Genomic DNA, 57,671 nt, shown 5'->3' with positions numbered 1-57,671 from the left:
CGCCGGACGGGAAATCAATTGCCTACCTAACCAACGTACAAAAGAACCCCGACCTTGACGCCGATCTGATTGACATTTTTGTGATGCCTGCTGGTGGAGGCAAAGCGCGGTTGATCGAGACGCCCAAGGGTCCGATTGCGGCGTTGAAATACTCGCCGGACGGCAAGTGGATAGCCTATATCGGTCATGACAATCCGAACGATTCCTGGGGTGTGACAAATTACCACATTTGGAAGGTTCCGATTCGCGGCGGCAAGGCAGTTGATCTTACCAAGAAGCTCGACCGGATGTGCGTCGATGAGACGATCTCCGACACAGTTGAAGCACATTCTTCGGGATTGCTTCATTGGACACCGGACAATCGCTGGATCTACTTTGTCGTCTCGGACGCCGGTGCGACAAATCTTTACCGTGTTTCAGCCAGCGGTCGGAATCTTGAACCGGTGCTGACTGGAAAGCAGCACATCATGGGTTCATCGCTCAATGGCAAGTGCACAAAGATTGGCTTGGTGATATCTCATCATGTTCAACCGGCTGAAGTTTACAACTACAGTCTGAACAAGCGCGGAGCCAAGCAGGAGAAGCTCACGGCATTTGGCAAGTGGTTGACGGACGAAGTGATGTTGTCGAAGCCGGAAGAGGTGATTTTCAAGAGTACAGGAAATTACCCGGTTCATGGCTGGATCATGAGACCTCCGGATTTCAAGCAGAACCGGAAGTATCCCTCTGTGCTGCAGATTCACGGCGGACCTCGCGTGCAGTATGGCAATACATTCTTCCACGAAATGCAATTGATGGCAGCCGGCGGCTACGTCGTGTACTTCAGCAATCCGCGCGGTGGACAAGGTTACGGCGAAAAACACGCAGACACGATCACCAATGGTTGGGGCACTGTGGACTATGACGATTGCATGGCATTTTCGGACTTCATGGAGAAGAAACCATATATCGACCGCAAGAAAATGGGTGTTACAGGCGGCAGCTATGGCGGCTATATGACAAACTGGATTGTCGGTCACACCAATAGATTTGCAGCGGCGATCACGCAGCGTTCGGTAGTCAATCTCGAGTCGATGTTCGGTTCCTCCGATATTGGATTCCACATGCCGAGAGAGATATTCGGAACACCATACAGCAACCATGAGTCGTGGCGCAAAATGTCACCGTTGACTTATGTGAAGAATATAAGGACTCCGCTTCTGATTTCACATTCCGAGCAGGATTTGCGTTGTCCGATCGAGCAGGCCGAGCAGTTGTTCATTTCGTTGAAGATGCTTGGTCGCACGGTCGAATTTGTGCGTTTCCCGGACGAGCCTCACGGGTTATCCCGGTGCGGTCGACCAGATCGCCGGTTGGCGCGGCTCGAATGGTTCTTGAAGTGGTTTGATCGTTACCTAAAGGGTAAGAAGAGATAACACTAATGAGTGATGGTGGATCAGCAGCGGCTTCTTCCGGAGCGGCGGCAGCCGCTGCTGCAGCCCGACAACATAATAATCTTCTACAATGGGAGATATTGACGATGTTTGAACCGATTGCCTGCCCGGTGTGTGCGCGGGGCAAGTTACTGCCGCTGTTGATGACCAATTCAACGAATTGGGTCTGCAGCCAGCCGGATTGCGGGTATGTGATTCACCAGCACGGCTCGGATAACACAAAGATTTGGAAGGGACAGGCGCACAAGCCGTCCTCGACCCATCCGACCGACGGCTGGCTGGAAACGCCATAACCGGAGACTCATGTCCCCGGGACTGCCTGAATTCTGTATCGATTTTAGAGATCCTGCCGATTGCCGATAGAAATCAAAGGGAATCAACATGTTTCAGGCTCGGCCTGAAGCGAAAACAGACTGATGAGCCAAGATTCCCCTTGCTGGAACCGGCCATATTGATATATTTTATAAGTTTATAGCTAATTCTTTTGGAGGAATGACTCAATTATGATGCAAGTATTGCGCGATAACACCAAGGTTATCATTTGGATATTGGTCGTCGCATTTGTGGGCACGATTGTCTTTGCCTGGGGCATGGATATTACGGGTGGAAGTGGCGGAAGCGGGGCACCGTCAAATGTCGTTGGAAGCGTTAACGGTCGCGATATTCCCCTTTCCAACTTTGGCATGGCTGCTGACCAGTACATTGAGAATCAGCGCCAGCAAGATCCCGATAAGGAATTTACCGAGTCCGATTATCGTGCGGCTCGCCGCCAGGCTTGGAACGAATTCGTTAACGGATACATCCAGCAGGAAGAAATCGAACGCTTGGGCATTCAGCTTACGGATGCTGAGCTGGTCGATTTCCTTCGCCGTTATCCACCGGCCGAAGTTCAGAACTTGGAGCCATTCGTCACCGAAGGTCGATTTGACTACAACAAGTATCTCCAAGGGATGACTGATCCGCAATTGAAGGACTTCTGGCGTCAGGTAGAGACGATGGTCCGTCCGCGCCTTGTGACATTCAAATTGCAGGAATACATCACCTCGATGGTTCGCGTGTCGGACAACGATCTTCAGGACCAGTATTTGCGCGAGAACGAACGAATCCAAGTAGACTACGCACTAGTACCGTACAGCAAATTCGTGCTACAGGCTGTGGACATCGACTCCGCACAAGTGAAATCATACTATGACTCACACCAAGATGAGTTCATGCAGCCGGAACAGGCGTATTACACGGTCATAAAGGCTGTCAAACAAGCATCGACGGCGGATGAAGGCTCAATAATCGAGCAGGCAAACAGTATCAAGGCGCAGCTTGACGGCGGAGCGGATTTCGCGACTTTGGCAAACGAGTTCACTCAGGATCCGTCCGGCAAGGGTCGCGGCGGATCACTCGGTTTCTTCGCCAAGGGAGCAATGGTATCAGAGTTTGACTCAGCAGTATTTGCAATGTCAGATGGGCAAGTTTCTACGCCGGTCAAGACGCGATTTGGATACCACATCATCTATCGCACCGGTTTCCGCAAAACGAATGAACTCGAAGAAGTCGAGGCGTCGCATATTCTCCTGAAGGCGGAAGCTTCTCAAGAGACTTTGGATGCACTTCAGGCAAAAATATCAAAGTTCAAGTCGGAAGCCAGCTCTTCAAATCTTGCTGCCAAGGTTAGCGAGTATGGACTTACTTCAGACTCAGAACGCAAATTCGCTCCAGGCGGAACAATTATGGGATTGGGCAAGGACGCCGACTTGGAAAAGTTCTTGCTCGAATCCGGCGACGGTTCCTTCTCAAATGTGATTGATCGTCCAGATGCATTTTATGTGCTCCACAAGGTTCGCGAGGCGAAAGCCGGTGTGGCTCCGCTTGCAGAGGTTTATCCGATCATTCAAAGAAACCTGCTGAATGAAAATCAACGCGGTCTTGCTTATGATGCCGCAATGCGGGTATACAATTCAGTCATGGCTGGACAGACTTTGGCTGATGCTGCCAAGGGAGCAGGCGTGACGGTATCGGAATCGGGCATGTTCTCCCGCGCTGGACGTTTGCCGGGTATGGGCAATGATCCAGCGTTTATTGGAGCAGCATTCGGGCTTTCCGAAGCGAAGCGCTTTTCACAGCCGATCTTGACGCAAAACGGTGCGGCGGTGATGGAATTTAAGGCACGTGCTGCGGCGACACTGGACGGATTTGCCGCCCAGAAGGACACGCTGCGCAGTCGCGCACTCCAAACGGCCCAGAGCGCTCACTGGGACAAGTGGTTCAGCAAGCTCATTCAGGAAGCGAAGATTGAGGACTACCGCAAAGACTTGTTTGGAGAGACTTTGTAGTTAGGTCCCTCTTATAGATACCAAAGCGTGAAAGCGCGGCGATCGCAAAGGTTGCCGCGCTTTTCGTTTGTATCCGATTCATCTACAAACTTCTGATGGCTAAAGAAACAGTGTCAACCTGAAACAAGTTTACCGGATTTACGCCTGAAACGAAGATTCAGTCTGCAACGAGAGCTTCGGCGCACAAATTCACCCGCACATAAGAGTTAGCTAAAGAAATTCTCAAAAAACCGGCTCAAGGAATGTTCTCCTGTTCCGATATGAAAACTATTGAAACGAAGTTCATGGATGAAACCGGAATGATACAGGAAGTGCAGAATTGAGTACGTCGACAGCCCACACGAATCGAATAATGGATAACAGCTACTCCGAAAAGACTATGACGAAGTTGATGCAAACTTTGGTGGAGAGTCATGCTCCAGAAGAGATATGCCAGTTTGTCGATCGGCGAATCGGCGGGCTCTTGCGAGTAGTCGATGCAGAGTTGCTCACCGGCGATGAAGGAGCAATGCCTCTGCAATTGCGATTTGGTAACGACCGGCTCTCGGAAGAGTCTCGCGAAGTAGTGACACGATCACTGGAGACTGTACTGGGCGATATGGCGGCTTTGAGCAATGCCAAGTCGCAAGAACCAAGATCCGGTATTACGCTGAAATCGCGCAGCAATGGCAATCCAACCAGCAACAGAGCAAGTGCGACATTCCCCACGGAAGTTGCTTCGTCTATGGCGCATAAGCTCCGGAACTACCTGGCTGCGATCATGTCAGCAGGCGAGCAACTACAAGACACACTTGACCATACTGCAACCGCGGATCAGTTGCAGCTTGCTGAGCTTGTTTCGCGAGCGGCACTGGAGCAGCGGGTACTGATTGATCGATTTGTGTACGCTTTCGGGCCAATGAATGTCCGCAATCAAAAGACAAATATTGGCCAGTTGATCAGACTGAATCTTGAACGGCTGGAGAGCACATGTGGTTATCGCGTCGCTTGCGACAATACCACGAAACCAATTCAAGGCAATACCGACTACGAAATGCTCGGGCGAATCATCGTCGAACTTGCGTCGAATGCGGCTGAAGTATCGCCGCAGAGCAATCCTTCGTTGAATTGGCACATTGATAGTGGGCAGTTGATTATTACAATCGATAACGCTGAGCAAAGCGCGCTTGATTCGAATGATGTACTGCAAAACAAACCATTTGTCTCGAACAAGCCAGGCCACGTCGGACTGGGATTGAGCATTGTGCGCCGATATGTCGACGCTCTGCGCGGGACACTTCAAATCACTCATGCCGATGATCGCACAACGGTGGTCGTGACGATTCCCATACAGACTGAAGATCAGACTAATTTGCATACCGAAAGGAACCCCTAATGTCTTCCATTCTCATTGTTGACGATGACCGCAATGTTTGCGGTGCGTTAAAAAACCTGCTCACGCGCCACGGTCACGAAGTTGACTGCGCGTTTCAGGCCGCTAGCGCCAAGGAGATTCTCGATAAACGTCTCTTTGACCTTGTCATTACTGATCTTCGTCTTACCGACGGATTGGGCACCGAGATTATCCGAACTGCCAAGACAGTATCACCCGACAGCGAAGTAATCATGCTGACTGGTTTCAGCACGATCGATACGGCGGTTGAAGCGATGCGTGCCGGTGCGTTTGACTATATGACGAAGCCGTTCAGCGACACGGAAATGCTGCTGACCGTAGACAAAGCGCTCAGCCAGAAGAGCATGAAGACCGAACTGCGTCATCTGAAGCGCGCATTTGCGGACTCATTCAATTTCGATAACATCATCGGCGGTTCGAGCGCGATTCGCGGGATCATCGATGTTGTCAAGCAGATTGCCCCGCAGGAAATCAATGTCTTGATCACAGGAGATTCAGGAACCGGCAAGGAACTGATCGCAAAGGCAATTCACAACAACTCACAGCGGCGTGAGGGCAAGTTCGTCGCCATCAATTGTTCGGCGATGCCGGAACTGCTGCTGGAATCAGAGTTGTTCGGACACGTCAAAGGAGCGTTCACCTCAGCGACAGCCAACAAGAAGGGCCTGTTTGAGGAAGCTTCAGGCGGAACGATCTTCCTCGATGAGGTAGGTGATACCTCAGCGTCGTTGCAGGCGAAGCTCCTGCGTGTGCTTCAGGAAGAAGAGATTCGTCCGGTTGGCTCCAACGAGACATTCAAGACGAATGTGCGCGTTATCGCGGCAACAAACAAGAATCTGGAACAGATGGTGGCTCGCAACCGATTCCGCGAGGACCTGTACTACCGACTCAATGTCATCTCTCTGCATGTGCCTTCACTAGGCGACCGGAGAGAGGATATTGTTCCATTGGCACAGCACTTCCTGTCGAAGTACTGCACTCACTTCAACAAGCCAATGAAGCGTTTCTCGGTAGCTGCGTGTGAAAAGCTGATGATGCACGAGTGGCCGGGGAATGTCCGCGAACTTGAGAACACAGTCAAGCGGGCGGTTGCGCTCTCGATCTCAGAGATCATTGATGTCGACAATCTCTTCCTAATGAAGCCGATGCCAAACCGCGACGAGACAACCGACTCGAGAGCTGCTGCGCAACTTGACACGACTTCGCTGCAAGACATGGCGCGCGAGCACATTGTCCGCAGTCTGAAGGAGAATCGTTGGAACTACTCGATTACAGCCGGAAAGCTCGGTATCGGGCGCACGACGCTGTGGCGTAAGGTTAAGAAGTATAGTATCGTTAAGGACTAATCCGTTCACTACGTCACTTACTTCGCCTATTGAAGGGCATTCGGCTTCAGCCGGGTGCCCTATTTTATTGTCAAACAGGCGACTGGATTTTGTGGGATTGGGACAGTGTTGATCCATCTCGAGGGCGCTGGTATTGACCAAAAATACCTGAGTTGAGAGGGAACCATTACACTACCCTCTTGTTCTCTCTATTGACAAACGGCTTGCTGTTGGTTAGATAGTGGTAACCATGTTTCGCAAGAAAACACCAAGCCTAAAGAGCGAGTTCGAATTAGAAGCCATGGTACATACCGAGGCTCTCTACCGAACCGCAGTGAGAATGACCAAGAACCCCGGAGACGCGGAGGACCTGGTACAGGAGACGTTGCTAAAGGCTTACAAGAGCTTTGACCGATTCGAGAAAGGCACTAATGCCAAGGCTTGGTTGTTCAAGATCATGACGAATACATTCATCAACACCTACCGAGCCCGACAGAAAGAATCCACCTCAGTCTCCTTCGATGAAATCGACGACAGTTATTTACACAGTCAAATCACCGGAATGTCGAGTGAATCTGGAAATCCCGAGAAGGATTTCTTCAACAAGGTCCTCGACGCCGACGTAGTAGCTGCGATTGAGAAATTGCCGGAAGAATTCAGAATGGTCGTTGTCTTGGCATTTAATGAAGGTTTTGCATATCAGGAGATAGCCGATATCCTCGGCATACAGGTTGGAACAGTGAAATCGAGACTACATCGCGGACGGAAGATTCTCCAGAAACTGCTATGGGAATACACTAACAGCAGCGGCGCACCCAAGGAGAGAGCAGAATAGTGAACTGTCGGGAAGTATTAGCCAAGCTTTACGATTATCTTGATTCGGAGCTACCATCCGATGAGAAGCATCAGGTAAAATCGCACCTTGAAGTATGCACCCACTGTCTGGAACAGTATAAACTTGAAGAAGATTTCAACAAACTGATCCAGCAGAAGGTTAAATCTCCAGCCGATATTCAGAACCTCAAAAGCAAAGTCCTGCAAGAAATCGAGAAGATTGATCGCGGGGATAACAAGGGCGCTTCAAGTAGTTCGTCTGGGCGCAGTGTATTCTACCTATTGGCTCCAATTGCCGCAGCGGCATTGATCGCTTTAGTTCTAATCAATCCGTTCTCACCCAAGGGATCAGTCTTGGAAGCGGTTTATCCATTTGCGATGGAGCACAACAAGTGCCTCGATCACGTGCTTCAGTATCTTGTCAAGTCGCAGGATCCGCAGGTAGTCCAATCGGCACTTGCGCACTTCGGCAGTCTTCCAGATGATCTATTCAAGATCCCACAAAGTGACTATCAGATCGAGGGTGCGGCATTGGCACACACCGACAGCGGCGAGAAGCCGCATATCGACTATGATTACAGCGGCACAGACGTGTCGATATTTGTGCTGGATCGCGATACTATTGACAAATCTGCTTTCCGGCAATTGCAGCATAACGGCAAGACGTACTACATGGGCAGTTGCCCCAAGTTCCATTATGTTATCTGGCAGTGCAAGAATCATGAGTGCATTGCGGTCAGTAAGCTCGGGGAAGATCAATTATTGGGATTTGCTTCGACGTTTTAGTAGAGTCTTGAATTGACCAATCAGGAGCGGCGGCCAAATGGCTTGCCGCTTTTTTCGTGGCTGTCCCCAGACGACTCGACGCAGCAGGCATAACAAATTGGAATTCAGTGTTGGCGCGAGACGGTTCTGTCGATATCTTGTGAAGATGAAAACAAGATACACTCATTTTGCGGCAATCTCTCTGGTTGTCATTCTTGCGGTTACAGCCTGCCATTCAGCTGATGATAATTCTGCACGTCCAGTCGCTCACAAGGAATTCACCGACAAGGTCCAGTGGAATTCGTGGGATCAGACCTCATTTTCGAAAGCGGCGAACGAGAGCAAGCTAATCTTCTTGTATCTAAGCACGCCGTGGTGCGCGCCTTGCGCTGAAGCGGAGCGCGAGTTGTTTGGAAATGACACGATAGTGGAGATTCTCAATAGTCAGTACATCCCGATTGAAGTCGATGGCGACCGCTATCCCAATGTTGCCGAGCGGTATTCACTCGGCGGATATCCCTCTTGTGTCATCCTGACCCCGGACCTGCGTCTGCTGGGCGGGACGGTACGTGTACCGGCGGACTCATTGCAGCTATTATTGAAACGAGTGAGTGATACCTGGCAACACACTCCAGTTCTTGCTGAGATGCAAGCTGCGCGACTCGACAGCGTATTCAGGCAGTCGGTCAGTGCACGCAAACTGCAGCGGCCTTCTGATGAGTTGATCCGCTACACCGAACGTGTTGTGGCGCACTACTATGATTCGACCTATGGCGGATTCGGCAATCAGCCGAAATTCCCGCTTCCTGAAGTCAACGACTTTGCCTTCACTGCCACTGCCCCTGAAGGCGGTCCGTTGTTTAAGGACGAGATTACTCACACTCTGAAGGCGCAGCTGAATCTTTTGGATCCAGTTTGGGGAGGGTTCTATCGAAGTGCGGCGTTCGCTGATTGGAGCAACCCCAGCCATGAGAAACTCCTTGCGGACAACGCAATGCTGTTAATCAACTATGTTGATGCATTTTTGTACTCCAAGGATTCTACGTATATGGGAGTTGCTGAGAAGGCGGTGAGCTACATAGACAAGTTTCTTCGCACCGACCGTGGTTGGGGATTTTATAACAGCCAGGCAGGAGTCGTTCTGCACGACAATGAGCTTACTGATCCTCGTGAATACTTCGGTAAGGATGATGCTAATCGACGCAAGATCGGCCTGCCGGCGATACAGCGGGAAGTTTACACTGCGGCCAATTGTTACGGCGTCAGTGCATATCTCAAAGCCGGTAGAGTCCTGAAGCGTCAGGAGTTGATTGAGTACGCAACCAAGACACTTGATTCGCTCCTTGCTGTTGGCGTTGCCAACAAAGGTTTGATGCGTCACAGCATCTTGAGTCAAGAAGCAAACGACCCTATGATTCTGGCGGACCAGGTAGCGATGGTAACGGCGCTTTTGGATGCGTATGAAACGACCGGCAAACAGCGGTACCTTGCAGAAGGAATACGACTTTCCGAAGCGACATACTCGCAGTTCAATGATCCCGCCACGGGCGGATTGACTACCGATATTGCCGGATCAGACGTCATCGGCCGCATGTCGGTTCCGATGAAGCCGTTTTCAATCAATGCGGCGGCATCGACGAACTTCGTGCGTCTTTTTTATTACACTGCCGACGTTAAGTATCGCCAGCCGGCGGAAGCTATATTCCTCTATTTGATGAACATCCCGATCCGCAACGACGATCTTCGTCTCTGTTCGTTGACTCGCACGTACCTGCGCATCACACGGTTCCCCACCAAATTGGCGATGCTCGGGCCGCGAAACGAAGAATATAACGCGCTCCTTGGGGCAATTTTCAGCCGCAATTTCCCACGGTTGACATTAACGCATTTAGGAGATGGCAAAACCGAGACGCAATATGGCGAGCTTAAGTTCGCTCCGACAGACCGCGCACAGCTATTCGTGTGCGGTGACGACACCCTATCGCATCCCATAACCGAAGCCGACAGCGTGGATGTCGTCGTTCGGGCATTTCAATTCAGCTTGATGAATAAAAGATAGGTCTTAGCGACCGAGAGATTTGCAGTCACTTCCCCTCTCCCGCCTATGGCTGGAGAGGGGAAGAACTGAGAGCTAATGCTATCGAGGAATCGACGGGTTAACGCTCATCGGATACTTTCCTTTGTAGGCGTATCCGGTCTTGAGAGCGGATTCAATCTCACCGCGTGATTGAGCGGCAATCATCTTGGGATTGTACTCGAGTACCGGTGAAACAAAGACGCGAATGGCGAAGGTCTCAAAATTGGGGAACCACTGCCACTCCAGCAAAGATTCACCTGGATTCTGGGAGACGTCTCGCGCCACCCAGCAAAGTGTATCGGTGTCGCTTGAGGTGTCGATTCTTAAGTCGGGACGCGCTCCTCCCAATTGAAAGTACCCAGCGTAGAATATCGGACCATTTGGCACATACCAGTCAACGGGAAACGTATTCCATCCCTCAAAAACCGTGAAGAAGGAATTGCTTACACCAATGGCGTTGAATGGGACATAGAGGTCAATCGATTGGTCGAATGCAGCATCGTATGCCAGAAGTTGGATTACGGTGTCGCCCTGACAGAAGTTAACGGACACTGAATCAATAAAAACACGCTCTTGGCCGTGTGGCATTTCGAAGCCCTTGACCCAGTAGTAATCGAGGACACCAACCTGTTGACAGGCCTCGAATGTACCGTCGTCAGTGATGACCAATTCGCCGCTATTCAAGATGTGGACATCGATGCTATCACGGGTGGTATTAACAGCGCCGGGAGTATTGACAATAATCACCGCGCGAGAGGCGCCCAATTCGTCAAGTTCGGCGCGGTTAATAGTGAGCGTAACCGTGCCATCGTTCTGGCCGGCAAGGGTTGACAATTCCAGCCATCCGCCATGCGCCGGGGCTGCCGGTTTTTCTGCGGCAAAGCGATAGGCGATGCTCAGATCCCACGCTAAGTTTCCGGTGCCTTTGTTACTGATAACGAAATTCGCGGTCGTGCTGGACGAACCAAGGTCAATTTTGTGCTTGTTCAGACCAAGGACCGGTCCATTGTCGGTGCAGGTAGGGCAATCGTCATCACTGCAGCCAAAAGCGAGCAGAGCAAGCGATAGCGATGCAAGAACTGTCAGTTTTCGGAACATCTATTCCTCCGAGTGTCGGTTTATTTGATTTTCTAATTGCTAAGACTTGACCAAAAGTGCGACCGAATTAGCCGCCCCATCTGTTTCCATAATATGACGCATGCTGCCTGCGAACAACAAATATTTCCCGCAAAATCCACTGGTCCACTTTTTCGGTAGCAGAGCGGTCGAGCCGCCGCTAAACATCCTGCAAAGTTAGCCGAAAATGGTAAAGAGGATTCTCGTTTGAAACATGAAACAGGTAAGAGATGTTCGACCGACTTAGTGAGACATCGACACTGATTCGCAGTACCGGCGACCAAGCCGGAGTATCCGAAGGCAATCAACAACCGATGCTGGTTGTCATGCACGGCTCGCTCTTGGGGATGACGTATACCGTTAACTCCAGAGCGATAACAATCGGCCGGATGGCGGATTTGGACATACCCATTGATGACGAGAACGTCAGCCGCCGACACGCAGAGATAGTTCTTGAAGGCGACTGCGTCAAGCTGCGCGATCTGGATTCCACGAACGGGACTTTTGTCAATTCACAGAGGGTCAAAGAGTCGGTACTTTGCGATGGCGATTTGATTCTGATTGGGCGGGTGCTTTTCAAGTTCATTCGCTCGAGCTCGATTGAGAACCGCTTCTTCGGTCAGATGTATTCGCTGGCGACGACAGATTTTCTTACCGGCATTTTCAACCGCCAGCATATCATGAGCAGACTTGAGAGCGAGTTCGCCCGTGCTCGTCGCTATGTGCGGCCATTGTCGGTGCTGTTGTACGACATCGACCATTTCAAGCAAATAAACGACACATTCGGGCATCTCGCCGGCGATCAACTGCTCATCGAAAGTTCACGACTGGTGTCAAAGAATGTTCGTCAGCAGGATTTCTTCGGACGACTTGGCGGTGACGAGTTCTTGGTAATTTGCCCTGAAACAGACTTGAACAACACAGTGCTAATGGCGCAAAGACTGTCGCAACTGGTCGAGAAGTGGAGCTACTCTTACCAGAGCCGCAAGCTTGACTTCAGTATCAGTATTGGCATAGCAGGCATCTCCGACGAGATGCGGTCATCGACCGATCTGATTGCGAAAGCGGATGCAATGATGTACAAATCCAAGCATCGCGGGCGCAATCATGTGTCCTACTAAAGACAACTGATTCCGCTATCTCATAGAATCTCTGAAGACCGCTCAGAAAGTCGAAACGGCGGATGATCTCATCCGCCGTTCTATTTTGTATCGAATACAATTATGCTGATCGATTAGGGGCACAGGGCGCAAGGCACACTGCCGCCTGAGAAGATGTAGTTGATGATATAGACGACATCTGAAACGGTCACCTGCGCATCGCAGTTGACATCTCCGATATCAATCGGACTCGGCGCGGGACCACCGCCGAAAATGAAAGTGATAAGATAGACAACATCAGTAACGGTTACTGTGCTGTTCTGGTCGACATCGCCGCAGACCACATCACACGCATCGCCGATTCCATTCAGATTCGAATCTTCCTGAAGCGGATTTGAGACGTTCAGGCAATTGTCGCAGATGTCACCGACACCGTCACTGTCGGCGTCTTCCTGACCGGGATTCGCGGCGAAGCGGCAATTGTCGGAAGTGTTGGCAATACCATCGTTATCGGCATCTGCGATGTCAGTAGTATCGCGAAGCTGCAGGATGTAGAACTTGCCGTTCATGTTTGAGGCGTAGACATAGCCGCTGTCAGCAAAGGGGAATGTTCCCCAACAACCGTCAAACCCGGTTGCGGTCGGCCAAGTATCGAACTTAGCCACAGAAACCGGTGCGGCCGGATTGGTGATGTCGTGAATTTCGCAACCGGCAGCATAGTGCGAGGTATAGACGAAATTCCCCATACAATGAACGTTATGAGCGACGTTCGAATTGCCGAGATATTGACCCACCAACTGAATGTTGTCGAGATCCTGAATGTCCCAGATCTTGATTGTCTTCCCCTGCGTCTCTTCTGTGGTCACCATGTAGTTGCGGTCCTCGGTGGGCCAGACATTATGAACATAACCGGCGCTGGGTATCGTAATCTGACCAATCAACTGCGGCGCAGTCTTGACAGTCATGTCGTAGATCGACACTGTCGGCGCCCAACCATCGGCTACATAGACTGTATCGTCTGTCGCTAAAACGTCGTGGATTCCGTCCGCACTGCCAAAGCTGTGAACATGAACCGGATTTTCCGGATCGGCAAGACTCCACACATGGATTGACATATTAAGCTGGTTGCGGCCCTCAAGATAAGCGTAGCCGTTGAGGGTGTCGATCGAGAGATTGTGCGAGGTCACATCACCCGAAGGATGCACATTGATTGACTTCACGAAATGGACGCTGTCGGGGAGATACTGCATATCGATAATCATCAGTCCCTGATTCGTCCCAGTGCACTCAGATGTAATGTATGCATAGTGCTGGTAAGTTTTGATATCGCGCCAGTAGGCAGAGCAGCTATTCTTGGGACCGGTAACCATCTGCACCTGGGAGCGAGTAGATACATTGACAAATGCGACGCCGTCACGAACTCCCATAATTGCGTACAGCTGTCCGTCCGGTGCTTTCCAGCCCCAGCAATCGCTGCCGCCGAGACTTCCGGCGCTTGGATAGGTAAACGTTGCTATGCTGTCGAGAACATAGTTGCTGGCTCTGGCTTCCATGCCCCAGAGGGAGAGCGCTGCCACAATGAAGAACAATGATAGTGCTCGGCTCAAATTTCCTCCGTTTGCCAAATGGCGTAAGTAGAAGTGTGGGTATCTATTAGATAGATAATATACCCATATTGACCATTATGTCAACCCCTTTCATGCCGGCGTCGTCACCGCAATTGAAACACAAAAAAGCGGCGGATCGTGTGATCCGCCGCTTAACAGAAACAATCCGCTACAAATCGTTAACTACGATTTGAGCTGGAACTTGATTTCATAGGTAACCCAAAGGGCGACCGGCTGTTTGTTCTGCATTGCCGGCTTCCATTTGCACTGCTTGGCTGCTTCAATAGCTGCTTCTTCAAATCCTGCGTTGGCGCCGGATTCTTTAGCAATGATGGCGTCCTTGACGTTGCCGCTGCGATCGACAAGTACCTTCACCCAAACGCTTCCCTCGATGCCGGCTTTACGGGCAATTTCGGGGTACTTGAGCGGGGCATCCTGGATCTTGACGGGGCGTTCTTCGACCGCCACAAATTCATCGGGTGTCGGAATATACTCTTCGATGGGAATATCAAACTGAACGTTACCAGCGCCATCGCCTTCGGAAAGTACCGGCGAACTGATTTCGGCCAGTTCTTCCTGGGAGACAATGACAAAGTCTTCAGTCACTTCTTCATCAGGAACTGCCTCGGGCAAGGTGAACTTCGGTGCGGCAATTTCTTGCTGAACCTTCACCTGCACGTCGCGTCTTGCTACTGATGGAGGGGGACCGAGTTCGGATAAGTCGCGAATGATGATCGAAGGCGCGCTGGCAGCGTCGGACGCCATCAGCATGCGAACCAATCCAATGACAGCGAAGATCAGAAAGAACGATGCGAGTACCAGCAGAACAGCATTGCGCATATTCTTCTGGTAGGAGCTCTTGAGCTCGATGGCGCCGATTGGCGACCACTTGGTTACATAGACGTTGGATGCCATAACTATCTGACTCCTCCTGTCTGACTGTAAACCCGCTCGTCAAACACTTTCGTATCGCGATCCGACCAATGGTCGATCGAATAGCGGAATGAAAAACGCTCTTCTTCCGGATTAGCTGCCTTGTATGAAGTCATGAATTCTTCGTTGCGACGCAGTAAGGCTTCGACAACTTCGACTTCATCAAGCATGTCAACCATCATTGAATACTTGGCTTCAGGATGGATGAGAAGCAGTGTATTCAATTTCGGACGTTCCCAATTATAGCGAATAAACAATTCGCGAACTGAATCGGCAGGAATCGGCCACGGCACTTTGATGTCTTGTCCCGTGACGCGCTCGGCGCCGATCTTGTAGTAGTAGTCGTTGTACTTGTCGACATAGATGCGCAGGAGATTACTCTCCTTGACCTTGACGCGATCTTCGACAGTCTCCTCTTCGGCCTTTGGCGGCAGATTGATTTCCATCGCCTGAGGCATGGCAAACACGGTTGTCACCATGTAGAAGATTAGCAACAGGAACGCGATGTCGACCATGGGAGTCATATCGATACGAATACCGAGACGACGCTTGGGACGGCGCAGTCCTTTGTGTTTTCCTCCGCCAGACTCTTTTTGTATTACATCACCAGCCACAGCGCATCACCTCCCTATATGGCTTCCGCTTCCAGCTCAGTTATGATCTGGAACCGCGACAAGTTCTCTTCCACCATTGTGTCCATGACACGCTGCATGGTTCCGAACTTGACATCTTTGTCAGCTTTGATAATCACGAGTGCGCTAAGATTTCGCGCCCGGATACCGTTAATCACTTTGCCCACCGTATACGGTGTTGCCTCCATGTAAACGCGCTCGATAGTCGGCACCATGCGGCCATTGATATCCTTCTCGACCTTTTCCATATAGTCGCCAAAGATCGAATCGTCCGGCGTCACTGTGACGCTGATCTTGTCCTTCGACGGCAGCTCGATTTGCGAGTGCGAAGAAGGCAGTGACACGGCTTTCTGCTCCGGTGGTTTGAACTGCGTGGTCGCCATGTAGAAAATCAGAAGCAGAAACGCGATGTCGACCATCGGAGTCATGTCGATGCGGATCGAAATCCGCCGTTTCTTCTTGATAGCCATTGTTTACTTGGTCTCCGCCGCCGACTTAAACAGTTGCAGAACTTCGTAGGTCGCTTCGTCTGTCGTATAGTTGAATGAGTCGACCTTGTTGACGAAATAGTTATAGAAGAAAATACCGAGGATACCGGAAATCAAACCGCCTGCGGTATTTACCAGTGCTTCCGAGATACCGGTTGCCAGCGAAGTGGCGTCAATGACACCGCCCGAAGCGCTACCGGTAGCAGCGAAGGCGCGAATCATACCAATTGTTGTACCAAGAAGACCGACCATGGTTGCAATCGAAGCGATGGTCGACATGGCAATAAGGTTGCGTTCAAGCAATGGTCCTTCGAGAGCGTTAGCTTCTTCGATAGCTGACTGCGTGAGAGCAATCTTCTTCTCGCCGTCCATCTTCGGATCGTCTTTGACCGACATGAAGCGGTCGATACCGGCACGAAGAACGTTGGCGGTGGTTCCGCGCTGCTTGTCGCAAGCGGCCAACGCGCCGTCGTAATCGCCTTTGCGCAGCATTGCGATTAGATTCTTGAAGAATACCTGAACTGAGGCTTTGCCTTTGGCGACCTTAAGTGAAAGGAAGCGTTCGACAACGAATGCGATCAACATGAAGAATACGCCGATCAGGAGCACGACCAGCGGTCCGCCCTTGTAGCATGAGTGAGCAATGGTTCCTTCCGGCTGTGCTTTCAGGATAACGCCCCAAATGATATAGCCGACTACAAACGCGATGAGCGCATTGAGTGTGACAAAAATCGACTGTTTCACCTAATTAATCCTCCAATTACATAATTATGGACAAAAATCAATTTTCGCTTCTTAAGCCGCGGAGAAGTTTATATCTCCTTGGACTTGTTGTAATTCAGAATAAATCCAAAAACCGAGAGCCAGAACCCAACGCTTGAGAGCTGGACCAGGGTGACGACAGAATATCGCGAGTCAATCTCGTCAATACCGAGATGCTCGCCAAACGGGATTCGCTGGCCAATGAGACTGATCAGAATGACAAGCAAGAAAATCCCGAAGGGAATTGCGTTGAGTCGCAGAACTTTTTTGAGCTTTTGCACGTAGACATCTTCAGATGGTGCTTTGCCGAAGAGAGTCAGCATCACCATGATGCCGAGCACCAGCGAGATTACAGCCATTGCGGCTGTCAGATAAACGGAGACTGGTATCACCCAACCGCCGATTTTCTGGACATAGAACCAGAATCCGCTCATGTTGAAGACGCCAAGGATTCCGTTAAAACTGGCCGGACCATAGAGTGTCGAGGCCTTCATCCAGGTGAGAAAAGGAGCTATAATCATCATGGCGCTGGCGATGATGATGAAGATGCGGTCGGTCTTAGTCACGACATTGGAATAGACTACCGAGTTGCGGTAGACAGATCCAATTTGTGCCTTGAGACCTTCGACATATGATTTGCGCTCATCTTCGTTGCGCCAGAAAGGGTCGGTTTTTGATCCAAAGACCTCAAAGCCGATATAGCGGTATCGTTCTTCGGTCGGATCAACAGGTTTTTGTTCAGCCATCAGGTACTTCCTCAAGCTCTATAAATCAAGGTTCTCTTTGAGGTTCTTGAGTGTTTCGTTGTTCGGAGCGCACTGCAATCCGCGATTGACCCACTTAAGAGCTTCCTCATCTTTATCGAGAGTATCATAAAAACTAAGTGCTTGTGCCATCCACGTAATCACGTCGATTTCCTTACATTTGTCAACACCATTTGCCTCCATACGCTGCAAGCATTTGGTGAGAGCTTCGATGGCCTGTTCTTTTTTGGGTGGCTTTTCGGAGATGTAAATAAAGCCAATCCATTTGTAAGGTTCGTAGTCTTTGGTATCGGTGTCTGCCCACTTGCGCAACCACTCCATTCCCTTCTCCCGATTCTTAATCTGGAAGAGGTAGGTTGTCGACAGGGTCTTGAGAACAAATGGCGAATCAGGTTTCAGCTTGTACATCAGTTCCAGATACTCGACAGCTTTGGTAAAGTCGTTCATTTTAATGTAGCTGAACGCGATGTACTGATAACTCTGGAGATGCGTGGAATCGATGGCGATGCGTTTCTCAAACCACGGGATTGCTTCAGTGTAACTGGTTCGGTTGTAAAGGTCGAAACCAAGTCGATAGATAAGTGACTTCTCGTCAGGCTTCAACTCAACCGCTTTGGTCAAATTCACGATAGCCTGGTCAAGAAAGCTGGTATCGGGAACGCCTTCCTTCTTGGAGTCATAGAATAGTTGTGAGTAGGTAACGCCACGGTCGCGGAAGAATTCGAAATACTCCGGTCCCCAGACAAAGTTAGGATCGCCCTGAGATATCTTGTTCTCGTAGGCTTTATAGGCGTTAACAGCTTCATCATAACGTTTCAAACGAAATAGCGCTTTGGCAGTGAAGTCAAAGGCGACCGACTTATCGGAACCCATATCAATTGCGCGCCGGAGTTTTTCAATAGCCAGCTCGTAGCCGCCGACGTAGTAGTAGGCTTGTCCGAGTCGATAAAGCAAATCGAGCGTTTCCTTGCCGCCGGTCGCGACATAATGTTCATACGCCCAGATAGCATTCTTGAAGATATCGGTGTAGCCGTTAGCGCCGGATTCGCCGGATTCCAGCGCCGCACTTACGCGCGACAAGCCGAGGATCATGAAGATGTCGCCCTGAAGACTGTATGCTTGTGTGTAGTTTGAGTCGAGACCGATAGCCTTGGATGAGTTGTCGATGGCCTCTTTGAATTGCTTCTGCATATAGTATGCACGCGCGAGTTTGAAGTAGGTAATGACGTCAGTGGAATCAGTCATTAGGACGTCTTTGTAACCGTTGACGGCCACAGCATAGACGCCGTTTTCATAGTTCATGTCCGCAAGATCACGTTTGTATTCGATGTTGGTAGGCTCTTCCAGTTCGGCCTTACGCAACGCAATGTCGGCCTCGGAAAATTCCTTCTTAGCCACATGGTAATGTCCTAGATGATTGAGGAACCGGCCTTTGGCAGTCTTGCTCTTGGCGACGCCCTCATCGAGGATTTTCTTGGCTTCTTCCCAGCGTTCATTCTGAATGTAGACAAGAGCCAAATAGGCTTTGGCTTCGTCGTGTCTTTTCTTCAGTTCGAGACACTTATTGAGTTGGGTTTCGGCCTGCGCCCAGTCTTCTTTTTCGATATAGATGCGACCGAGCCAGTAATAGAGGTCTGCATAGGTCGGGTCTTTTGTGATCGCACTATTAAGGAATGTGATAGCTTCATCGAACTTGCGATGCTGAATCATTTCAGCCGCATCGGAGGCAGCGTCCGCAAAGGCGCTGGCCGACATGCTGAGTAACAGCAGGGCGAAGAGCGTTGCTGTCAAAGTTTTTCTCATTCTCTTTGTACTCCAATCAGTTGTCGGCAAACCAAAGACTGCCAATATAGCTCCGGTCTCCGGGAGCGTCAAGGCTTTTCCCGGTTCTTGCGATCCGAGTTATAGATCATTAGCAGTCTGACGCCGGCATAGGCAATAATGATTAATCCAAAACCAAATCGATAGGTCGGCTCCAATATGCCTATGAAGCCCGACATCACCACAATCCCGACGAACAAGACGATTGTCACAGAGATATAACTGATGATCCGATCAAATTTCGGCATATCGATTTCTCTCTTCTGATGATTATACAGTCGGTAAGATAAATTCTTCCCAAATCTATCTCTACCAAATCCGCATTTATTGTTAAGATACAGAAACTCTACTTACGTTCTATCCAAATAGTGTGCCGAGACCCTTATTTTCTTTCACGGTAAGTTGCAACGTAACAAGAGAATACAGCGATGGAATCTTTGCCACAGGGATTATTGGGTGCACCCGCAGAAACTGCGCTGACCTTACTGTGACAAATCCAATATATGGTTAGATAACAACGGGTTACAGTTTCAGGAAGACAAAGCAATGCGCGTGAGAAACTGCGCAGATCGTCAAAAATATCGACGTTTGTGCGCATGCAGGTCATTGCGGCGCTTTCATAGATCTCAGCCACTGTGAAGTCTCATTGATAAGCTGCGACTCGCTGTCATAAACATTGACCGGAACGGGTGAAGCAGCGACGAGAATGCGGCCATAGTTCTTTTTGCCCATGCGCGAGTCGGTGATGATCACCGCACCCCAGTCGGTCGCGCTGCGAATCATCCGACCAACACCCTGACGATATTTTAGAACCGCTTGCGGCAGTGAGATCGTCATGAAGGGATTGTCGCCTTTCTTCTCTGCTTGTTCTTGTCTCGCCAATTCGAGCGGGTCATCGGGAACTGCAAAGGGCAATCTCGTAATGAAGAGCAGCCGCAGCAATTCGTCGGGGAGATCGATTCCTTCCCAGAAGGATTCGGTCCCAATCAAAATCGCATTGCGGGCAAGCCGGAATCGACTTAACAACGTCTGAGGCAAGGTGTCGGGAGTCTGATAAAGCACTTCGCCTGCTTTGCCGTGAGTATCCAAAAGCGGCTTGGCAATATCTTCCACCATTCTGTACGAAGTGCAAAGCACCAGCGTAGGCAGCCGCGCCGAAGAGCGGAATTTCAGAATGAGGTTACTTAGCTTGGCAGCATAACCGGGCTCGTTGGGGGCCGGGAGATATCGCGCTAAACCGATGCGAAGCTGATCATCGAGGGGAAACGGCGAACGGATCTTGACTTTGTAGTTTGCGTGTTCGTTATCACTGCTGATCCCAAGGCGAGATGATGTCCACTCAAAGTCGTCTTCGGAGTCGAGAGTTGCAGAAGTAAAGACCATTGAATCGAACTTTGAGTAAAGCTTGCGCGCTAACAAGTCGCCGACATTCAGGGGTGCGATAGTGACCCACACCTCGCCAGAGTCATAAAGATGTGCCCACATTACTTCCGACTCGTCGCCAACCGTACTGCAATGCTCCAAAATGGAAACAAAGCGAGCGAGTGCTGCGGTTTGCCTGCGCAGTTGGGTAAGCCCTTCGACTTTCTCGTCCTCTGATTTCGGTGTCAACCCCGTCTGTATTTGGGAGAGGGTCTCGCGCAACTGCACCAGATATTCCTTCTCGGTTACCCAGAGATCGCAGAGAATATCGTGAATCGGTTCATTGTTGCGAAAACGCACCCTATCCTGCTGGGAGCGTGAACCACGGCGCAGTATTTGGCGCACGGATTCGGTGGCAATGCTGACGCGCGAATGCAATCGTGCCAGAAGGTTTTCCAGTCCGATCATCATCTCCGGGCTGTCGGCTGATTCGAGAGCCTGATTGAGCAACGGAAGGGTCTTCTCATCTGCGAGCCGCTCCAATGATCGGGCGAACGCTTGCAGAGGCAGCACTTCCGAAAAGGAGTTGATTGCTTCGTGCTCCAGTCGATGGGCCTCGTCGAGTACTGCATGCGAGAACCTGCCCAGAATATCGCCGCCGGAAACCAAGTCTGAAAATAATAGGGCGTAGTTCGTAATTACGATATTGGAACGAGCGGCGCTTTTGCGGGCACGAAAGGCATAGCAGTCGCTGTAGAACTGGCATTCTTTGCCAAGACAACTTCCCTCTTCGAGGGTTATCTTTGGCAGTAAATCTTCGGAGTCAGGCTGGTCGAATATTGCAGTCTCGGTTAAGTCTCCCGATTCAGTCGAGTGTTCCCAAACAACCAACGCCGCCATGTATTCTGGTGGAATTCGACCCATGTGTTCGCTTAGGTCAGAGAGAAAGAGCTTGTACTTGAGCAGGCAGAGATAGTTGCCGAGTCCCTTCAAGAGACTGACGCGAAATCCATCCGGTACCAATCCACGAATCTTGCGAAGATCGGAACGAAAAAGCTGTTCCTGCAGTGATTTCGTGCGGGTAACGATGACGGCGCGGTTTTCGCTTTCGGCACAAGAAGCGATTGTGGGCAAGAGGTAACCGAGCGACTTCCCGGTACCGGTTGCTGCTTCAAGTAGTACAGATGCGTGCTGCTGGATACATTTGAGAACAGCTTGTGCGTACTTGGCCTGACCCTTGCGCATTTCGTAGCCGTCAATGAATTGGCTCATTTTGCCGGTCTCAGAAAATAGCTGGATGACGTCATCGGTGCTGAGTCGGCTACCGCTGGTTAGGTTCTCGAAGCGATCAAGGGTGTTCAGATACTCAGGATCGATGGCGTAGGATGCATCAGGTTTGACTCTTGGCAATTGATTGAGCCAAGCAGCATATTCGGGTGCGAGGCCACGAAAAATAGTCTTGAGGGCGCGCACGGTGCCTCCCGGCAGTTCGCGGGCACGAAGATTCAAGATCTCTATCAATCTGGCAAGAGCCTCGGGAGGCGAAGCGCCTTTGGGCAATTCAAAGGCTTTTTCATACTCGGAGAGACTCCGCGCGGTTAGCGTCGGGAAGAAGAGCCGGAGCATAAATGCCAGATCAATCAGCGGTGCTTTGGCGAGAAGGGTGTCGACTCTTTGCCATTCGCGAGACTGCGAGTAGAGGTCGCGATTGAGAAATTTGAATCCAGTGGCGCCTTGCAAGGCGAGGAAGAACTTCTCAATCTTTGCACTGCTTACAGGGACTTCAGACTCTTCAGGTACTACGAGTGCATCAATTGGCCTATTGTTCTGATCGCCAAGTTCAAAAACTTCAAGAGATAAGATACGTGCAGTTGCAGAGGGTGCTTTGATATCGCACCAAAGTGCAAACTGGGTATCGTAGTTTTCGGGCATCGTGTTCTTAGAATGTAAACGTATTGGGGCGCGTTTGGTAGACAAACGACAGTTCCACAGACTTGCCCTTAACATCGATGCGGTCGATTTGGACAAGAGCGTAACAACCGTCTTGCGTTTTGAGATACAATCGACTGCCGGTTCGAATTGGAATCACGTCTTTGCCATCGCCGATTGGCGGAGGAGATTCATCGAAATTGTCAGCAGACTGTGCACTGACTGGGTAGAATTGCGTCCGGCGCAAGACAACATCAATTCGCTGCGGTGATGCAAGGTGCGCCTTAGCGTCAATCACGGTGAGGTAAATGTCATTGGAGAGATCGTCGGTTGAAACGGCTTGAAGACGGGCGAAGGAAAAGCCAGCATCTTCCTTACTGAAAGATGAATTCAAACGAATCCAACCCTGTGGTCTGGGGATGGTCTCAACTGTATCCTCACAGAATGACTCTGCGGCATTGGGATAGACAATGCTGATTCGAAAACGATAACGCACGCCGTTGTCTAATCCAGTCGCCCGGTAGGTTTCGAACTCGTAACCGGGATCGAGGTCGCCGGGATATGGCGATGAAGTGATCTTCTCGAATGCGCCATCCTCGCGTGCCAGGTAGATGTTGTAACCGCTTAGGACGCGATTTGCCGGTTGATTTGTCTGCCAGCGCAATTCAGCACCTGAGGTTGATGCGGTTACAGTCAGATGCGAAGGAGCTACGCCTGTCATCGCAGTCGGAGGCTCAACAGCCGGAGAAGGAGTCTTGGGCTTTGGACCGCAAGCTATCAATGCGACCGTCATTAACATTGACATCGCGGCAAGTAGATGTCGCACCTTCAGAGTCCTTTGAAGCGAATAGAGTCCGTGAAACACTGCAACTATTTCAGCGAGCGTCGCGGCGGCCCAATATATGCTGCGTTGGTGTCGCCCAGCTTGCGCATCGGCTTCTGCGTGGTTTTCTCTTCGTAGACGTGTGCAATCAAACCTGAGATTCGGGAGAGCATGAAGAATGCTTTTCCGAGCCGCCAGTCAAAGCCCATGTCGGAAGTGACGGCGGCGATGGCGCCATCGACATTGATTGGCAACGGTTTGCCACCGATTTCGGCAAAAGCTCTTTCAATCGCTTGAGCCAGCGATGTATGGCGTCCCGAGAAATTGTTCTTCCTTGCAATCTCAAACATCTTTGCCGTGCGCGGATCAGCGGTATGCAAACGATGGCCAAAGCCGGGCATGCGTTGATTTTTCTCTTTCATTGTTGTCACCAGTTCGTTTGCAAGTGCATCGACATCGCCGGCTTTCTTGGCGGTTTCCTGCATAATGCGCGCTGACTGCTCGATAGCGCCGCCGTGGACATCGCCGATGGCCATAATTCCAGCTGCGACCGCAGTATTGAGTGAATTGCCCGCCGACATTACGGTGCGCGCCGCCAATACCGACGGCGGTGTAACACCGTGATCAACTGACGATACCATTATGGCGCGAAACATTTCAGACTGACGCTGATCGGGCAGTTCGCCTTTGAGCACCAGGAATATTGTATCGCTGAAACTGGTGTGATCCATAAGTTCGGCAACGTCATAGCCGCGAACACAGATTGAGTTAGGCGCGATTTCCGTGATGGAAGTCTGCCACTGATTGTCGCTGGTCACTGTATGCCTCCCTGTAAGCGCTGGGCTTCCTTTTCGTCAGTATGTTCGGGGAGGAACTGCAGCCATTGGCTTTCAAGTTGTGCGACATCAACACCGGTAGTCTCTTTGAGCGCCTCTGGGAAAGCTTTGTCGCTGTGATATATCTTCATGAATTTCTCATATCCCCACTCCCACATGATGTATCCGCACAAGGAGGCTGCCTCGATTTCGCGCATCGCCTGGTTGAGTTGGACATAGTCTGCATTTGTGGTCAAAACTGACACTGGATGGATTTTTTGACCCTCGATAAAATTGAAGGTGGCCTGGTGGTAATTGCGGCCGGTGTAATCGAGCAACATCGGGACTCCTTCACGCACAAACTCGAACTGGGAAGGTCCCTCGGGCAGCTTGGACATCACGAATTCTGCAAACGGACGGCCAAAAGTAGGGCCGTAGCCGTAGTAGATGCGATTGCCCAAGACAAAAGGTTGCTCACGAGATGTGTGCATTGTCATCGTCGGCATATCGGCATAGCAGTAGAATTCAACCGGCTCGGGTGTCGTCCAAAGCATGACTTCACAGCAAAATTGATAGATTTCGAGGGCTTTCTTTAATAAATCCGGCGCAAAGAGGCGCAGCGAATCGGTAGGCTGGAAGTAAAAATCGACCATCCGATGCTTCTGATTACTCCAAGCGAAGTTCGGCTGGCGGATTCCGGCGGAATCGGGCGCTTGGAGCCGCTGCTGCACTGGTTGCGCAGGCGGCGGGGTTTCGGGCTTTTTCTCAGAACACGCATAGAGCAACGCGAGAATCGCCACGAGTGACGCTATAGTCAAAGAACGCATTTGAATCCTCCTGAATATTTGTCTAACCGGGGCAATAATAGCGCATTGGCAACAACATGTCAACGATAACGCCGACTGGAGTAAGCTGACAAGCTGTAGTTTTATTTGCGAAACCGGCAGAGAATGGCTTAAATTATCTGCGACCATTTAATTGCCAACTAATCCATTTATTTGCTTTCTTGGAAGATATCTTCAGAAGTTGTGTTGGTCTTCCGAAATATAGATTAGTGTTGTCCAAATTACGAATTGGAAATTTAGCAATCTTTATGATAGTTAAGGAGAGCGTCATGAAAATGACAAGAATCGTGATCTTTGCTGCTATTACCGCTTTAGTCTTGTTGGCAGCTGGATGTACCGAGAATGATAACCCGCTGAGGCCGACACCGGGTGCGGAAGAGTTTAGTGCGGACATGGCGGTTAGCTGGATGGACCTCGCGACTGATCTTGCGAAAGCCGAGCGTTGGACACCGCCGTCGGCATCACGGTTGTTTGGTTATGCCGGAGTAACATTGTATGAATCGGTCGTCAATGGGATGCCAAACAACCGCTCGCTTGTAGGGCAGTTGAATGAGCTTGAAGCGCTACCGGAGTTCAGTGATGACAAATATCACTGGCCGACGGTAGCCAATTCTGCCGTTGCAACTGTTATGCGCAGCATGTTTGCCAACTCAACTGCGGCAAGTCTTGACGCCATTGCGGAAATGGAAGATTTCTACAACGAGCAGTTTAGCGATGACACGGATGCTACTACGTATGAGCGCTCCGTTAATCAGGGCAAGTTGCTGGGCCTTGCCATATTTGGCTGGGCGCTCAATGATGGCTACCCGCAATTCAATAACTGCACATTCACACCGCCGACCGGAGACGGAAAATGGATTCCGACTCCACCGGCATTTGCGGCTCCGCTTCAGCCTTGCTGGGGAGATGTTCGTCCGTTCGCTCTGGTCAACGGAAACGAGTGCATGCCCGGGCCGCCGCCGACATTTTCGGAGACGGAGGGGTCACCGTTCTATAATGAGATGATGGAAGTATATACGACCTGTCAGAATCTTACGACCGAACAGAGAACTATTGCCGATTTCTGGGCTGACAATCCGGGACAGACCAGTACACCGCCCGGGCATTCGATCTCAATCGCGGGTCAGGTAATCTCGGTCGAGAACAAGAAACTTGGATTTGCGGCAGAGACGTACGCCAAGGTGGGAATGGCGGTTGCGGACGCGTTTATTAGCTGCTGGAAGACCAAATTCGAATACAACCTTCTCCGGCCGGTGAGCTGTATTCGCTCGCTTGTTCAAGACGACTGGGTATCACCGATTCCAACCCCGGCGTTTCCAGAATACACTTCGGGGCATTCGGTTCAATCGGGTGCCACGGCACAAGTGCTGACTTCCCTATTTGGTCAAGATTACTTGTTTACCGACCACACTCACGATGCTCGTGGCTTCACGCCGCGGACATTTGATTCGTTCTTCGACTATGCTGATGAAGCAGCAATTTCACGGTTGTATGGCGGAATTCATTTCCGGTCGGCAATCGAAGTTGGAATCGACCAGGGTGTTTGTATCGCGGACAAAGTACTCGCGCTGCAATTTGAAAAGTAACCTTCCACAATCTTAAATGATAATTTGCAACGGCCGGCAGTGATGTCGGCCGTTTTGATGTCTTGCGCTGCGGGCGCCGTTATGCAATCATTGGATAATGCAGCGCGCAATTGTGATCATCGGCGGATTCTCTACCTCACCAGGGCATTACCGCAAAATGGCAGAGCAACTGAAAGAGCTAACGGGATTGCTAGTGAAAGTGACGCCGATCGCGATGACGGAATGGTCTTCGGTGGTTCGACGCTCGGGTTGGGTAAAGCTATTGCAGAAGTTGGAAGCTACGATAGCGGAGGCAATTTCGGAATCGAAGTGCGACAAGGTCGTAATTGTCGCACACAGTCTGGGTGGCATCGTAACCAGACTCTATCTCTCCCCGCATTCGACACTTGCGTTCACGCCAAAGTTCGTCGGACAAATAGAACGAGTCATTACACTGGGAACGCCGCATCGTCGCGGTGTCGTTCGCAGACTAACTGTATGGAAAGGGCTGGGCGAGTGTCTTGCTCAAGATTGCATGCCGGTGCCGATTCTTTCGGTAGTCGGTGTAGTGGACTATTCGTCACGCGGCAGATTCGCCAATCGGACGATTGGGCTGCGTTATCGGTTCCATGGCGCCGACCCGCTCGAAGCAGGTGACGGGATCATTCCGATAGACTCAGCTATCTATGATCCTCAACGTGTGTTGACGATTCCCAATGCACGCCATGATTTTCGCATCGGCCATCCGTGGTATGGCGACCCGGAAATTGTGGAGTTGTGGTGGAAGCGGATTCTAGCGGACTTGGACGACTAGGCTATTGCTGTTGTCTCGGACTTAGGGATGGTTGGTTCAGTTTTTTCGCTACTTTCAAAAAGCTCGCCAAAATTCTTGCGAACACATTCCGGACAATAGCTGTGAGTGAATGTCGCTTCGGAGTTGTGCTGAATGTACGTTTCGATTGGTACCCACTCGTCCTTGACGCGAATTTTCTTGCAGAATGAGCAGACTGCGAGCATGCCTTCAAGATGGTGAATCTTCTTAAACAATCTTCGAGTAACCAATAGCACGAAAGTTAGCAGTACGAGATTCATACCCGTCTCGCACAGGCTTTCGACATAGTTGATGGGCGTTGCTTCGAAATTGAATGCGATGTGAGGAATGTCAATGATCTCGCCAAGCCAAGATAGTGCGATGGCAACAGCGAACCCCGCGATTTCGCACGCGCAGACTAATGTACAGAGCCTTTGACGATTCATTCCAATTGTCCAATATCCCTACTGATTATGTCGACAGATTGATGACAAGTTAGAAGCAGAAATCGCGACCATACAAGACAGTCGCGATTAAGATTGTGATGTATTGAAATCGGTGTTTATGGCAGCGGTTTGTAAACCAGAGCTTTGGTCGGACAGAAGTGAGCACAGGCTGGGTCACCGCCACACAAGTCGCATTTGATCACTTCGTTGTGTTGTTGATCGAGTAACGAGCAACCAAAGGGACACGCCGCGACGCAAGCCATACAACGAACACAGACTTCGTGATCGATCTCGTAGGCGCCGGTGGCAGGATTCATCTTGATGGCATCGACGAGACAAGATTTGACACAAGCTGGATCCTCGCACTGCAAGCAAACTACCGGTACCCACATTTCTTTGTGGCCGGCGTCGAGCGGATAAATCCGACTACGTCCCGGTTTACCGTTTTGTGAATGCGTGAATGAACAAGCAAGTTCGCAAGTGCGGCAACCAATGCAAAGATGCGGTATTACCTGATACTGCATTTTCATGACGACACCTCGCGATTCCATTGAACGATTTTGCCCATGTTGATCGCCGTCTCTTTGCGGTGCGATTCGTCATTGTGCTTGAAGTACTCTTGCGGGATCGCCCGATTTTTCACGAGATATTCAGAGAACTCTTTAGTGATGGTCGGCGCTCCGGTTTTCGCATCGCGAAGAACTTCAAACTCGCGTTTCCAGATCGTGCGCTTGAATCCGTTATCTTCATATTTGATATAGCCGGTCGGACAGTTCAACGCGCACGCAAGACAACCGACGCAATCTGGCGGTGCTTCATGAAGCGGCGGCGCAATTTCACGACCATGTCCCCGATTAACGGCGGAGATTGCCGAGAATCCCATGCGATCACAGATACGGACACAGATACCGCAGAGTATGCAGTCATTTGGTTCAGGAACGGTTTGATAACTCGTCTGAGTTACGCCGTGATCAGCCGCCATGTCCTGAATCAGTTTGGTCTGAGGATGACGTGCAAGATATAGATCAAGCAAGGTCTTGCGAAGTTCAATGACCTTGGGCGAATGTGTCTGTATGATTAAGCCTTCAGCAACCGGATAGAGACACGAAACGACGTGGTCACTCCAGCCCTTCCATTCGGCTTTGGTGACTTCGACTGTGCAGAGACGGCAACCACCATATGGTTCGACGGCTTCGTGATGGCATAGTGCAGGGACGTCGATCTTCTCGCGCTTCAGTACACCGAGTAAGTACTCGCCTTCCTGAGCGCGGACGATTTTGCCATTGATTGTAATTGTGACTGTACTCATCTATGCCACCTCAATTGCGTCAAACTTGCATACCGCTTCGCAGGCGCCGCATTTGGTGCAGCGTTCCTGATGTATGTAATGCGGTTCTTTCTTCTTGCCGGTGATTGCATTGTAGGCGCAGGCAGTGATACAGGCCAGACAGCCGGTACACTTTTCATCGATCACGGTATAGGTGATCAAATCGCGACAGACACCGGCGGGGCATTTCTTGTCGCGGATATGCGCAATGTACTCGTCACGGAAATAGCGAAGTGTGGAAAGAATCGGATTGGGACCTGACTTGCCAAGTCCGCAAAGGGATCCGAGAACTACCATGTCCGAGAGTTTCTCGATCTTTTCGAGATCTTCCATTGACGCTTTGCCTTCGCAAATCTTGATAGTCATTTCGTGCAACTGGTACAGACCTTCGCGACACGGCGTACACTTTCCGCATGACTCTGAGACGAGGAAATTCAGGAAGTAGCGGGCGACATCAACCATGCAGGTTTTGTTATCCATGACGATCATGCCGCCGGAGCCCATCATTGAACCGTTTTCGGTTAACGAATCGAAGTCAACCGGCAGGTCGAGCATAGCTTCAGGGAGACAGCCGCCGGAGGGACCGCCGGTTTGGACAGCTTTGAAGGGGCGGTCATCAAGGATACCGCCGCCGATGTCGTAGATGATTTCGCGCAGGGTCGTTCCCATTGCGACTTCAATTAAGCCAGTGTTGCGGACTTTGCCTACAAGCGAGAAGGCTTTGGTGCCGGAGTTATTGGGGCGACCGATTGACTTGAACCAGTCAGCGCCTTTATCGATGATCAATGGGACGTTGGCATATGTTTCGACGTTGTTAAGTACTGTTGGTTTGTCATGAAGTCCCTTGACGACAGAGCGAATATACTTGGCGCGTGGTTCACCGATTTCACCGGCAACTGAACGCATCAGCGCTGATGATTCTCCGCAAACAAAGGCTCCCGCGCCGCGAGCAATGCGAATACTGAATGAGAATTCGGTACCGAGGATGTTGTCGCCCAAGAGGCCGTACTCGATACAGTCGTCGATGGCTTTCTGCAGGTGAATAACGGCGAGTGGGTACTCTTCGCGTACGTAGATGTATCCCTGCTTCGCTCCAACGGCATAGGCGCAGATCATCATACCTTCGAGTACACTGTGCGGGTCGCCTTCCATTATGGAACGATCCATAAATGCTCCGGGGTCACCCTCGTCGCCGTTGCAGATTACATAGCGCACATCGGATTCGATCGACTTGCAGGTCTTCCATTTGCGTCCGGCGGGAAATCCACCGCCGCCGCGACCACGGAGATTGGCTTTGTCGACTTCGGCAATGACGCCGTCAGGACTCATGCCGTTTATTGCTTTGGCGAAACCGGCGTATCCTCCAGCTGCGATTGCTTCTTTGATAGAGTGGGCAGAGATTTTGCCAAGATTCCGAAGGGCTAAGCGATGTTGGTGCTTGAAGAAATTGACGTCGTTGTACTTTTCAATCTGTTGATTTGTCGCCGGGTCGGTAAAGAGACGATCTTTGATTATCTCGCTTCCCTGAATTGACTTTGAGATGATCTCAGGTATGTCTTTGGGTTTGACCTTCGTATAGAACGTGCCCTGCGGTTCGATAACCACGAGCGGGCCTTGTTCGCAGAATCCGTGGCAACCGGTTTCCTTGACGGCTTCGACAGAGAAGTCGGTTATCTGATTGTTCTTGAAAGCATCGTGAAACGCTTCGACTAATTTTGCCGCGCCATTGGCGAGACAGCCGGTGCCGCAGCAAACGATGACTTTCTTCTTGTGTCTGGCTTCGTCGGCAACGAAAAGCGAACGCAATTGCTCAAGGTGTTGGGCTGAGGTGATTTTCATGTTGTTATCCCTTCACCAACTTCTTAGCGCCAGTAACTTTGACCGAGCCGTGATACTGCTCATTGACAATCACGACCGGAGCCATTGCACAGGCTCCGACACAGGCGACGACTTCGAGAGAGAATTTCATGTCTTCTGTAGTCTGGCCAGCTTTGATTTTCAATTCATTCTCGATCTGATCCTGAATCAGTTTCGCGCCGCGAATATGACAGGCAGTGCCGACGCAGATGCGAACGACCTTCTCGCCTTTCGGATTCAGACTGAAAGCATTGTAGAACGTCGCAACCGAGAAGACCTTGCTTAGCGGTACCTGTAATCTGACAGCCGTTTCCTTGAGAGCCTCGCAGGGAAGGAATCGATATTCCTTTTGAATGTCCTGCAGTACCATTATTAGCGATGACGCGTCTTGCGGATGCCGGGCGAAGATATCGGGCAATTTGGTAAAATCGTGGTTCATGCTTGCACCTTGGATTTGAGCGCAGTCTTGGCAAATTGATAGCCCTCTTCGACGACCTGCAGATTCATTGCGAGGAGATCTTTCTTCTTGCCCATCTTCTCGTTGACGAGATGAATCAGGCTCTCGTACTTGATGATTCCGGTAGCGCCGACAAAGGCGCCGAGCATAATCATGTTGACGGTTTTGGCACTGCCTGCTTTTAGCGCTATTTCATTGGCCGGAACAAGAATCTCGGTGATATCGGTGCGGTTGGAAGTGATTTCAATCAATGACGAGTTAACGATGATGATTCCTCCCGGTTTGACCCGGGGAGCGAATTTCTCAAGCGAAGGGCGATTGAATACCACCAAACCCTGGGGCGTGTTGATAATCGGCGAACCGATGCGGCTGTCGGACACTACGACGGTACAATAAGCTGTTCCGCCGCGCATTTCCGGACCGTACGAAGGAATCCAAACGACTTGCTTGCCTTCGTGAATTCCTGCATAAGCCAACAGTTGCCCTGCAGTCATAATTCCCTGTCCACCGAATCCGGCGAAGGTGACTTCGTATTGCGACACCTTACACCTCGATCCTTGGTTCAGGTTTCTTGAAGACACCAAGCGGATAATATGGCGACATGTTGGTCTGCACCCATTTCGTCGACTCGCAAGGTGTGAGACCCCAGTTAGTCGGACAGGTGGAGAGAACTTCGATGAGCGAGAAACAGCGTCCATCAATTTGATTCTGGAATGCTGTTCGAATTGCCTTCTTGGTGCGGACAATATTTTGCGGTGTGTGTACCGCGACGCGTTCGATGTAACCGGGTGTGCGCAAGGTCGAGAGCAGTTCGCACATTCTCATCGGCCAACCGACCTCTTCGACGTTGCGGCCGTATGGCGAAGTCGCTGTTACTTGTCCCGGCATGGTTGTCGGCGCCATTTGGCCGCCGGTCATACCGTAAATGGCGTTGTTAACGAAGATGGTAGTGAACTTCTCGCCACGGTTTGCGGCATGTACGATTTCGCTCAGTCCGATGGAAGCTAAGTCGCCGTCGCCCTGATATGTGAATACTATCAATTCCGGGCTTACGCGTTTGAGCCCTGTTGCCAGTGCGGGGGCGCGACCGTGTGGCGATTCGAGGAAATCGACATTGAAGTAGTTGTATATCAGAACCGAACATCCAACCGGCGCAACGCCCACAGTGCGTTCGCGAATTTGCAGTTCGTCGATTACCTCGGCAACCATGCGATGGATGATTCCATGGGTGCAACCGGGGCAGTAGTGTGTGACGACATCGCTGAATGCTTGGGGGCGAGCAAAGGTCGTTGTCGTCGCGTTGTCCTGGACATTATTCATATTGCTCACCTCACTTCGCAGTCTTGCCGTCAAGAAGTTGCAGGATTCGCTCGCGGACTTCTTCCGGAGCCGGAACGATACCGCCGGTTCTGCCAAAGAAGTCGACCGGCTTCTTGCCCTGGACGGCTTTGTCAACGTCTTCAACCATTTGTCCCATGCTCATCTCGACTGTCAGTACTCGCTCGATGTTGGCTTTGGCAGCCTCGGTGCGGATTTGCATCTCTGGGAAAGGCCAAAGCGAGATTGGACGAAGCAAGCCAATGCTGACTCCCTCGCGTTCGAGGTCATCAATTACGGTCTGGCAGATACGTGCCATGGTGCCGTAGGAGACGACGAGCATGCGGTTCTTATTGGAAACCTTGTATAGTTCAAAGCGAATCTCTTCGGCTTTCATCTGTTCGTACTTCGCGTGAAGCACGATGTTGTTCTGTTCGAGCGCATAAGGATCAAGGAACAACGATTTTGTGATCAGCGGTTTGCGGCCCTTGGCGCCGGTGATTGCCCAATCCTTGGCAGGCAATTCCGGTTCTTCGTACTTGTCGGGGAACTCGACCGGTTCCATCATTTGACCGATCATGCCGTCGCCGATCACCAGCACCGGATTGCGGTACTTGTCGGCAAGATGGAATCCAAGCATAGTCAGATCGACGGCTTCCTGGACGCTGGCAGGAGCGAGAACAAGCAGACGATAGTCGCCGTGACCGCCACCTTTGGTCGACTGGAAATAATCCGACTGTGCAGGAAGAATGCCGCCGAGACCCGGACCACCACGCATGATGTTAATGATAACGACCGGCAGTTGCGCTCCAGCCATGTAGGAAATTGCCTCTTGCATCAAACTAACACCGGGGCTCGATGACGATGTGAAGATACGCTTGCCGGTAGACGCCGCTCCGAAGAGCATGTTGCCGACTGCGACTTCGGATTCAGCCTGGACAAACACGCCGCCGACTTCGGGAAGACGTTTTGCCAGATACTCGCCGACTTCGCTCTGAGGAGTTATCGGATAGGCGAAGTAATATATACCGCCGGCGCGGATCGCAGCTTCGGCGATGGCTTCATTGCCTTTCATTAGAATTCGCGTCATGTCAGCCTCAATACTCGTACAGCACAAAACGTGTGCCGTGCATCTTGACGGTTATCGCCGCATCAGGACAAGTGATGGCGCACAATTGGCAGCCGATGCAACGCGAGGGATCATGCATTAAGGCATAGAAGTAGCCGCGCAAGGTGATGTCCTTGGACATCGACAGGATGCCCTGTGGACAGGCTTTGACACAAAGCTCACAGCCTTTGCAATAGTTCTTATCTATGATAACGCCCGGCATACGGTTCCTTACTCTGTTTGCGCCTACGGGTTCTTTACCGCGGTTTTGCTGTGCTCCCACGGTTTTAACATGCGCCGCGAAAGCGAGAACAGCGGCACGGAAACATCTTTATCATCAAGTTGAGAGATTACTTCATCCATTCCGCTGGCGAAGACCAACGGAATTCCGGAGCGCACGGAAACAGTCTGAGCGAGTTTGATACCATCGAGAATGGTCTGCGGAGTGGTCTCGCCGATCAAGTGCGTATTCGATACGATTCCGGTGAAATTCAAGCGCGCCGAGGTTTCGATGTCGTGCATCATCTTGAGGGCGCCGTCAACCGTCGAAGTAAACGGCCGGTTGGCGTTGAGCACCATCAGGAATTCGTACTGCGCAGTTTCAAAGGCGTCGTGCATCGAGCTTAAGACACGCGCACCCAGATCATCCCCGCCGACATCGATAATTACGCGTCCGGAACTGCTCTCGATTGAAGCCCGGATTTGGGGGACGATAATCGGCAAGTCGGCATGACTTTGCTCGCCCAAGGGATTAATCGGGCGGATGCCGAAAGCTTCCATTTCGAGAGCGGCTTCGCGGGATCGGAAATATGGGTTTACGATATCGAGATCGATGATGCTGATGGGGTCTTGGGTATGTTGCGCCATTTGGACGGCATAATTGACCGCAACCTCGGTCTTGCCGGAGCCATAAGTGCCGGCAAAAATTACGATTCGTTTGTCGAACGAGATGTAGTTGCAATCAGTCATAGCGCCTACTCACAATAAGTGACATTTTTCACAATGTCAACAGTGTACACTTTACCTTATCGGACATAATTAGTCAAGTAATAAAGAAACTTTTTTGTCTATTTTTGGGTGATTATGGCTATGCCTGCAAAAGCAAGGCAGGAATAGTCTTAGTTAGATGGGTAATTCCAATCGGAAACTGTGGAAATTGGGAAGAAGTCGTATTCGTGATTGGATTCACAAGGTTGGTGGCCAGACAAAGGGTCGACCGGGCTCTCAAACAGCTCTCTCAGATCGGCCTCGATCAAGAAGCTCCAAATTGATACTTCAATTCGCACGGTGAACCGGTAACCTACCCGAAGCGTTAGTTCCGTCAAATACCACAACAACACGATCAAGCATGGGATTCTTGTCGTCACAAATGTCCCACCCTCCGCTGCGCTCCGTGTGGGCTACCGAAAATCGACAGAGAGCCGAGATTCTCCATTCGACGGAACAAAAAAACGCCGCCCAGTTACCCGGACGGCGTTGTATCGACTTAGTAATTAGGCATCATTGCAGCGGACGATAACACCGCAATGCTGTCAGGTGCGGATGTTATCCGTTGCGACGTCCGCCGCCGTAATCGCGACGCTCGCCGAAACCACCACGGCCACCGCCGCCACCGCGACGATCACCACCACCGCCACCACCACGAGAACCGCCGCCGCCGCCACCCGCTTCACGCGGACGGGCTTCGTTGACGTTGAGGGTACGACCAAGCAGTTCCTTGCCGTTCATTCCGGCGATAGCAGCCATTGCTTCCTCTTTGGTCGCCATTTCAACAAAGCCGAATCCACGGGGTTCGCCCGAGAACTTGTCTTTAATGATGGTGGCCTTGGCTACATTGCCGAAGCTCGAAAACGCCTGACGAAGATCCTCTTCCGTTGCCTGACGTGACAGATTGCCTACAAAGATGTTCATTTCTCTCTCCTGTTTGGTTTACCGGCGAATTGGCAGCGATGGCAACTACGCGGCGTTCGCGGATAAACAATGATACTTGCGCACTATTGCGCCTCGTCTCCTGATAAATTTCTTCGGCTTGATTCTCTTACGAAATGCATTAACCCTAAAAATTAAAGAGGAAGACTTGTGGTTGCATGCTGTACATTATCGGCAAAGACTACATTTGTCAACATTTATTTTGGGGGGAATCTTTTAACTCATTGTCCGGCAACAGATAGACGGACCGGACTTGGCACGCCTTTGTGCCTTTTCAGACTTTGAAATGCGTATGATTGGCGATTTTGCACTACCAAGAAAAATCATGGACAACTTTCGATATTAAGAATATCTGCGTACCATAGGAACCATGAGAATCAGTTTCTTTGTATTTATCGCTATCGCTTCGCTGATTGTCGCCTCCGCCCACGCAGGAATATTCTTTTCATTCGTCAAGTTTTTCCAAATCGGATCGGGTCCACTGCGCAAAGTTCTTCTTGGCGCAATGCTGCCGCTGGCATTCAGCTTCATCATCACATCAATGCTCGTCCACACTCACGAAAATGTCATCACTCGGTTCTTCTACATCATCTCAGCCGGCTGGCTCGGCATTTTTCTGTATCTGACGATGGCGACTGTTGTGTGTTGGGTTGTGTTTCTTGTCGTGAAGGCAATTGGAGTCAATGTCAGTGCGGTGTGGCTGACGGCGCCGATTTACTTTGTCGCACTGCTGTTCTCGCTCTACGGATTTTGGAATGCGGCGAATCCGGTGTTGAAGAATGTCACGGTCAATATCGAGAATCTTCCGGAGCGATGGAAGGGCCGCACGATCGTGCAGGCTTCGGATATTCATCTCGGCGCAATCAATCGCTCCGGTTTTGCTCAGCAAGTCGTCAATCTGATCAACAGCGCCAATCCGGATGTTGTAGTAATTACCGGAGACTTGTTTGACGGCGCGGGTGAAGACTTGAGTCATCTGGTCGAGCCGCTGAATCAGATTCAGGCGCCGCTGGGAGTGTATTTCATCACGGGAAATCACGAAACATATGTGGGATTGCAGAAATCGTTTGATGCCCTGCAAAGCACAAAGGTGCGGATGCTTCGCGATGAGATTGTCGATCTCGATGGCGTGCAGTTGGTGGGGATCGACTATCTCACAATCGGAAGTCCTGAAAAGCTGGACTCGATCGTGGCGCAGATTAATCCGGCACAGCCGAGCGTCGTGCTCTTTCACGAGCCGCGTTTTGTCGAGGTCATGAAGAAGGCGGGTGTCAATCTGCAGTTGGCGGGGCATACACATCGCGGGCAGATGTGGCCGTTCAACTACATCACGAAGCGCGTTTACAATGGCCTCGATTATGGGCTGTACACTGATGGAAGCTACAATCTCTATACTTCGTGTGGTGCCGGTACCTGGGGACCGCCGCTGCGGTCGGGCAATCGACCGGAGGTGGTGGGGATAACGCTACAACAGATTAACTGTCTCAAACTTGAAAGCTTGTGAGTGGTATTTCGTGATGTACCCGCTTCGTCCTAGTGCCTCAAAACGAACGTGATTTCATAAGTTATCCAGAGCGCTATGGGTTGATTGTCTTGCATCGCCGGTTTCCATTTCGTGTTGATCGCTGCCCAGAGCGCACTTTCCTCAAAGCCGCAGTCGCATCCCGACTCCTTCGCGACCGTTGCCTGCGCGACATTTCCACTGCGGTCGACCAAGACCTTTACCCAAACGCTTCCTTGCACCCCCCGCTTTCGTGCGCTTTCAGGATACTTGATTAGTTTTGGCTTCACCATCTCTGGTGCTTTCTCAATACCGACAAATTCATCCAAACCAGGAAAGTCGTCAGTAACTTGTTTTTGCCAATTGGACCCTAGATAGAGGGGCACTTCGGGCGGAATTGCCGACCAATTCCACTGATCGATTTGTCGGACCGGTTGTCCGTCATCAGTGATGTTCAAGTAGAAGGCTGATTCAAATGAGACCCAGATTGAGATAGGATTGCCATTTTTGATGGCCGGTTTCCACTTCGACTTAATCGCTGCTGCCAATGCGGCATCTTCAAATCCGACGTCGGTACCGGAATCTTCCAGAATGCGAGCAGCTCTTACTTTCCCTTTTTCGTCGATGAGTATCTTTACCCAGACCGAACCTTCTGCGCCAGCTTTTGACGCCTGCTTCGGATATTTCGGAGCAATATAGCGAGATCGTACTGGAAGTTTGTCGGGAGCTTCGGTTTCAGTGTAATACTCCGAGATAGGTTCGTTGTATTTCTTGTCGATCCAAAGCCATTCGCGACTCGAAAGCGTGTCGAGTTCCGAAAGTGTCCAGGTGCGGGCAGCGGCTTCTGAATGCACAGTACAAGCAAGCGTGGCGTATGCAAAGATTAACATGAAGGCCGCGTTCCGAATCTTCATCGTCATAATTTTTCCCTTTAGTGCGTCCACACTCCTACTGAAGATAGTCAGATTAGTATAGCATTGGCTGATAAACGAGGCAAGTGAGAATGAGTGGTGATGTTGGCGGTGTAACAAGAGATTGGAATTCCCGTTGATCGAAAAATGTGATTGACAGCTCCAACCCCTCTGTTGATGTTTTCATCCACGTTGGTGTGCCGACTATCAATCGAAAGGAGAGCTTATGTTGTACAAATCCGACGGTGAACCCCGTCTTCCGTTCCCTATCAAGAGAATTGAAGTCCACGGACGGATGATTGAAGAATACATCATTCCTGAAGACAAGAAGGCTGAAGTACTTGACCAGATGTACTTGTTCGAGCCTGTGCCGTCTCTTGACGAGGAGCGGTTTGACCTCCACTCGGGAAAGTTGTTCAGAGTCCGCGATTTTCGAGTAACGCGAGAGGACGATCACAACTGGCTGGTCAGTCCCTACTATGAAGAAGGCGGCGGGACGATGATCGACTGGATGCCTGCAGAATGGGCGAATGAAGAGGCGGACGAGGATTGGGAAGACGAGTTCGAATTGGAAGACGAGGGCGACGACGACAATTGCGGTTTGGTGGACATTAAGAAGATTCCCGATGGATCGGAAGAGATAGCGATGATGCCGGTACTTGGAAAACTCAAGAAGTACATGAAGCAACAGGGAGATGATGGAGCCCGTTCAATGTGATTGAAGCTGGATTCCCGCTTTCGCGGGAATGACGCCTCGGGAGATTTCAATTTCATATTGATATGTCTTTGCCCCGAACCTGAGGCTGGAGTACCACCACGTGGGCTGTTAAGAACCCGAATTCTCGAGGGCAACCAATGACCTATACTTCTGAAATCGCAATCCGTCATTCCCGCGAAAGCGGGAATCCAGGTTCAGAGCATTTCGTAAAGGTCTTCCCAACTGGGATTGAACTTCTCGATTAGCTCGAGCTTCCACTTACGATTCCACTTCTTCAGTTGTTTCTCACGGATTATCGCGCTACGAATGTCGCCAGCTACTTCATAGTATACAAGATTGTGGATATGGTACTTTGCAGTGAATCCGCCAAGCGTTTCATGCTTATGTTGCCACACACGGGCTTTCAGATCCGACGTGACGCCAATGTACAGTGTTCCATTGTGACCGCTGGCCATTATATAGACGTAGCCCTGTTCCAATTTCCAAATCTGGATTCCCGCGTTCCCGCTGAAACGCGGGACAGGTCGCGGGAATGACGTGACTTACTTGCTACGGCCTTGACCGATTAAGTATCCTGCTGAGAACAAGCAACCGCTTCCCCTACGGCCGTACTCCCTGATACAGCGCCGTGATGTCCACATCCTCGATCATGTCGATGATGCGGTAGTCGTCCTGCGCCAGTAGTTCATCGGCGACCATTTCGATTTTGAAGCGGTGGGCTTTTTCGATTTCCTTGATGCGGTTGACATCCTCGTTCATCATGAACTTGGCGACATCGGGATGGAAACGCACCTGGTAGCGCTTGCCGGCCTTGGCAACCTTGGCGCGCATAAACCAGCGCTCGACCTTCATCGCCATCGTCTCCTTCGACATGATGCGGCCAAAACCGTGACAGGTCGGACACGATTCCGACAGCGTGTACATGATCGACGGTTTGGTGCGTTCGCGCGTCATTTCGATTAGTCCGAAATCGCTCACGGGAAGAATCGAATTTTTGGCGCGGTCGTTGTCGAAACAGCTCTTGAATTCCTCGAACAGCACCTTGTGATTGGCATGCGAGTACATGTCGATGAAATCGAGAATGATCAATCCGCCAATATCGCGCAGTCGAATCTGGCGGGCGGCTTCGTGGGCGGCCTCGAGATTGGTCTGCAGGATCATGTTCTCCGGGTCCTTCTTCGTGCCGACGAAACGTCCGGAGTTGATGTCGATCGTAGTGAGAGCTTCGGTGTGGTCGATGATCAAATAGCCGCCCTTGCGGAACCAAACCTTGCGGTCAATCATCTTGTCGATTTCGGGTTCGATATTGTAAGTGTCGAACACCGGCACTTCTGAGTCGTACTGCTCGATGCGGTTCTTGAGTTCGGGGTCGATCGACTTGACGTATTTCATCGTGTTGCGGTAGATATCTTTATCATCGACGATCAAGCGGTCGACGTCATTGGTGAAGACATCGCGGATGACCGACGAGGTCATTGACTCTTCCTTGTGCAGTAGCGTCCCGGGCCGGGCGCGCTCGGCTTTCTTCTTAACCTTGTACCAGATCTTCAGCAGCCGACGAATATCGTTGGTGAATTCCTTTTCAGTACGGCCCTCGCCCTCGGTACGGACGATGATGCCGACGCCTTCAGGTTTGACATCATAAACCAAGCGGCGCAAACGGCGACGTTCGGCGAAGTTGATGATCCGTTTCGAAACGCGAATGTAGTTTGAACCTGGCGCGAGAACTGAGTAACGCCCCGGCAGAGACAGATCGCTGGTGACGCGAGGTCCTTTGGTGCTGATCGGTTCCTTGATGATCTGGACTACGAGTTCCTGCCCGACCTTAAGGATGGCTTCGATGCTTTCGTACTTGTGGCGGCGGGTGACTTCAGCGTTGACCTCTTCCTCTTCGGCGTCGATATCGTAGCGCGCGGCGGAATCGGATTCGAGACTGATGTCGGAGATATGGAGGAAGGCGGCTTTTTCCATGCCGATGTCAACGAAGGCGGCCTGCATTCCTTGTACGATGCCGGTGACGCGGCCCTGGTACATGTCGCCGACCATGCGTTCGGAATCTGCCCGTTCAACGTGCAGTTCGACCAGTTTGTCGTCTTCGGTGACGGCGATACGAGTCTCGTGCTCGCCGACGTTGACGATGATTTCTTTTTTCAATGTACTGCTCCTGACAGTTGTCAGGATGCGGAGATCAGTCGGACACCCGGCGTGAGCCGCACACCATTGAGAAACGCATTTGAATCCATCCGCTTTTTGCCTTCAAGGCAAACCTCGACCAACCGGACAGCGCCGGCGCCTGATGCCACGATCAGGCCGCGAGACTTGTCAGCCGCAATGATTTCGCCGGGAACGTGGTTACCATTGACCTGTTCCGACAAAGCGGCGCGGAGGATTTTGAGACGTTTCCCTTCAAGGACAGTAAATGCATCGGCGGAACCGGCGAGGCCACGAATCTGATTAACGATTGCGATGGCGGGGCGGGACCAGTCGATCGGACTGTCGGAGGGTGTGATTTTGGGAGCGGGTGACGCCAGCGTATCATCCTGCGGAACGGGACTTAGTCTACCGTCCTCAAGTCCATCGATAGTTTCGACAAGCAGGTTTGCGCCGATGTCAGCGAGCTTCGGGTAGAGGTCTTCGTAGGTCTCATAAGGACCGATCGAGACTTCGCGAGCGAGCAAGATGCCGCCGGTGTCGACCGATTTCGCGATGCGAAACGTCGTGACTCCGGTTTTCGTAGCGCCGTCTATAATTGCCCGTTCGATCGGGGCGGCGCCGCGATAGCGCGGCAACAGGGAGGCATGCAGATTTATCGCGCCATGGCGCGGTAATGCGAATAGCTTTTCCGGCAGAATTCGGAATGCGACGACTGCAAATAGTTCGGCGGCAATTTCGCCGATGCGTCGCAGGAATCCCGCGTCAGTCAATTTGTCCGGCTGCAAGACCTCGAGGTTTTTGCTCAAAGCAAATTCTTTGACCTCTGATGATGTCTGTTTTCTTCCCCGCCCGGCGAGCTTATCGGGAACAGTCACAACTGCCGCGACCTGATGTCGCGACTGTAATAGCCGTTCCAGCGCGATTTGCGCGAACCTGGGCGTACCGAAGAAGACCAACCGCATCCAGTGGTTAATTCTTTGTATTAGGATACCTTTATTTTTTTCAACTTCCCGGAGAGCATTTCTCGCTCCACCGGGTCAATATGATCTATAAACAAAACGCCGTTGAGATGGTCGGTCTCGTGCTGGATAGCTCGGGCAAAGAGGCCCTCGGCACGGACAACTTTCTGTTTACCTTCCAAATCGGTGTATCGGCAAACGACTTCATTGGCGCGGGCGACTTCGACAAACAAACCCGGGAAGGACAAACAGCCTTCTTCGCCGCATTGTTCACCGGAAGTCGACAGAATCTCGGGGTTGATCATTACGACCTTGTCGTGTTCCAGCTCAACCGCTTCGAGATCGAGGATGAAAAAGCGCTCGGTGACGCCGACTTGCGGGGCGGAAAGTCCTACCCCCTTGACACGGCGTAAGGTAACGAACATCTCCTCAATGAACTCTCTGAGTTTGGGAGTGATCTCCTTCACAGGCGTGCACATTTCGCGCAGAACTTCATCACCGTATATGACAATCTGCTGCCTGGCCACGTTTACGCAACTTTCTGGGCAATCGCTGATTTAAGGAACTCCATTTTGACTTCATCGGAAACTTTGATAATTACCTTATTCTCGTCATCGGAAAATCCAAAAACTGTACCGTACATACCGCCGGTTGTGACAACGCGGTCGCCTTTTTTGAGCTCGCTAAGCATCTTGGTATGCTCTTTCTGGCGCTTTTGCTGGGGGCGAATCATCAGGAAATAGAGAACCAGAATCATAAGAGCGAATGGCAGGACCATACTCCAGATACTACCAGCACCACCCTCCGCACCCTGCGGCGCGGCCATCAATAGAAAATCCATTTAATTACTCCTCCAAGAGTATTATACGCTGTCGGCTTCGTCCTTATAGAGTTTGAAGAAGCTCTCCTTGAATTCATTGAACGCATTTTCGAGGATCGCCTGACGTGCCGAGCGGACTAAGCTAAGATAATAATGTAGGTTATGGATTGTCAATAGCCTCATTCCCGCTATTTCGGCGACGTTTATCAGATGTCGAAGATAGGCTCTTGAATAGTTGCGGCAACATATACATTGGCAACCTTCATCGATTGGACGATAGTCGGTGGAATATTGTGCCAATTTGACATTCAGCCTGCCAAATCTGGTAAAGGCAGTTCCGTTGCGGGCGTTGCGAGTCGGCATCACACAATCAAACATGTCAATGCCTCGCTCGATTCCGAGAACCAAGTCAGCGGGAGTACCGACTCCCATCAGGTATCGAGGTTTGCTCTCAGGGAGAATGCCGTCAAGGAGTTCGAGCAATGGGAACATCTCTGACTTAGGCTCCCCTACCGAAAGCCCGCCAATGGAATAGCCGGGGAAATCGAGATCTACCAATGATCGGGCAGAGCGCTCGCGCAGGTCGGGATAGATCGAACCTTGGACAATTCCGAACAAAGTCGGAGCGAAGTTGCCGACAGTTGGGCAAGCGCTATCAATATTGGCAGGTCTCGAAGAGACCTGCCCTACAATGTCCAGCCAGTGCTTCTTCTGGCGTTCAGCCCAACGCAGGGTCTGGCGTTCGGCGCGGTCGGCATCGGCGTGGGTGCAGGGGTATTCGATGCAGACGTCCAGCGGCATGATGATGTCGGCGCCGAGAGCGATTTGGACATCGACTGTAGATTCAGGAGTAAACAAATGCGCCGAACCGTCGATGTTGGAGCGAAATTGGATACCGTCCTCGGTGATTTTGCGGAGTTCCTTGAGCGAAAAGGCCTGATATCCGCCGGAGTCGGTCAAGGTCGGCCCGCGCCAGCCGTTGAAACGCGCCAGTCCTCCGGCATCACGGATGATGTCGAGACCGGGCCGAAGGTAAAGATGGTAAGTGTTGCCGAGTATGATCTGGGCACCGACCATGCGAAGATCGTCGGCATCAAGGGTCTTGACCGAAGCCGCGGTTCCGACCGGCATGAAGATCGGGGTTTGGACTGGGCCGTGGGGAGTAGTCAACTCGCCGGCGCGAGCGCGACCGGAGTTGGCGGTGAGAGTGAACTTAAATGCCATGGGTTGGGAATATAGGCATGTCGCACTGAGATGTCCACTCTAGATGTTACGAGCTGACAATACGAATCATGCTTCACAAGCAGCCTCAAAAAAACAACTTGACATCTTTGGTCGATGTTCATTTCTTCACGTTCAACATAATCACAACAACACCCGATGGCGGGTCCAGAATTCGTCACTTGTAACAAGGCTCTGAGTTGAAGTCGGTATACGGCTCATTGTATTCGCCTTGCAGCGTCATGCCAGTCATGGCGATTTCGGCGTTTGCGGTGGAGAATGGGAAGGAGGTGGAAGCAGCTTAAGAACTTGTTTTCTCAGCCCCTGTTTCGTGGGGCAAAGTCAGGCAGAATAGAATTGGAATCTACCACACGATGACACGGAAACGTGGAGGATGAAAATTGATGAAACGCACTTTCGTTATCGCTTTCGGACTGATCGCAGTACTTGCAGCACTGGCAATGGCAGATGTCCAGGTCGCCAATGTAGTACGTCCCGATGTCCCCGACTTTGTCGGCTATGTCCCTGACGAGTTTGTAGTGAAGTTCAAGCCGGAAGTTGGCAAATTCAGTCCGACACAGACGGCGCTTGGAATCGTCGCTATCGGTAATGCTGGAATTGACGCATTAGCGCGTAGATATGAAGTCGCGGAGATGCGCGAACAATTCCCCGGCGCTACGCCGATTTCGGTCAGGGGCGAGATTCTTGACCTTTCGCGCTATCATGTGATCAAGTTTGAGAGTGGGCACAAACTCGACGATGTCATGGCGGAGTTCCGCAACAATCCGATGGTCGAATCGGTTGAACCGATCGGAATTCACGCTTTGTATGCTACACCCAACGACGGATTCTATGATCCCGAGCAGTGGCATCTGAATCAGGCTTCAAATGATAAAGATATCGATGCTCCGGAAGCATGGGATATCGAGACCGGAGACCCAGGTGTAATCGTTGCTGTAATGGACTCCGGCGTTCGCTATTACCACAAGGACCTTGGCGGTTCGGCGGCGTCTTCGACGACACCGACTGCGACCGACGGCAACATGTGGATCAACCTTGCCGAGAAGAACGGTACTGCCGGCGTGGACGACGACGGCAATGGCTACATTGACGACTGGGTCGGATATGACTTTGTTACCGGACTGACCGGCTGCTGGAGCGGCGAAGACTGCTCAACCGCCGACAATGATCCGCGCGATTTCAACGGCCATGGAACGCATTGCGCAGGCAATGTCGGCGCCATCAATAACAATGGCTATGCTTCTTGCGCTGCTGCCGGCGGCTGGGGGAATGGTACATTGCAGCCGACCGGCAATGGTGTGAAGGTAATGGCGCTGCGCATTGGCTACTCGGCTTCATATCTTGGACAGGAAGCCGGATATGTCCGCATGGATTTTGCGGCTTCAGCATTCTACTACGCTGCCAACAAAGGCGCGAAGATCGCTTCCTGCTCGTGGGGAGCTTCGAACTCCGGCGGTATTGATGCTGCAATTACCTATTTCCTGAATGCCGGCGGAATGATCTTCAAGGCGGCAGGCAATGCCAACAATCAGACTTCGGACTACATGACGGCTCGGACGGACATTATCGCCGTTGCCGCTACCGATCAGAATGATTGCCGCGCCAGCTTCTCCAGCTACCGAACCTGGGTCGAGATTTCGGCTCCGGGCGTTGCAATTTTAAGTTCGTATCACGACCACGCTGATGCCGCCAATGACTATGTCGCTACACTGGATGGCACCTCAATGGCGACCCCGATTGCGGCTTCCGTTGCGGCACTGATCTGGTCAAAGAATCCAACCTGGACAGCGACACAGGTGCGCGACCGCCTTTATACCACTTCCGATCCGATTAGTGGGCTTTCGTGCAACTCAGCGTATGCCGGCAAGCTTGGTGTCGGCCGCGTCAATGCCTACAATGCCGTGAACTCTGGCGGCGGATGCACAGCGCCGGTGGCGAATTTTAGCGGTACGCCAACTTCCGGCAGTGCCCCGCTTTCGGTGACATTCACGAATTCATCGACTGGCACCGCGCCTTTGACTTATGCTTGGACATTTGGCGATGGCGGCACTTCGACCGCTGCAAGTCCGGTCTACTCCTATGCGACGCCCGGAACTTACACGGTTACATTGACAACGACCAACGCCTGCGGCTCCGACGGTGAAACCAAGACGGGCTATATTACCGTCAGCACTCCGCCGGCACAGCAGTGCGATGACTTCAATGACAACAATATCACAAACTGGGTGAACAGCACCGGTACTTGGACCGTGGCGAGCGGAATCGTGACCGGCAATTCGAATACGCAAAATTCCAAGCGCACCTCGCCGTTCGGGTCCTTCAGCAATCCGACGATTAATTGCCAGGTGCGGATGAACACCGGCCGGACGCAACGCAATGCGCGCATTATCTTCAACTACGTCGATGCCAACAACTATCGCTTCATTGAAGGCGACGACGTAAACAACTGGTGGCGGATCTACTCCCGCACCAGCGGAACGAATACCGTACGTGCGACGTTCACGACAACAGTCGCAACCGCTACATGGTACAATGTTGAAGTCGTTGTAACCGCAACCGGTAACACGACCCTTAGAGTCAATGGCACAACTCTTGGCTCTTACAATTTCGGTTCGGCTCCCAGCGGGCCAGTGGGTATTGGCTATAGCCGATCGAACACGAATTTCGACAACTTCTGTGTCGGAGCAAGTTCGTCACTCATTGTAACGGATGATTATGCGGCTGAGGCTGGCGAGCCCATTGACAAGACCTCGCCGTTGCCGACGGCATTCGTCTTGGCACAGAATTATCCAAATCCGTTCAATCCGACCACTACCATTAAGTACTTCTTGTCAGAAGCTACTGATGTTGAGTTGGTGATTATCAACGTCTTAGGTGAAAGAGTTAAGACTCTGGTAAGCAGTGCGCAGGCGGCTGGCGAACATTCAATAATCTGGGATGGACGCAACCAATACGGCTCGCAGGTATCTTCGGGAATTTACTTCTACAAGATGACTGCAGGCAGGGCTACTGAAACCCGCAAGATGGTGATGATGAAGTAGTTCACGAGATCACTTTGATTTCAAAGGAATCGCGGCGGCCTAACGGCCTGCCGCGATTTTTTTGGTTACAATAACGGACAACAATGACTATTATAGAATTTGAAGACATTTGTTAAGTAACGGAGTTGGGTGATGAGATCGAGATTCCCGCTAATAGTTGCGATCGCATTTATGTTGTTATTTTGTCCATCTATCGTTGCGGCTTCGACCAAAGGTGAAATTCAACTTGGATTCAAGGCAGGCGGCAGACTCTCAACCTTCACCGGGACGGATACTTGGTCATCCGGGATGCGACGGACTTTCAGCGCAGGCTTCTTTGGCAATTACTCTCTTGGTTCTCAAATCTCGATTCAGCTGGAAATCAACTATGCTGCCAAGGGCTCGATCGAAGATGTACTTGTCGGAAACACGCTGCTGAAAGGCAAGATCAAGGTCGATTATATTGAAATACCGGTCCTCTTTCGACTTGCCTACAGCCGGCAAAGCTCTGTTGTGCCAAGAATCTTCCTTGGCCCGGCAATCGGAATTCTCATAAAGGAAGAAGGTGTTGTCAAATATGAAGGCCGAGACCTTGCTTGGGTGCTCCAAAACACACGCAGTCTTGACCTTGGCATTGCATTCGGACTTGGACTCGACATCGCCACTCGGCATGGGATAATTACATTTGATTTTCGCGTCACACCGGCGCTGAGTACACTTCACGAGGACTATCCTGAGTTCGACCGGAAGAACATCTCGTTGGCGCTTCAAGTCGGATTCGCTATCGTTCGATAGATCCCGAGTCCGGGAACTGCTTACAGAAATTTCTAATCGCATCTTGCTTTCGAGTGGATTTTCCATAATTTGTACCGAACTATCTACTTTAGGGGGTAAACTGCTGCAAGGAGCTCGCCATGGCTGTCAGGTCTTATGATGATTACATCGCATCGCTCAAGAGCATGCGCCCCAATGTTTACAAATTCGATGAGCTGATAACGGACGTTACGACGCATCCGGCAACAAGACGAACGGTCGAAGGACATGGTCAGATATTTAAACTGACTGCGGATCCAGCATTACGCGAGATATTTACCTGCATTTCACATCTGACCGGCGAGCCGGTTTCGCGCTATCTCTCACTGATTCAGAATCCTGACGACATGTGGGCCAACAGCCGACTCAAACGGACGATGTTTCAGAAGACCGGAACCTGCACTGGCGGAAGATGTGTCGGCTGGACGGCATTCAATTCGATGTATGCAGTGACCTATGATATCGACAAGGAACATGGAACAGACTACCATCTTCGCATAAGAGAGTGGCTGCGGGATGCTCAGAAGCGCGACATCACAATTTCCGGCGCGCTGACTGACCCCAAGGGCGACCGCGCCAAAGGCGTGGCGGAGCAAAGTGACCCGGATTATTTTCTGCGAATTGTTGAGAGGCGTCCTGATGGAATTGTGGTACGCGGCGCGAAGGTGATGATCTGCGGAGTTGCGGCTGCAAACGAGATCTTTGTCTTGCCGGGATCAGGCTACGCTGAACACGATGCCGACTATGCCGTGTCATTTGTTGTCCCGCGCGACGCTGAGAATCTTACCATTGTCGAGACTCGCCATCCCAGCGATGGACGCGACTATGAAGAGGGATTCGATTCTGCTGTGCAAGAGGGCGGCATCACGCAGGCATTCCTGCTGTTCGAAGACGTCTTCATTCCAAACGAACGGGTGTTTATGGCGGGTGAATACAAGTTTGCGCAATCGGCCGTGATGAATTTCATCTGCAATTACCGCGCGGCTATCGGTGGCTGTGTTGCCGGCCAGGGTGATGTCAAAATCGGAGCGGCGCTTCTGACTGCACGCACAAATGGCCTCAATTCGAAAGTGTTTAAGGACAAGGTCATTCAGATGCAGATCAACAACGAGACTACTTTTGGAATGGGGATTGCCGCAGCAGCAATGGGAAGAAAGCACCCTTCAGGCGTTTGGTTAAGCGATCAATTACTATCCAATGTCAACAAAGTGCTGGTTGCGACGTTACCGTATGAGACCTCGCGTTTGGCGCAAGATATTGCCGGAGGAATCGCGGAGACCGGTTGTGTACCGTCATTCAAGGACTTCAAATCAGCGAAGTATGGGCACCTAATAGCAAAGTACATGACGGCGCGTTCTTCAGCAGAATCCCGCATGAAGGCGGCACGATTGGTCGAATGGGCGACAATTGGCGCGGGAGTTCCCGGCTGTATGCACGGCGGAGGCTCTCCTGATGGCGCAAAGTTGATGATTCGTTCATTCGGCAAGGTTGACGAGAAAGTCGAGATGGCCAAGCGTTTGGCCGGGATCACGGAAGACGTTCCGGAGCCGAGCGGGAAGTAGTTGTCGCCTCAGCTTTTGCGTATGGGCTTTATTCGAGCAACGAGCTAATTCGTTTAGCCAACTCGAAGTCGAACTCGGTGAGACCGCCAACGTCGTGAGTATAGATGTCAATCGTCACCCGTGGATAAGTTAAGAGCACATCCGGGTGGTGATTGAGATCGTTCGCTATTTTCGCGATCTGATTGACGAAAGTTACGCCATTGCTGAAGTTCAGTGTCTGAAACTGCGATCTGAGGCGCCCATCGATGTATCCCCAGCCTGGCACATCGGATAGGCGGGCGGTGATTTCTTCATCAGTGAGCTTTTTGCGACTTACCATAGCTATCCCTTATCGAATTATCTATATTGATTCCGCACAGGTTTTGGCTGACCATCGTTGTCCAAACAATGATGAGTCGTAATCTTCTATTGGTACGTAAGAAAAGTATGGATTTTTCGGAGTCATTTGCTGTAGCACTAAATTCGCTTTTGGCGAATCGCGTGCGATTGGTACTGACGATGCTCGGGATCATTATCGGCGTTGGAGCGGTGATCACGATGATTTCGTTGGGTGAAGGCGCCAAACAGGCGGTAGAGACGCAGATTCAGCAATTGGGAACGAATATCCTAACTGTTCGTCCGGGAGCATCGGGACCTAACACGAATCGTGCCGCCGGCAACACCGTCGAATTCAAGCAAGAGCACGTCCAAGCAGTTCGGGAACAATGCAAGTCGATAGAGGCTGTCGTTCCCGAATTCTACCAATACACCCAAGTAAAGTTCGGCAATCAGGTTACTTACTCGCAAATCTGCGGAACCGAAGCGGCATACGAATGGGTTCGTAATTCACCGGTTACGCAGGGGGAGTATTTTACTAACGCGGACAATGCTCGACGAGCCAGAGTGTGCATTATCGGAGAGAAGGTCCGAGAAACTCTCTTCCCCGACAACGAGAATGTCGTCGGTGAACAAGTTAAGATCAAAGGCGTCAATTTCGAGATCGTCGGAGTGCTAAAAAGCAAAGGCGAAGGCTGGGGCGATCCGGACAACACTGTGGTTGTCCCAATCGAAACAGCCCAAAAGCGCCTCTTCGGCACTGAGCGTGTCTCGCAAATTTCAATCAAAGTTCCGGATATTGCTTCGATGGATCCGGCAGCTCTTGAAGTTGAAGGCGTACTGCGGAAGTACCTCAAACTGCGCCCCGATGAAGAAAACAACTTCTCAATCCGAAGTCAGCTTGATATGCTAAGCACCTTCGGTGAGGCGTCCAAGACCTTGACGACATTATTGGCCTCGATTGCGGCAGTTTCGCTTCTGGTTGGCGGCATTGGAATCATGAATATCATGCTTGTTTCGGTGACGGAGCGAACTCGAGAGATCGGGATTCGCATAGCGATCGGAGCGCGCAAACGAGACATTCGCTATCAGTTTCTCATTGAAGCGGTTGCAATTGCACTAATTGGTGGGATAATCGGGATCATTCTGGGTGTCGGCGCGAGCTTTGCTTTGGCCAAGTTCGCGACATGGAATACCAGCATTGCCCCGAATTCGATATTCCTCTCGTTCTTCTTTGCCTTTTTAGTCGGGGTCGTTTTTGGATTGTTTCCGGCAGTTAAGGCATCAAATCTCAATCCGATCGAATCGTTGCGCTACGAATAGTCGCAGCGGCTTGACTTCACACACTTCCCCGCCTATATTCCCTGCTCCACGAAGGAGTATATGTGTCTGAATACAAATCATCACTTAAGGCAAAGCTCTTAGAGCTGGTTAACAAACACGCCGTAGTACACGGCGATTTCATTTTATCATCAGGTCAGAAGTCGACCTATTACATCGACGGCAAATTATTGTCACTCATGCCGGAAGGACTCAACTACCTTTCGCGTGTCATACTTGAGATGATTGACGGCGAGAAAGTCGACGCTATCGGCGGGCTGACTCTCGGCGCAGATCCGATTATCGGCGGTGTTGCGACATTGTCGTATGAATCAAAGAAACCGCTGGCAGGATTGATTATCCGCAAGGAGAAATCGGGACATGGCCGCGAGAAGCGAATCGAAGGACCATTGCGCAAAGGTATGCGCGTAGTGGTTGTTGAAGATGTCGTCACTACCGGGTCGTCCTCGTTCAAGGCTATTGAAGCTCTGGAAGAAGCCGGATGCGAAGTCGTTAAGGTTATCGCGCTGGTGGATCGACTTCAAGGCGGAAGCGAAGCATTCGCGGCAAAGAACATCAAGTTCGAACCGATCTTCACACTAAAGGACCTCACTCTTTGATGTCCGGACTGAAAGTCTACCATTCTAAAGACTGCGACCGCAGTGTGCTGAAAGGTCAGCGCATTGCGGTCGTCGGCTATGGGTCGCAAGGGAGAGCTTTCGCGCTCAATCTGCGCGACTCCGGTTGTGATGTGTCGGTAGTCTTACGTCGACAGAGCAAATTGCGCGATGCAGCAGTAAAGGATGGCGCGAAGGTCGCCGAATTGGCAGACCTGGTTGACTTTGATGTCATAATTCTCGCTCTGCCGGATCACGAACAACCGGCGCTGTATGAGGAGTGTTTCGCATCTGATGATGCCGAACGAAACTTCGTGCTACTGCACGGGTCTAACTTTCATTTTAAGAACATCGCCTTCCCGGAAAATCACGGGGTAATTCTGGTTGCACCGCATGGACCGGGGCGAGATTTGCGCGAAAACTACCTGAATGGCACCGGGCTCGCGTGTTTTCTTGCAATCGGGCAGGATGTCGCCGGCAAGTCAAAATCGATCGGACTTGCGATTAGTGATGCCATCGGAGCAGGGAAGGCAGGAATCTACGAGACGAACTTCCACGATGAGACGGTCGGCGATTTGTTCGGTGAGCAGACACTGCTGGTTGGCGGACTGGCAGGATTAACTGATGCAGTGTTTCGCACGATGGTTGATAAGGGGATTCCGCCGGAAAACGCATATCTTGAGACTATCAAGCAGTTGAAGCTGTTGGCGGCGATGATCGAAGAACATGGACCGGCAGGAATGATCGAGAGAGTATCGAAAACTGCTGCATTTGGCTCGCTGTTGGCGATACCTTCCCTATTTGACAATACGTTTCAGCGACGGTTGGAAGCCATCTACTATGCGATTGACGGCGGGCAGTTTAATCAGTTACTCCTGGATGAAGCGAAAAATGATTTTCAGATGTACGATGGATTGCTGAATCTAATGAAGCAGCGAGTTTCGCAAACTGCGAGTGAAGAATTCAAGAAACACGAGGGCTAACAGTGACAGCGAATTTCGAAATGAGAAATCTCCGTCCCGGCGACTACGATGAGATAATTCGCATTTGGACAGAGTGCGGTTTGCACGTCAAACCGAAGGGACGAGACAGCAGAGCGCATCTCTTGTCAGAAATGGAAAAAACGCCTGACTTTCTGATCGGCGCTTGCATCGCAGACAAGTTGATTGGTGTCGTTGTCGGTTCTTATGACGGGAGACGAGGCTGTGTCAACCGCCTGGCGGTCGTTAAGGAATTCCGCAAACACGGAGTGGCACAGGAGCTGATCAATATTTGCGAAGAGAGACTAAAGGCCGCTGGAGCGCTGGTCATCTATGCACTAATCGAGGTTGAGAACATACCTTCGCAAACACTTTTCAAGAAAATGAAGTATCGCCATCATGACGGTTTAATGTTCTTCTCCAAGCGAGAAAGCGACGAAGTGTGACATTACAGTTGCGTGTGCTCTCTGTGCTGACAATTGCGGCCGTTCTTTGTGTTTCCTGCGGGAACAAGAGCGAAGTGCTGCAACGCTTCTCTCTTATTTCCGACGGTGAGCAGACAGCTTTCGCGCAGACTCTTGCGACCTATCCGATGGAATATGATAGTTCATCGATGGGAGTTTTTGTCAAAAGCGTCAATGGGTTTTCGAGCACCAAGACGGCATATTGGCTCTACTTCATCAATAGCAAACCGGTACCAAAGGCAGCGAATGATTACGTGCCGGCGGCAGGCGATACGATTGAGTGGCGGTTAGTTTCGGGCTACTGATTTGGTCCGGCGAAGAATCAAGAACAGGACCACACCGAAGGCAAAGAGGGCTACGGCGATTAGGTGATTGTAGGTGAAAGTCACACCGCCAATCTGGGTTTCCATTTCGGCTTCGTAGTATCGAACATACTCGATTGCAAATCGGAAGACGGCTTCAATAATCAACATCAGCGAAAAGGTCGCACCGTAAAACTTTTTCCCTGTGTCGGAGCGGTGCAAGACATAGAACAAGAGTAATCCATACAGTGATGAGTAAATTTGCGTCGGATGCAAATGCGCATCGCCGAATTGCGCGTAAGGAATTGAGCCTTCCGGGAAAGACACACCAAACGGCAAGTCACAGGGCATGCCGAAACAGCATCCATTGAGAAAACAGCCAATTCTGCTTACACAAATGCCCAGTGCAAGAGCGGGCGCAAAGATATCCATAACTTGCCAAAGGCGCTGTTTCTTGAGTTTGACGTAGATCAGCGTTGCCGCAATCGCGAAGACGACGCCGCCATAGAGGTTCAATCCAGCGATTCCAAACTGACCGCCCGAGCCAAAGGGATTGAATGAAGAAAGCAGATTGCTTGAGAAGTCCGACCAGTGAAACAGAACGTAGAATACTCGCGCACCGACAATGCCGGTGAATATTACTACAAAGGCAAGATTGAGAACAAAATTGACATCGATGTTTTCGCGCAGGGCGCGCATGCGAATGTAGACAATACCCAGAAAGAACGACAATGCGAGCATTAGCCCGAAGCTACGCAGGGCGAATGGACCGATATGAAAGATTTCTGGATGCATCAGTGTGACGGAATATATTCAATCATAAGCGTTTTACAACTGGAAAGCCTGCGGTTCCAAGCCAATCTTGTTTGTTTCGATTTAGGCGCGGGTCCAAAACATAGCCGTTTGGACCCGCGAGTAATGTCGACAATCATTCTCCGGAGGCAGAAGAATCGAATTGCCCTACTGTCCGAGAATCAGCGGCAGTCCGTTCTTGGAATTGCCGATGATGACAATCTTGGCATTCGGCGACTGCGCCAGCTTCTCGGTGGTTTCGATTCCCTTCCATTCGAGCAACTTGTCGTTGATTCCGGCGGAAACGATCTTTTGGAAGTCGGCGATACCCTGCGCTTCAATGCGCTTGCGTTCGGCTTCCTGCTGTTCCCGTTGGAGAATGAACTCCATGCGCTGGGCTTCTTGTTGCGAGGCCAGCTTTTCGTTGATGGCATCGGAAATTCGCTGCGGCAAGGTGACGTCGCGAATCAGGATGCTCTCGAACTCAATGTATTTGTCCTTCAGCTTTTCCTTAACTGCGGCAAGCATCTGGCCGGCGATTTCGTCACGCTTGGTGGAGTAGAGCTCTTCGGGAGTGAACTTGCCGGCGATCGAGCGCGATTCGCCGCGAAGGGCTGGCGCCACCACGACTTCAAAATAGTTCGGTCCGATGGTGATCTGCAAGCTGTCCAACTTATCAATAACCGGCCGATACCAGACGGAAACGTCGAGCACGACAGTTGCGCCGTCGGCCGTGAGCAGCTTGAGGCTCTCTTTGGCCTCCTGGGTCTGGATCTTGTAGGTGTAGATGGTGTTCCACGGCATGTGCCAGGCAAAGCCCTCGGGATACACTGTTCCCATTTCGGTACCGCCGCCGAATTTGAAGTACTTGACGCCGCGTTCGCCGGATTGGATCTGGGTACCACAGCCGACAGCGACAAGCGCGAGCATCAGAATGATCACGATTTTGAGAATCGGAACATTTTGTGAATTGGTGGACATAGTGCTTCCTCCGCAGTTAAAGCCTTCCCGTAGAGCTTACGGGAAGGCGGGTATTTTGCTATTTCGACGGGGTGAATTTAGTATCAGGGTTTTGTTAACACAAACCTTGCGTCAACGGCGCGAGTGTTATTTTTGTCCGCGGTGACAATGAAGGGGTTGATGTCGATTTCGGCAAAGTCGGGGAAATCGAGCACCAGTTGCGAGAGCTTGGTGATGGCATCCTCAATCGAGACAATGTCAACGGGCTTCGACCCACGGAAACCGGTCAGCAATTTGTAGCCTTTGAGACTCTGGATCATCTCTTTCGCATCGAGATCGGTAAGCGGAGCGATGCGGAACGAAACGTCTTTCATCACTTCGACATAGATACCACCGAGTCCGAACATGATTAGCGGTCCGAACGATGGGTCAGTGGTCATGCCGATAACTGTCTCGACACCGCCGGTAATCATCTCTTGAATTACGACAGAAAACTGCTCTTTCGATTTCGGCATCGCCTTCTTGATGCGTTTCTGCATTTCGACATACTGCTCCATCACTTCCTGCGGTGTGCGCAGGTCGACGGCGACAGCTTTGTACTCGGTCTTGTGCAGGATGTGCGGTGTGTTGACTTTCATCACGACAGGGAAACCGATCTTCTGCGCGATCTTGGCGGCTTCCTCTTTGGTGAAGGCATACTTGTAGGCGGCAACCGGAATCTTGTAGGCATCGAGCACTTGCAAAGCATCATCGCCGATGACGGCGGGAATCTTTGCTTTGCGAGTGCGTGCTATAATTTCGGCCACCTTGTCGCGGTCGCCTTTAACCTTGCTAATTTTGCCTTCGGGACGCGACAGCCAGCGGCGATACTTGTCGATATGCGCGAGTGTCGTCGCAATTGATTCCGGGAAAATCATCGCCGGGATATCTGCTTGACGCAGGCGGTCGAACGCATCGGAACCGTATGTCACTCCCATGAAGCAGGCGAACATCGGCAATTTGGATTCGTGCGCGGTATCGATAATCGCATCGGCTACAAGATTAAGATCAATTGTCACCGGCGGAACGCAGATGGCAATGACCGAATCAATGTTGGGATCCTTGACGACATGCGACAGCGATTTGCGGAACTCGACACCGGTAGCGCCGGCGACGAGGTCGAGCGGGTTGTGAACCGGAGTGCCCTTGGGAAGAATCGGTTGAATGGCTTTGACCGTCTTGTCGTCGAATTGCGGCAAGGACATACCGGAACCGATCAATGCATCGGTCGCGAGAATTCCGGGACCACCGGCGTTGGTAACGATGGCGACGCGGTTGCCTTTGGGGACAGGCATTTTGGCGAGCGCATTGGCGACATCGAACATTTCTTCAATGGTGTTGGCGCGGATGACGCCGGTCTGCTCAAACAACGCGTCAACCGAGACATCGAGACCGGCTAACGCTCCGGTGTGCGATGAAGCTGCGGCGGCGCCTTGTGTCGTCTTGCCGGATTTCACCACGATGATCGGTTTGACGCGGGAAACTTCGCGGGCTATTTTGCTGAATGTGCGCGGGTCGCCGAAATTTTCCAAGTACAACAGAATGATTTCGACGGTCGGGTCGTCGCGCCAATAATCGATGATGTGATTACCGTCGATATCGGCCTTGTTGCCGATCGAGGCAAACATCGAGAGGCCGAGATTGATTTCCTGTGCCTGTGCGAGAATTGCTTCGCCGAGTGCGCCCGATTGCGAAATCAAACCGATCTTGCCGAATGACGGGCGAATCTTCGAGAATGTCGCATCGAGATGAACCTTGGGATCGGCATTGATGATGCCGAAGCAGTTGGGTCCGATCATGCGCATATTGTAGTGCTTGACGAGTGCCGCAACTTTGAGTTCGAGCTCGGCGCCGGCCTTGCCCTGTTCTTTGAATCCGGCAGTGATCATGACCAGACCCTTGACGCCTTTTTCACCGCACTGTTCGACGGTGGCGAGGACGAGTTCTTTGGGGACGACAATCACGGCTAAATCGACCGAATCAGGCACATCGAGAACAGTGGAGTAGCACTTGATCGAGTGGATGACCGACTTGGTAGGATTGACCGGGAAGACTTTCCCTTCGAATTCGTAATCGATGATGTTATGGAGTAGTTCGCGTCCGATCGATCCTTTGCGGTTGGTTGCGCCGATGACGGCTATCGATTTCGGGCGAAAAATGAAGTCGAGACTTCCTTTCACGGCCGGTTCCTTTCGTCGAGTTTAGTCATGGCGG

At 51.3% G+C, this 57,671-nt stretch carries 56 protein-coding genes (1 of these 56 running past the window's edge); 21 read left to right on the top strand and 35 right to left on the bottom strand.

All coding sequences use genetic code 11. The features are described 5' to 3' along the window. The 8 genes from IPH59_11155 to IPH59_11120 all read left to right on the top strand — a co-directional run. Positions 1-1,415, top strand: partial view of a S9 family peptidase gene (locus IPH59_11155; GenBank protein MBK7092255.1) — the 3' portion only. The gene continues 583 nt to the left of window position 1, outside the view; only the last 1,415 of its 1,998 coding nucleotides appear in the window; its start codon lies beyond the left edge, outside the window; its stop codon occupies positions 1,413-1,415. Positions 1,416-1,420: 5 nt separating this feature from the next. Further along, the gene (locus tag IPH59_11150) at positions 1,421-1,726 is read left to right on the top strand and encodes a hypothetical protein (GenBank protein MBK7092254.1); all 306 of its coding nucleotides are present in this window, start codon (positions 1,421-1,423) and stop codon (positions 1,724-1,726) included. A 210-nt stretch (positions 1,727-1,936) separates the two neighbouring features. After that, positions 1,937-3,760: a peptidylprolyl isomerase gene (locus IPH59_11145; GenBank protein MBK7092253.1), complete on the top strand. Its 1,824-nt coding sequence runs from the start codon at positions 1,937-1,939 to the stop codon at positions 3,758-3,760. A 319-nt stretch (positions 3,761-4,079) separates the two neighbouring features. Further along, positions 4,080-5,135: a HAMP domain-containing histidine kinase gene (locus IPH59_11140; protein ID MBK7092252.1), complete on the top strand. Its 1,056-nt coding sequence runs from the start codon at positions 4,080-4,082 to the stop codon at positions 5,133-5,135. After that, on the top strand, positions 5,135-6,499 hold the full coding sequence (locus IPH59_11135; protein ID MBK7092251.1) for a sigma-54-dependent Fis family transcriptional regulator: 1,365 nt from the start codon (positions 5,135-5,137) through the stop codon (positions 6,497-6,499). The genes IPH59_11140 and IPH59_11135 overlap by 1 nt, the downstream gene beginning before the upstream one ends. A gap of 229 nt (positions 6,500-6,728) precedes the next feature. Then, complete coding sequence (locus tag IPH59_11130; GenBank protein ID MBK7092250.1) at positions 6,729-7,313, top strand: sigma-70 family RNA polymerase sigma factor; 585 nt, start codon at positions 6,729-6,731, stop codon at positions 7,311-7,313. Continuing rightward, the gene (locus IPH59_11125; protein MBK7092249.1) at positions 7,313-8,098 is read left to right on the top strand and encodes a zf-HC2 domain-containing protein; all 786 of its coding nucleotides are present in this window, start codon (positions 7,313-7,315) and stop codon (positions 8,096-8,098) included. The genes IPH59_11130 and IPH59_11125 overlap by 1 nt, the downstream gene beginning before the upstream one ends. Positions 8,099-8,243: 145 nt before the next feature. Beyond that, positions 8,244-10,136, top strand: coding sequence for a thioredoxin domain-containing protein (locus IPH59_11120; GenBank protein ID MBK7092248.1), 1,893 nt, complete (start codon positions 8,244-8,246; stop codon positions 10,134-10,136). 78 nt (positions 10,137-10,214) lie between these two features. On the opposite strand, the gene IPH59_11115 is transcribed toward IPH59_11120, so the two are convergent. Further along, on the bottom strand, positions 10,215-11,252 hold the full coding sequence (locus IPH59_11115) for a hypothetical protein (protein ID MBK7092247.1): 1,038 nt from the start codon (positions 11,250-11,252) through the stop codon (positions 10,215-10,217). A gap of 248 nt (positions 11,253-11,500) precedes the next feature. On the opposite strand from IPH59_11115, the gene IPH59_11110 reads away from it, so the two are divergent. Beyond that, complete coding sequence (locus tag IPH59_11110; protein MBK7092246.1) at positions 11,501-12,391, top strand: GGDEF domain-containing protein; 891 nt, start codon at positions 11,501-11,503, stop codon at positions 12,389-12,391. Positions 12,392-12,504: 113 nt separating this feature from the next. On the opposite strand, the gene IPH59_11105 is transcribed toward IPH59_11110, so the two are convergent. The 12 genes from IPH59_11105 to IPH59_11050 all read right to left on the bottom strand — a co-directional run bounded on the left by IPH59_11105 (position 12,505) and on the right by IPH59_11050 (position 25,133). After that, a complete protein-coding gene (locus IPH59_11105) occupies positions 12,505-13,977 on the bottom strand; it encodes a choice-of-anchor B family protein (GenBank protein MBK7092245.1) in 1,473 nt (490 codons plus the stop codon). Positions 13,978-14,160: 183 nt separating this feature from the next. Next, positions 14,161-14,892: an energy transducer TonB gene (locus IPH59_11100; protein MBK7092244.1), complete on the bottom strand. Its 732-nt coding sequence runs from the start codon at positions 14,890-14,892 to the stop codon at positions 14,161-14,163. A 2-nt stretch (positions 14,893-14,894) separates the two neighbouring features. Then, on the bottom strand, positions 14,895-15,524 hold the full coding sequence (locus IPH59_11095; protein MBK7092243.1) for a biopolymer transporter ExbD: 630 nt from the start codon (positions 15,522-15,524) through the stop codon (positions 14,895-14,897). Positions 15,525-15,538: 14 nt separating this feature from the next. Then, complete coding sequence (locus IPH59_11090) at positions 15,539-16,012, bottom strand: biopolymer transporter ExbD (protein MBK7092242.1); 474 nt, start codon at positions 16,010-16,012, stop codon at positions 15,539-15,541. Positions 16,013-16,015: 3 nt separating this feature from the next. After that, on the bottom strand, positions 16,016-16,774 hold the full coding sequence (locus IPH59_11085) for a MotA/TolQ/ExbB proton channel family protein (GenBank protein ID MBK7092241.1): 759 nt from the start codon (positions 16,772-16,774) through the stop codon (positions 16,016-16,018). 68 nt (positions 16,775-16,842) lie between these two features. Continuing rightward, positions 16,843-17,538 carry a hypothetical protein gene (locus IPH59_11080; protein MBK7092240.1) on the bottom strand — a complete coding sequence of 232 codons (696 nt, stop codon included), beginning with the start codon at positions 17,536-17,538 and terminating at the stop codon, positions 16,843-16,845. A gap of 18 nt (positions 17,539-17,556) precedes the next feature. Further along, positions 17,557-19,359 carry a tetratricopeptide repeat protein gene (locus IPH59_11075; protein MBK7092239.1) on the bottom strand — a complete coding sequence of 601 codons (1,803 nt, stop codon included), beginning with the start codon at positions 19,357-19,359 and terminating at the stop codon, positions 17,557-17,559. Between the two features lie 68 nt (positions 19,360-19,427). Continuing rightward, positions 19,428-19,625: a hypothetical protein gene (locus IPH59_11070; GenBank protein ID MBK7092238.1), complete on the bottom strand. Its 198-nt coding sequence runs from the start codon at positions 19,623-19,625 to the stop codon at positions 19,428-19,430. 355 nt (positions 19,626-19,980) lie between these two features. Beyond that, positions 19,981-22,671, bottom strand: coding sequence for a DEAD/DEAH box helicase (locus IPH59_11065; protein MBK7092237.1), 2,691 nt, complete (start codon positions 22,669-22,671; stop codon positions 19,981-19,983). 7 nt (positions 22,672-22,678) lie between these two features. Then, on the bottom strand, positions 22,679-23,494 hold the full coding sequence (locus tag IPH59_11060) for a fibronectin type III domain-containing protein (GenBank protein ID MBK7092236.1): 816 nt from the start codon (positions 23,492-23,494) through the stop codon (positions 22,679-22,681). Between the two features lie 44 nt (positions 23,495-23,538). Continuing rightward, positions 23,539-24,309, bottom strand: a complete 771-nt coding sequence (locus IPH59_11055; GenBank protein ID MBK7092235.1) for a citryl-CoA lyase — start codon at positions 24,307-24,309, stop codon at positions 23,539-23,541. Next, positions 24,306-25,133, bottom strand: coding sequence for a hypothetical protein (locus IPH59_11050; GenBank protein MBK7092234.1), 828 nt, complete (start codon positions 25,131-25,133; stop codon positions 24,306-24,308). The genes IPH59_11055 and IPH59_11050 overlap by 4 nt, the downstream gene beginning before the upstream one ends. A gap of 287 nt (positions 25,134-25,420) precedes the next feature. On the opposite strand from IPH59_11050, the gene IPH59_11045 reads away from it, so the two are divergent. Next, the gene (locus tag IPH59_11045; GenBank protein MBK7092233.1) at positions 25,421-26,737 is read left to right on the top strand and encodes a vanadium-dependent haloperoxidase; all 1,317 of its coding nucleotides are present in this window, start codon (positions 25,421-25,423) and stop codon (positions 26,735-26,737) included. Positions 26,738-26,834: 97 nt separating this feature from the next. Continuing rightward, entirely contained in the window at positions 26,835-27,530 is a 696-nt protein-coding gene (locus IPH59_11040; protein ID MBK7092232.1) for a hypothetical protein, read from the top strand. Here the strand turns inward: IPH59_11040 and IPH59_11035 are convergent. The 11 genes from IPH59_11035 to IPH59_10985 all read right to left on the bottom strand — a co-directional run bounded on the left by IPH59_11035 (position 27,527) and on the right by IPH59_10985 (position 35,950). Then, positions 27,527-27,973, bottom strand: a complete 447-nt coding sequence (locus IPH59_11035) for a hypothetical protein (GenBank protein MBK7092231.1) — start codon at positions 27,971-27,973, stop codon at positions 27,527-27,529. The genes IPH59_11040 and IPH59_11035 overlap by 4 nt on opposite strands. 116 nt (positions 27,974-28,089) lie before the next feature. Further along, on the bottom strand, positions 28,090-28,503 hold the full coding sequence (locus tag IPH59_11030) for a 4Fe-4S dicluster domain-containing protein (GenBank protein ID MBK7092230.1): 414 nt from the start codon (positions 28,501-28,503) through the stop codon (positions 28,090-28,092). After that, positions 28,500-29,282 carry a (2Fe-2S)-binding protein gene (locus IPH59_11025; GenBank protein MBK7092229.1) on the bottom strand — a complete coding sequence of 261 codons (783 nt, stop codon included), beginning with the start codon at positions 29,280-29,282 and terminating at the stop codon, positions 28,500-28,502. Before IPH59_11025 ends, IPH59_11030 begins: the two co-directional genes overlap by 4 nt. Next, positions 29,283-31,139 carry an NADH-quinone oxidoreductase subunit NuoF gene (locus tag IPH59_11020; GenBank protein ID MBK7092228.1) on the bottom strand — a complete coding sequence of 619 codons (1,857 nt, stop codon included), beginning with the start codon at positions 31,137-31,139 and terminating at the stop codon, positions 29,283-29,285. It abuts the gene before it with no gap. Positions 31,140-31,143: 4 nt separating this feature from the next. Further along, the gene (locus IPH59_11015; protein ID MBK7092227.1) at positions 31,144-31,596 is read right to left on the bottom strand and encodes an NAD(P)H-dependent oxidoreductase subunit E; all 453 of its coding nucleotides are present in this window, start codon (positions 31,594-31,596) and stop codon (positions 31,144-31,146) included. Then, complete coding sequence (locus tag IPH59_11010) at positions 31,593-32,108, bottom strand: 2-oxoacid:acceptor oxidoreductase family protein (protein ID MBK7092226.1); 516 nt, start codon at positions 32,106-32,108, stop codon at positions 31,593-31,595. The genes IPH59_11015 and IPH59_11010 overlap by 4 nt, the downstream gene beginning before the upstream one ends. Before the next feature lie 49 nt (positions 32,109-32,157). Further along, positions 32,158-32,934, bottom strand: a complete 777-nt coding sequence (locus IPH59_11005; protein ID MBK7092225.1) for a 2-oxoglutarate oxidoreductase — start codon at positions 32,932-32,934, stop codon at positions 32,158-32,160. A 10-nt stretch (positions 32,935-32,944) separates the two neighbouring features. After that, positions 32,945-34,021 carry a 3-methyl-2-oxobutanoate dehydrogenase subunit VorB gene (vorB, locus tag IPH59_11000; protein MBK7092224.1) on the bottom strand — a complete coding sequence of 359 codons (1,077 nt, stop codon included), beginning with the start codon at positions 34,019-34,021 and terminating at the stop codon, positions 32,945-32,947. Positions 34,022-34,028: 7 nt separating this feature from the next. After that, the gene (locus IPH59_10995) at positions 34,029-34,262 is read right to left on the bottom strand and encodes a 4Fe-4S binding protein (protein MBK7092223.1); all 234 of its coding nucleotides are present in this window, start codon (positions 34,260-34,262) and stop codon (positions 34,029-34,031) included. A 23-nt stretch (positions 34,263-34,285) separates the two neighbouring features. Then, positions 34,286-35,008 carry a hypothetical protein gene (locus IPH59_10990; GenBank protein ID MBK7092222.1) on the bottom strand — a complete coding sequence of 241 codons (723 nt, stop codon included), beginning with the start codon at positions 35,006-35,008 and terminating at the stop codon, positions 34,286-34,288. Positions 35,009-35,584: 576 nt separating this feature from the next. Next, complete coding sequence (locus IPH59_10985) at positions 35,585-35,950, bottom strand: RNA-binding protein (GenBank protein MBK7092221.1); 366 nt, start codon at positions 35,948-35,950, stop codon at positions 35,585-35,587. Positions 35,951-36,338: 388 nt separating this feature from the next. Between IPH59_10985 and IPH59_10980 the strand changes: the two genes are divergently transcribed. Then, the gene (locus IPH59_10980) at positions 36,339-37,472 is read left to right on the top strand and encodes a metallophosphoesterase (GenBank protein MBK7092220.1); all 1,134 of its coding nucleotides are present in this window, start codon (positions 36,339-36,341) and stop codon (positions 37,470-37,472) included. A gap of 29 nt (positions 37,473-37,501) precedes the next feature. On the opposite strand, the gene IPH59_10975 is transcribed toward IPH59_10980, so the two are convergent. Then, the gene (locus IPH59_10975) at positions 37,502-38,383 is read right to left on the bottom strand and encodes an energy transducer TonB (protein ID MBK7092219.1); all 882 of its coding nucleotides are present in this window, start codon (positions 38,381-38,383) and stop codon (positions 37,502-37,504) included. Between the two features lie 223 nt (positions 38,384-38,606). On the opposite strand from IPH59_10975, the gene IPH59_10970 reads away from it, so the two are divergent. After that, positions 38,607-39,098, top strand: coding sequence for a hypothetical protein (locus tag IPH59_10970; GenBank protein MBK7092218.1), 492 nt, complete (start codon positions 38,607-38,609; stop codon positions 39,096-39,098). A 194-nt stretch (positions 39,099-39,292) separates the two neighbouring features. On the opposite strand, the gene IPH59_10965 is transcribed toward IPH59_10970, so the two are convergent. The 6 genes from IPH59_10965 to tgt all read right to left on the bottom strand — a co-directional run bounded on the left by IPH59_10965 (position 39,293) and on the right by tgt (position 44,255). Continuing rightward, complete coding sequence (locus IPH59_10965) at positions 39,293-39,553, bottom strand: GIY-YIG nuclease family protein (GenBank protein ID MBK7092217.1); 261 nt, start codon at positions 39,551-39,553, stop codon at positions 39,293-39,295. A 145-nt stretch (positions 39,554-39,698) separates the two neighbouring features. Next, entirely contained in the window at positions 39,699-41,252 is a 1,554-nt protein-coding gene (locus tag IPH59_10960) for an Rne/Rng family ribonuclease (protein MBK7092216.1), read from the bottom strand. 20 nt (positions 41,253-41,272) lie between these two features. Then, positions 41,273-42,214, bottom strand: a complete 942-nt coding sequence (locus tag IPH59_10955) for a methionyl-tRNA formyltransferase (GenBank protein MBK7092215.1) — start codon at positions 42,212-42,214, stop codon at positions 41,273-41,275. 20 nt (positions 42,215-42,234) lie between these two features. After that, on the bottom strand, positions 42,235-42,738 hold the full coding sequence (gene def, locus IPH59_10950) for a peptide deformylase (protein MBK7092214.1): 504 nt from the start codon (positions 42,736-42,738) through the stop codon (positions 42,235-42,237). 2 nt (positions 42,739-42,740) lie between these two features. After that, positions 42,741-43,052 carry a preprotein translocase subunit YajC gene (yajC, locus tag IPH59_10945; protein ID MBK7092213.1) on the bottom strand — a complete coding sequence of 104 codons (312 nt, stop codon included), beginning with the start codon at positions 43,050-43,052 and terminating at the stop codon, positions 42,741-42,743. Positions 43,053-43,073: 21 nt separating this feature from the next. Further along, the gene (gene tgt, locus IPH59_10940; protein ID MBK7092212.1) at positions 43,074-44,255 is read right to left on the bottom strand and encodes a tRNA guanosine(34) transglycosylase Tgt; all 1,182 of its coding nucleotides are present in this window, start codon (positions 44,253-44,255) and stop codon (positions 43,074-43,076) included. A gap of 401 nt (positions 44,256-44,656) precedes the next feature. On the opposite strand from tgt, the gene IPH59_10935 reads away from it, so the two are divergent. From IPH59_10935 to IPH59_10925, 3 genes are all read left to right on the top strand, one after another. Then, a complete protein-coding gene (locus IPH59_10935; GenBank protein MBK7092211.1) occupies positions 44,657-47,314 on the top strand; it encodes a S8 family serine peptidase in 2,658 nt (885 codons plus the stop codon). Positions 47,315-47,446: 132 nt separating this feature from the next. After that, positions 47,447-48,088 (top strand): PorT family protein, encoded by a 642-nt coding sequence (locus tag IPH59_10930; protein MBK7092210.1) that lies wholly within the window; start codon positions 47,447-47,449, stop codon positions 48,086-48,088. 119 nt (positions 48,089-48,207) lie between these two features. Continuing rightward, positions 48,208-49,668: a 4-hydroxyphenylacetate 3-hydroxylase gene (locus tag IPH59_10925; GenBank protein ID MBK7092209.1), complete on the top strand. Its 1,461-nt coding sequence runs from the start codon at positions 48,208-48,210 to the stop codon at positions 49,666-49,668. A gap of 28 nt (positions 49,669-49,696) precedes the next feature. Here IPH59_10925 and IPH59_10920 read toward each other — a convergent pair whose 3' ends face one another. Further along, a complete protein-coding gene (locus tag IPH59_10920) occupies positions 49,697-49,987 on the bottom strand; it encodes a 4a-hydroxytetrahydrobiopterin dehydratase (GenBank protein ID MBK7092208.1) in 291 nt (96 codons plus the stop codon). 107 nt (positions 49,988-50,094) lie between these two features. On the opposite strand from IPH59_10920, the gene IPH59_10915 reads away from it, so the two are divergent. From IPH59_10915 to IPH59_10895, 5 genes are read left to right on the top strand one after another with little or no spacing between them, the layout of a single operon-like run. Then, complete coding sequence (locus tag IPH59_10915) at positions 50,095-51,306, top strand: ABC transporter permease (GenBank protein MBK7092207.1); 1,212 nt, start codon at positions 50,095-50,097, stop codon at positions 51,304-51,306. Positions 51,307-51,347: 41 nt separating this feature from the next. Next, positions 51,348-51,923 carry an orotate phosphoribosyltransferase gene (gene pyrE, locus IPH59_10910; GenBank protein MBK7092206.1) on the top strand — a complete coding sequence of 192 codons (576 nt, stop codon included), beginning with the start codon at positions 51,348-51,350 and terminating at the stop codon, positions 51,921-51,923. Then, the gene (gene ilvC / locus IPH59_10905; GenBank protein MBK7092205.1) at positions 51,923-52,903 is read left to right on the top strand and encodes a ketol-acid reductoisomerase; all 981 of its coding nucleotides are present in this window, start codon (positions 51,923-51,925) and stop codon (positions 52,901-52,903) included. The genes pyrE and ilvC overlap by 1 nt, the downstream gene beginning before the upstream one ends. A gap of 20 nt (positions 52,904-52,923) precedes the next feature. Beyond that, positions 52,924-53,346 (top strand): GNAT family N-acetyltransferase, encoded by a 423-nt coding sequence (locus IPH59_10900; protein ID MBK7092204.1) that lies wholly within the window; start codon positions 52,924-52,926, stop codon positions 53,344-53,346. After that, entirely contained in the window at positions 53,343-53,669 is a 327-nt protein-coding gene (locus IPH59_10895) for a DUF4430 domain-containing protein (GenBank protein MBK7092203.1), read from the top strand. The genes IPH59_10900 and IPH59_10895 overlap by 4 nt, the downstream gene beginning before the upstream one ends. Here the strand turns inward: IPH59_10895 and lgt are convergent. From lgt to IPH59_10880, 3 genes are all read right to left on the bottom strand, one after another. Further along, positions 53,652-54,461: a prolipoprotein diacylglyceryl transferase gene (gene lgt, locus IPH59_10890; protein ID MBK7092202.1), complete on the bottom strand. Its 810-nt coding sequence runs from the start codon at positions 54,459-54,461 to the stop codon at positions 53,652-53,654. The genes IPH59_10895 and lgt overlap by 18 nt on opposite strands. A gap of 165 nt (positions 54,462-54,626) precedes the next feature. After that, the gene (locus IPH59_10885; protein MBK7092201.1) at positions 54,627-55,439 is read right to left on the bottom strand and encodes a prohibitin family protein; all 813 of its coding nucleotides are present in this window, start codon (positions 55,437-55,439) and stop codon (positions 54,627-54,629) included. Positions 55,440-55,522: 83 nt separating this feature from the next. Continuing rightward, a complete protein-coding gene (locus IPH59_10880) occupies positions 55,523-57,637 on the bottom strand; it encodes an acetate--CoA ligase family protein (GenBank protein MBK7092200.1) in 2,115 nt (704 codons plus the stop codon). Between the last annotated feature and the right edge of the window lie 34 nt (positions 57,638-57,671).

It is taken from the genome of bacterium, assembly GCA_016708315.1.
Classification (GTDB): Bacteria; Zixibacteria; MSB-5A5; order CAIYYT01; family CAIYYT01; genus JADJGC01.
Note: the sequence above shows the minus strand (reverse complement) of the source record. Positions and strands in the feature narration are given on the sequence as shown.

Coding starts and splice junctions, on each gene's coding strand:
- IPH59_11080 (MBK7092240.1), bottom strand. CDS start 17,538: ATGGCTGAACAAAAACCTGTTGATCCGACCGAAGAACGATACCGCTAT.
- IPH59_10985 (MBK7092221.1), bottom strand. CDS start 35,950: ATGAACATCTTTGTAGGCAATCTGTCACGTCAGGCAACGGAAGAGGAT.
- IPH59_10975 (MBK7092219.1), bottom strand. CDS start 38,383: ATGAAGATTCGGAACGCGGCCTTCATGTTAATCTTTGCATACGCCACG.
- lgt (MBK7092202.1), bottom strand. CDS start 54,461: ATGCATCCAGAAATCTTTCATATCGGTCCATTCGCCCTGCGTAGCTTC.
- IPH59_10935 (MBK7092211.1), top strand. CDS start 44,657: ATGAAACGCACTTTCGTTATCGCTTTCGGACTGATCGCAGTACTTGCA.
- IPH59_10920 (MBK7092208.1), bottom strand. CDS start 49,987: ATGGTAAGTCGCAAAAAGCTCACTGATGAAGAAATCACCGCCCGCCTA.
- IPH59_11035 (MBK7092231.1), bottom strand. CDS start 27,973: ATGAATCGTCAAAGGCTCTGTACATTAGTCTGCGCGTGCGAAATCGCG.
- ilvC (MBK7092205.1), top strand. CDS start 51,923: ATGTCCGGACTGAAAGTCTACCATTCTAAAGACTGCGACCGCAGTGTG.
- IPH59_11130 (MBK7092250.1), top strand. CDS start 6,729: ATGTTTCGCAAGAAAACACCAAGCCTAAAGAGCGAGTTCGAATTAGAA.
- IPH59_10930 (MBK7092210.1), top strand. CDS start 47,447: ATGAGATCGAGATTCCCGCTAATAGTTGCGATCGCATTTATGTTGTTA.
- IPH59_10925 (MBK7092209.1), top strand. CDS start 48,208: ATGGCTGTCAGGTCTTATGATGATTACATCGCATCGCTCAAGAGCATG.
- IPH59_11135 (MBK7092251.1), top strand. CDS start 5,135: ATGTCTTCCATTCTCATTGTTGACGATGACCGCAATGTTTGCGGTGCG.
- IPH59_11015 (MBK7092227.1), bottom strand. CDS start 31,596: ATGAACCACGATTTTACCAAATTGCCCGATATCTTCGCCCGGCATCCG.
- IPH59_11115 (MBK7092247.1), bottom strand. CDS start 11,252: ATGTTCCGAAAACTGACAGTTCTTGCATCGCTATCGCTTGCTCTGCTC.
- IPH59_10955 (MBK7092215.1), bottom strand. CDS start 42,214: ATGCGGTTGGTCTTCTTCGGTACGCCCAGGTTCGCGCAAATCGCGCTG.
- IPH59_11150 (MBK7092254.1), top strand. CDS start 1,421: ATGAGTGATGGTGGATCAGCAGCGGCTTCTTCCGGAGCGGCGGCAGCC.
- IPH59_11040 (MBK7092232.1), top strand. CDS start 26,835: ATGCAGCGCGCAATTGTGATCATCGGCGGATTCTCTACCTCACCAGGG.
- IPH59_11075 (MBK7092239.1), bottom strand. CDS start 19,359: ATGAGAAAAACTTTGACAGCAACGCTCTTCGCCCTGCTGTTACTCAGC.
- IPH59_10995 (MBK7092223.1), bottom strand. CDS start 34,262: ATGCCGGGCGTTATCATAGATAAGAACTATTGCAAAGGCTGTGAGCTT.
- IPH59_11020 (MBK7092228.1), bottom strand. CDS start 31,139: ATGAAAATCACCTCAGCCCAACACCTTGAGCAATTGCGTTCGCTTTTC.
- IPH59_11110 (MBK7092246.1), top strand. CDS start 11,501: ATGTTCGACCGACTTAGTGAGACATCGACACTGATTCGCAGTACCGGC.
- IPH59_11050 (MBK7092234.1), bottom strand. CDS start 25,133: ATGCGTTCTTTGACTATAGCGTCACTCGTGGCGATTCTCGCGTTGCTC.
- IPH59_11030 (MBK7092230.1), bottom strand. CDS start 28,503: ATGAAAATGCAGTATCAGGTAATACCGCATCTTTGCATTGGTTGCCGC.
- IPH59_10990 (MBK7092222.1), bottom strand. CDS start 35,008: ATGACTGATTGCAACTACATCTCGTTCGACAAACGAATCGTAATTTTT.
- IPH59_11010 (MBK7092226.1), bottom strand. CDS start 32,108: ATGACTGCAGGGCAACTGTTGGCTTATGCAGGAATTCACGAAGGCAAG.
- IPH59_11005 (MBK7092225.1), bottom strand. CDS start 32,934: ATGAATAATGTCCAGGACAACGCGACGACAACGACCTTTGCTCGCCCC.
- IPH59_10970 (MBK7092218.1), top strand. CDS start 38,607: ATGTTGTACAAATCCGACGGTGAACCCCGTCTTCCGTTCCCTATCAAG.
- IPH59_10885 (MBK7092201.1), bottom strand. CDS start 55,439: ATGTCCACCAATTCACAAAATGTTCCGATTCTCAAAATCGTGATCATT.
- IPH59_11065 (MBK7092237.1), bottom strand. CDS start 22,671: ATGCCCGAAAACTACGATACCCAGTTTGCACTTTGGTGCGATATCAAA.
- tgt (MBK7092212.1), bottom strand. CDS start 44,255: ATGGCATTTAAGTTCACTCTCACCGCCAACTCCGGTCGCGCTCGCGCC.
- IPH59_10965 (MBK7092217.1), bottom strand. CDS start 39,553: ATGGCCAGCGGTCACAATGGAACACTGTACATTGGCGTCACGTCGGAT.
- IPH59_11090 (MBK7092242.1), bottom strand. CDS start 16,012: ATGGCTATCAAGAAGAAACGGCGGATTTCGATCCGCATCGACATGACT.
- yajC (MBK7092213.1), bottom strand. CDS start 43,052: ATGGATTTTCTATTGATGGCCGCGCCGCAGGGTGCGGAGGGTGGTGCT.
- IPH59_11120 (MBK7092248.1), top strand. CDS start 8,244: ATGAAAACAAGATACACTCATTTTGCGGCAATCTCTCTGGTTGTCATT.
- IPH59_10900 (MBK7092204.1), top strand. CDS start 52,924: ATGAGAAATCTCCGTCCCGGCGACTACGATGAGATAATTCGCATTTGG.
- IPH59_11025 (MBK7092229.1), bottom strand. CDS start 29,282: ATGAGTACAGTCACAATTACAATCAATGGCAAAATCGTCCGCGCTCAG.
- vorB (MBK7092224.1), bottom strand. CDS start 34,021: ATGACGCGAATTCTAATGAAAGGCAATGAAGCCATCGCCGAAGCTGCG.
- IPH59_11045 (MBK7092233.1), top strand. CDS start 25,421: ATGAAAATGACAAGAATCGTGATCTTTGCTGCTATTACCGCTTTAGTC.
- IPH59_10980 (MBK7092220.1), top strand. CDS start 36,339: ATGAGAATCAGTTTCTTTGTATTTATCGCTATCGCTTCGCTGATTGTC.
- IPH59_10915 (MBK7092207.1), top strand. CDS start 50,095: ATGGATTTTTCGGAGTCATTTGCTGTAGCACTAAATTCGCTTTTGGCG.
- IPH59_11145 (MBK7092253.1), top strand. CDS start 1,937: ATGATGCAAGTATTGCGCGATAACACCAAGGTTATCATTTGGATATTG.
- IPH59_11070 (MBK7092238.1), bottom strand. CDS start 19,625: ATGCCGAAATTTGATCGGATCATCAGTTATATCTCTGTGACAATCGTC.
- IPH59_11100 (MBK7092244.1), bottom strand. CDS start 14,892: ATGGCATCCAACGTCTATGTAACCAAGTGGTCGCCAATCGGCGCCATC.